This is a genomic window from Actinoplanes hulinensis, assembly GCF_019429605.1.
Classification (GTDB): domain Bacteria; phylum Actinomycetota; class Actinomycetes; order Mycobacteriales; family Micromonosporaceae; genus Actinoplanes; species Actinoplanes campanulatus.
Window position 1 is genome coordinate 56,750 of the sequence record NZ_JAHXZI010000015.1, and the last position, 57,466, is coordinate 114,215.

Sequence of the window (57,466 nt, forward strand, 5' to 3'; positions counted from 1 at the left end):
CGCGAGCGGGACCGGCTCACGTTCCCCTTCGCCGCCACCGCCCTGACCTGGGCGCCGACCGGCGAGCTGATCGTGGCCGTCCGCCGGGACGTCTACTGCGTGGTGGTCTGAGCGGCCACCACCCTCAGGAAGCGGACAGCGCCGGGTGACCGCCCCGAAGCCGGGCTCTGAACCAGCCGGCCGGGACGACACGGGTCAGCCGAGGGGGTCCTCGTGATCGCGTAGCGTGGCCAGGACGGGCGCGTACATCCGTGCCTTGATCGTGCCGAGTGTGGGGCCGGCCTTGCCGATCTGGGAGGCGGCGATCTCCACGGCAGTGCGGCGCACCGATTCCTCGTCCACCGCATGGTCGACGATGCCGGCGGTGACCGCGTCCGGGGCCCCGTAGCGGCGTGCGGTGGTCATCGCCTCGTGCGCCGCCTGCGGGGTGAGGCGGGCCTGGATCAGTGCGGACATGCCGCGGGTGAAGGGGATGTTGATATCGGCCTCCGGCAGGCACCAGTAGCCGCGGTCGGCGCGCATCACCCGGAAGTCCTGCGCCAGCGAGAACATCGCGCCGGCGGCGAACGTGTGCCCCTGCAAGGCGGCCACGGTGATCACCGGCAACGCCAGCAGCCGGGCGAACAGTTCGTGGACGCTGATCACGTACGGCTGGTATTGATCGGCGTTGGCGCCGAGCCAGTCCAGGTCCAGGCCGTTGGAGAAGAATTTTCCGGTCGCGGCGGTCACCAGCGCACACGAGTCGCCGGCCTTCTCCACCTCGTCCAGTGCCGCGTTCACCGACGCGATCCAGTCCGGGTGGAAGCGGTTCTCACCGTCACCGAGATCGAGGATGAACACGTCGTCCTGTCGGTCGAGGGTAGGCATGGCGGCTCCTTGGCAGATGAGTGAAGTGGGGTTTCCGGGCCGGTTACGCAGGTGGCCGCGCCCGAGGTGGCTGACATTCGGCGGCAGTCGTTTCAGCACGTGCGCGCTCAATCATGTCGCCAACCTCTGACCTCGAAACCAAGCCGTTCCACGAAGCTACTCGCAAGTAACTTAGACCTCAAGGCATAGAACACAGACCGCTGGCGGGGCGGCGCATCCACGGGGCGCCTCGGCATATGCCGGTGAGCGGCGGGAAGGGCCTTTAGCCTCGATAAGGACTTTCCATCCTTTTTCGGAGGTTTTGGGTGAGGCGACGGGGCATGCTGGCGGCGGCCGGGGCGGCGGTGCTGGGGTCGGCCGGGGCGCCGGCCGGGGCGGCGCCCGGCGGAAAGCGGGCGGTGCGCGTGCGTACCGGAATGGATCTTCTGGCCGGTGAGGAGTGGGCGAGGCTCCGTGGCGAGACCGTCGGGGTGGTGTCGAACCTGACGGCGGTGGACCGTGAGTATCGGCATCTCGTCGACCGGATGCATGCGGCAGGGGTGCGGATCGGGGGGATCTTCGGACCGGAGCACGGGTTTCGTGGGGCGGCGCCGGCGGGTGGCGGGGCGGCTCGGTCGACCGATGCGCGCACGGGTCTGCCGGTGTTCGACGGCTACCTGGCGACCCCGGAGGACTGGGCGCGGCTGTTCGCCGAGGCGGGGGTCCGGACCGTGGTGTTCGACATGCAGGATGTCGGCGCGCGGTTCTACACCTACATCTGGACGCTGTACGAGTCGATGGCCGGCGCCGCCGCGGGTGGGCTGCGGTATGTGGTGCTCGACCGGCCGAATCCGATCGGTGGGTGGGCTTCCGGCCCGGTGCTGGATCCGGCGTTCGCGTCCGGTGTGGGGCGGAAGGAGATCGTGCTGCGGCACGGGATGACGGTGGGTGAGCTGGCCCGGTTCTTCCAGGGGGAGTGGCTGCCGCGGGTCCGTCTGGAGGTGGTGGCGTGCGAGGGCTGGCACGGTGGCCTCTTCGCCCGGGACACCGATGTGCCGTGGGTGATGCCGAGCCCGAACATGCCGACGCCGGAGACGGCTCTGGTCTACCCCGGGACGTGCCTGTTCGAGGGGGTGACGTCGCTGTCCGAGGGGCGGGGGACGACCCGGCCGTTCGAGTTGGCCGGTGCCCCGGGGCTGGACTTCCGGTGGCGGGACCGGCTGGCGGGGCACGATCTGCCGGGCGCCGAGTTCCGGGAGGCGTATTTCGAGCCGCGGGTCGGGAAGTTCGAGAAGCAGTTGTGCGCGGGCGTCGAGGTGCGGGTCAGCGATCCAGCGGTGTTCGATCCGATTCGTACGGCGGTGGCGATGCTGTACGAGGCCCGGAAGTATCCGGGGTTCGCGTGGCGTGACGACGGTGCCGGCGCGCGCCGTCCGTTCTTCGTGGATCTGCTGGCCGGTGGGTCCCGGTTGCGGACCATGCTCGACGCCGGTGCGACGGTCGCCGATGTGGCCGGGGCCTGGCAGCCGGAGACCGCCGCGTTCGAGAAGCGCCGCCGGCCCTACCTGCTCTACCGGCGCCCCGCCCGGTAAGCGATCTTGGTCAGCTGGCTGCCAGGGCTGTTTCGGCGGGTTCGAGTCAGCTCTGGGGGCCGGCCGGACCACCGATCTACGCCCGGAACGCGCGGCACAGGCCGGTGTCGCAGTCGGCTCGCGTGGACTGGCGGGACGGGTGGATTGCGGTTGGGGGTGCTCAGCCCGTACCGGGGAAGGGGGTTGATTTTGAAGGGAGAGTGGCGACGGCGCTGAGGATGAGGTCGAGGCCGAGTTCGAAGGCGCGGTCGGCTCGTGGGCGGCCCTGGCCGGCGGCTTCGATGGCGGTGACCAGGATCGGGTTGCGCGCCTGGGTGGGGTCCCAGACCTGGTCGGGTGCGGCGATGTCGAGGGCGGAGCCGATGACGAAGCTGTCCAGGACGGTGATCACGTCGAGGAGCTGGGTTGGCGGGATTCCGGCGGTGTGCAGGACGGTGGCGATGTCGTCGTACATGTGGACGACGTCGGGGGAGGAGACGGTGTGCGCCGTGAGCATGGGGATGAGCCGGGGGTGGCGGGCGAAGGCGTCGCGGTAGCGGCGCAGCAGGGCGCGCAGGGTTTCGTGCCAGGTCGGCAGGGTGGGTGCGGGTGGCGTCTCGGCGAAGATGAGGGCGCGCATCGCCTCGATGATCTCGGTCTTGCCGGCGATGTGGTTGTAGAGCGAGGACGGGCGGACGGAGAGGGCCGCGGCCACCTCGCCGAGGGTGAATTCGCCGCGGGCGTCGACGAGGGCGAGGGCGGCCCTGGTGATCTTGTCGACGGACAGTTTCGGCGTGGCGGGGCGTGGCAACGGGAACCCCCCTTGCGTCGTGGTGCGGGAGGCCACCATAGTAAAACGAATGCCGTTCGTTAATGGTCGAGGATGATCCATGGAACTGATCCGGTCCGTCGTGTTCGACTCTCCCGCTCGTGTCGACGAGCCGGCCCGGCCGCCGTTGCGGGTCGGCCTGGTTCAGCACCGGTGGCGGGAGGACGGCGCTGAGCTGCGGCGGGTCCTCGCCGACGGGATCGCGACGGCGGCCGGATCCGGGGCCCGGGTGGTGTTCCTGCCGGAGCTGACGCTGTCGCGGTATCCGGCGTTCGAGGAGCCCACCGGCCGGCCGGCCGACCTGGCCGAGGATCTGGAGACCGGGCCGACCGCGGCGTTCGCGGCCGCCATGGCCACCGGGCACGGCATCTTCGTGCACGCGTCGCTCTACGAGGACGCCGATCTCGGTGACGGGCTCGGCTACAACACGGCGATCCTGGTGGATCCGTCCGGCGCGATCGTGGCGAGGACACGAAAAACGCACATTCCGGTGACCGAGGGATATGTGGAGGACCGGTATTTCCGGCCGGGCCCGGCCGACGACGCCTATCCGGTGCACCGGTTCCTCGATGCCGGGATCGGGATGCCGACCTGCTGGGACGAGTGGTTCCCGGAGGTGGCCCGGCTGTACGCGCTGGGCGGCGCCGACCTGCTGGCCTACCCGACGGCGATCGGCTCCGAGCCCGACCACCCGGATTTCGACACCCAACCGCTGTGGCAGCAGGTGATCGTCGGGAACGCCATCGCGAACGGGCTGTTCATGGTGGTGCCGAACCGCACCGGTGACGAGGGGCGGATCAGCTTCTACGGTTCGTCGTTCATCGCCGACCCGTACGGGCGGATCCTCGCCCAGGCGCCGCGTGGCGAGGAGGCGGTGCTGGTGGCCGACCTGGACCTGGACCAGCGCCGGGACTGGCTGACGCTGTTCCCGTTCCTGCGCACGCGGCGGCCGGACACGTACCGGGGTCTGGCATGACCTGGCGGATGCCGGCCGAGACCGAGCCGCACACCTGTACGTGGATGGCGTGGCCGTCGTCGGGTTACACCCTCGGCGACGACCCGGACGAGGCGCGGCAGGCGTGGGCGTCGGTGGCGCTGGCCGTGGCCGAGTTCGAGCCGGTCCGCATGGTCGTCGACCCTTCGGCCCGGCGGGAAGCACGCAACTGGCTGGGTCGCGCCGTCGAGTATTTCGAAGCCCCGCTGGACGACGCGTGGATGCGGGACTTCGGCCCGACGTTCGTGGTCGGCCCGGACGGGCTGGGCGCCGTGGACTGGGTGTTCAACGGCTGGGGGCAGCAGAGCTGGGCGACGTGGGAGCGGGACGCGCGGATCGCCCGGCAGGTCGCCGAGTGGGCGGGCGCCACGGTCATCGGCTCGGACATGGTCAACGAGGGTGGCGGGATCCACGTCGACGGCCGGGGAACGGTCCTGGTCACCGAGACGGTGCAGTTGGATCCGGGCCGTAACCCGGAGTGGACGCGGCAGCGGGTGGAGGGTGAGCTGCGCCGCACCCTCGGTGCCGAGAACGTGGTGTGGCTGCCGCGCGGCCTGACCCGGGACTACGGCGAGTTCGGCACCCGCGGGCACGTCGACATCGTCGCCACGATGACCGCTCCGGGGACGGTGTTGCTGCACGTCCAACCGGATCCGCGGCACCCCGACCACGCGCTCGGGTCCCTGTTGAGAAACGCGTTCCCGGGCGACTGGACGATCGTCGACCTGCCCGCGCCGGAAGGTCTGGAGGACGACGGCGGGCCAGTTGATCACTCGTATGTGAATCACCTAGTGTGCAACGCCGGTGTCATCGCCTGTACGTTCGACGATCCCCGGGACGCCGCCGCACTGGACATCCTGGCCGCCGCCTACCCCGGCCGCCGGGTGCTCGGGGTCGACGCCCGGGCGATCTTCGCGCGGGGCGGTGGCATCCACTGCATCACCCAGCAGGAACCGGCCATACCTGGAGGACTCTCGTGACCAGCGACCCCGACTACGACGTGGTGGTGGTCGGCGCCGGCGTCACCGGGCTGACCGTGGCCAACCGGCTGCGCGCGGCCGGCCGCAGTGTGATCGTTCTGGAGGCCCGCGACCGCGTCGGCGGCCGGTTGCTGACCGATACGCTCGACGGCGTCCGTCTCGAGGTCGGTGGCCAGTGGGTGTCGCCGGACCAGACCAGTCTGCTGGCGCTGCTGGCCGAACTGGGCCTCGAGACCTACTCCCGGTACCGGGAGGGCGAGTCGGTCTACATCGGGCTCGACGGGGTGCGGTGCACCTTCGCAGGCGAGAAGTTCCCGGTGTCGGAGCGGACCGCCAACGAGATGGACCGGCTCACCGTCATCCTCGACAAGCTGGCCGCCGAGATGGATCCCCTCGAACCGTGGAACCATCCGGACGCCGACCGCCTCGACCGGGTCTCGTTCGCCGCCTGGCTGGCCGAGGAGACCGACGACGCCGAGGCGCGCGACAACATCGGCCTCTACATCGGGCCGGCCATGCTGACCAAGCCGGCGCACTCGTTCTCGGCGCTGTCGGCGGTGCTGATGGCCGCGTCTGCGGGCGGTTTCAGCCACCTGGTCGACGCCGACTTCATCCTGGACCGGCGGGTGGTCGGCGGATTGCAGCGGGTGCCCCTGGCTCTCGCCTCCCGGCTGCCGGCCGGGACGGTGCGTCTCGGTGAGGCGGTCACGAAGGTGGAGTGGGACGCCGACGGTGCGACCGTGTTCACCGGGCAGGGCGGCTACCGTGGCCGCAACGTGGTGATGGCGGTGCCACCGACCCTGGTCAGCCGGGTGCAGTACGTTCCGGCGCTGCCGCCGGTGCAGGCCCAGATGCGCCAGCACATCTCGTTCGGCCTGGTGATCAAGCTGCACATCACCTACGCGACGCCGTTCTGGCGGGAACTCGGGCTGTCGGGGACGGCGTTCAGCCCGTACGCGCTGGTCCACGAGGCGTACGACAACACGAACGAGGACGTCGAGGGTGAGACCCGGGGGACGCTCGTCGGTTTCGTCTCGGACGTGAAGGCGGACGGTCTGCTGGCCCTGGACGCCGCGTCGCGCCGGGAGCGGGTGCTGGAGTCGCTGGCCGCCTACTACGGGCCGGAGGCGCTTTCGCCGGTGCACTACTACGAGAGCCCGTGGATGGCCGACGAGTGGACGGTCGGCGCGTTCGGCACCAGCTTCGACATCGGGTCGCTGACCCGTTACGGCCGGCATCTGCGGTCGGATGTCGGGCCGCTGGCCTTCGCCAGCAGCGATATCGCCGGCCTCGGCTTCCAGCACGTCGACGGGGCCATCCGCATGGGCGAGGCGGTCGCGGCCCGTCTGCTTTCTTGAAGACCATTTCTTGTACGCGTGACGACCGCCCCACCAATTCGGGGCCGTTCCGCCTGTTCAGCGCGATCTAGCTGCCCGCTCCGGCCCGGTGCCGCGCCCGCCCGGCTGAGCCGGGGTGGTCACCCGGGCCGGGCGCCGGCGTGAGGTCAACCGTGGTGATGGTGGCCGGTGGGGATGGTACGGGGGATGAGGTGCTCGGTGCCGGGGTCGACGATCACGAACTGGCCCATCATGCCCTTGTCCTCGTGGCGCAGCAGGTGGCAGTGGTACATGTACGGGGTGACCGGGTCGGTGTGGCGGCCGAACCGGACGGCCAGGCGCACGTCGGCGTGCTTCTTCAGGAAGACGGTGTCCTTGGGGCCGGCCAGGTAGGCCGGTGGCGGTTCGCCGTTGATGTCGAGGATGGTGAACGCCACCTCGTGGATGTGGAAGTTGTGCGCGTAGGTCGTGTTGTCGATCTCCCAGATCTCCACGGCGCCGGCCGGGACCACCTCGTCGATCCGGTTCATGTCCATGTCCCGGCCGTTGATCTCCGAGCCGGACAGCGCGAACCGGCGGACCCGGGCGCCCGGTGGCGGGATCACGGGGGCCGGGCCGCCGAGCGCCCGCGGCAGCGGCTTCGAGGGCTTCAGTGAGGCGGCGGCGACCACCTTGAGCAGCTCGAAGTCGTCCTCCTCCGGGTCGTTGGCGTCCCTGCGGTTCTCGCCGATGCTGTTGAGCACCACGGTTTCGCCGGGGGAGAAGGCGGCCACGATCTCGATCCGTTCCCCGGGGCTGATCTTCACCCGGTCGGCGGGGGCCGGTTCGCGCAGCAGTCCGGCGTCGCCGCCGACGACGTGGAACGTGCGGTTGTCGGCGAACCCGATCCGGTAGACGCGGGTGTTGGAGGCGTTGAGCAGCCGGAACCGTACCTGTGTGGTGGTCACCTCGACGTACGGATCGATCGTGCCGTTGATCATGATGGTGTCGCCGAGCAGGCCGAAGGTGCCGTTGTCGACCGGGCCGGTGACCAGCCGCCCGTTGTCGAGGATCTTGTCCTGGACGATCAGTGGGATGTCGTCGACGCCGTAGTCCGACGGCAGGGCCGGCCCGCCCGGTTCGTCGACGAGGAACAGCCCGGCCAGGCCGCGGTAGACGTGTGTCGCCGTCTTCCCGTGCGGGTGCGGGTGGAACCAGGTGGTGGCGGCCGGCTGGTCGACGGTCCACTGCGGGGTCCAGGTGGCGCCCGATTCGATGCTCTGGTGCGGGCCGCCGTCCATCCGGGCCGGCAGGCGCATGCCGTGCCAGTGCAGGGTGGTCGCCTCGGGCAGCCGGTTGGTGACCGCCATCCGCACGCGTTCACCCCGTTTCACGCGGACCGTCGGCCCGAGGTGATCACCGTTGATTCCCCATGTTCCGTTCTTTCCGGGTTGCAGATTCAACGCGAAGGAACGGAACCCGTCCGGATCGATTTCCGACGGCGCCAGCGGTGGGATGTGCAGCCGGTTGGCGAAGGTCAGCGGCTGCACATCCGCCCCGGAGCAGCCGCTGAGCAGCGGTCCGAGAACGGCCAGGGAAAGAAGACTTCTGCGTTTCACGAAATCTATCGTGGCGTTTCATTCACGCCGGTGAAATCGGTAGTGTCCCGGAAATGCGCGTACATCCCGGGATGTATTCAGGGCAGCCAGCCGGGCCGGATCCGGCCGGACTCGTAGGCCAGAACGACCAGTTGGGCGCGGTCGCGCAGGCCGAGTTTGGTGAGGATCCGGCTGACGTGGGTCTTGGTGGTGGCGTAGCTGATCGCCAGCCGGGCGGCGATCTCCTCGTTCGACAGCCCGGCCGCGACCAGGTCGAGGATCTCGGTCTCGCGTCCGGTCAGGGCATCCAGCAGCGGGGCGGGCGGCGGGGTGAGCCGGCCGGCGGTCTCGGCGATCAGCCGGCGGGTCACCGACGGGGCGAGCAGGGCGTCGCCGCGGGCCACCACCCGTACGGCGTGGATCAGCTCGTCCGGTTCCAGGTCCTTGAGCAGGAAACCGCTGGCGCCGGCGCGGATGGCCCCGTACACGTACTCGTCGGACTCGTAGGTGGTGAGGATGACGACCCGGACGCCGGCCAGATCCGGGTCGGCACAGATTTGGCGGGTGGCGGCGAGCCCGTCGGCGCCGGGCATGCGGATGTCCATCAGCATCACGTCCGGCCGGGCGGAGCGGGCCAGATCCACGGCCTGCGTGCCGTCGGCGGCCTCACCGGCGACGGTCATGTCCGGTTCACCGTTGAGGATGGCGCGGAATCCCGCCCGTACCAGTGCCTGATCGTCGGCCAGGGCGACGGAGATCATCGCGTGCCGTCCTCGGCAAGGGTGAGGGGGATCCGGGCGCGGACCTGGAAGCCGCCACCGGGCCGTGGCCCGGCCCGCAGGTCGCCGCCGAGGGCGGTGGCGCGTTCGGTCATGCCGCGCAGGCCGTTGCCCTCGGCGACGGCGGCGGTCGAGGGCCCGTCGTCGGTGACCGTGACCAGCAGGTCCGGGCCGTCCACGAGCAGGGTGACCTCGGCGCTGCCGGCTCCGGCGTGCCGGATCGTGTTGGTCAGCGCCTCCTGGACTATCCGGTAGGCGGCCGCCTGCACCGCGGCCGGCACCGTCGTCTCCGCCGGTGTTCCGGTGACGTGCACCGGCAGGCCGGCGGCCTCGGTGCGGCCGATCAGGGCGGGCAGACCGGCGAGCGACGGCTCGTCGTCGCGGAGCACGCCGAGCACCGTGCGCACCTCCCGCAGCGCCTCCTTACCGGCGGCGCGAATGGTGCGCAGCGCCTCGAACGCGCCGTCCGGTTCCCGGGTGTGCAGGGCGGCGCCGGCCTGCACGGTGATCATCGACAGTTGGTGGGCGAGGATGTCGTGCAGTTCCCGGGCGATCCGCAGCCGTTCCTCGGCGGCACGGCGCAGCGCCTCGTTCTCCCCGCTCGCCTCGGCCAGCGCGGCCCGTTCCTCGGCCTCCTCGACCTGCCGGGCCCGGCCGCGGGCCACCTCGCCGAGCACGACCGGCAGCAGCAGGATCGGCGCGATCCCGATGAGCGCCCGGACCGGGTCGCCGCCGGCCGCCGCGAACACGGCCGCCATCAGCATCGCGGCGGCGCCGGCCGGGACCGGCCCGCGTTCACGGGCGGTGGTGTAGAGGGCGACGACCGGCGCCAGGATCAGCGGCGCGTCCGGGAAACCGAGCGGGTAGTAGAGCAGCGTCGCGACCGCGGTGACGGCCAGGACGGTGACCGGGAAACGCCGCCGCCACAGCAGCGCGGCACAGGCGGCCACGATCAGCGCCGCGCCGGCGGGCAGCAGCGGCCGGTCACCGTCGGTGCCGGTCAGCGCGGTGACCACGGTGAGCGCGGCGACGGAAACGGCGATCACGGCGTCCCAGGGTGGCCGCACCCGCTCAGAATTCCATGTGCAGGCGGATGCTGGTGCCATCGGCGCCGGTGTGGACGCGGACCAGGTCGCACAGCCGGTTCGCCAGGATCAGGCCGCGGCCGCCCTCGGCGTCCGGTGGCGGCGGGATCCGCCCGGCCAGCGGGTCGGACAGGTGGCCGCGGTCGTCGATCTGGCAGACCAGCCGGCCGGTCTCCGCCCAGATGCTGACCGTCCCGTCGCCGCCGGTGTGGGCGATGGTGTTCTCGGCCAGTTCGTTGACGGCGATCAGCAGGTCGCCGCCACGATCCGGGTCCAGGCAGGCGGTTTCGGCGGTGACGAACCGGCGGACCGCGGCCAGGTCGGCGGCGTGCCGGTAGGTCAGGGTCGCGGCGGTGACCGGCACCTTCGGCAGCGGCTGGTTGAAGGCGGCGGCCGTGACGTACGGGTCGTCGTACCACGGGCTGGGCCGCCGCGCACCGTCGACGATCATCACCGGGTGGGTGCGCCACGCGTCGCGGACCCGGGCCGGATCCAGGCCGCCGACGTCGTACGGGCAGAGGATCGCCACGTCCCGGCCCGCGAACACCGCGTTGATCAGCGCCTCGTGCGCGGCGCAGGCCGGGTACTCCAGGTCGGTGCGGCCCGGCCAGACCGGCTCGCCGACGATCGACACCCGGCGGCCCGGATGCGCGGCCGCGAAGGCGAGCAGCACCCCGGGGATGATCCGGCCCGGGTTGCGCCCGGCCACCGTCATGTCGGCGAACGTCACCCGGCCGGCGACGTCGGTGAGCGACTCGCGCAGCGTCTCCAGGTTCGGTGGCGGCACCGCGACCAGGACGGCGTCGCCGGCGTCCACCGCCTCCCGGACGAAACCGGTGACTCCGGACAGGTACCGGGCGCGGCTGTCGTAGAGGAGGCCGGGATGGTCGAAGACCGCGCCGTCGCCGGTGGCGGTCAGGGTCATGCGGTTGGTCCCACGTTCGTTTCCGAGGCGATCGATGTCGGCGGCCGGCGCACCCTCGCCGGTCGTCCCTTCAACGGTGGACTCTACTGCCCGAAACCGGCCGTCACCCGAAGGAGGGGTGCCGGGAACCGGCCGGCCCAAGATCGCGACTGTCGGTGCGGTGCGCCGTTGCATCTACGAGGAGACGAGACGATGAGCCTGCCGGATCTGAGTACCTACACCCCACAGCGGTCCTTGCCGGACGCGGAGTTCGAGGGCACCACCGTGCCCGGGCTGCGCGCCGACTACTTCCGGAAGGCGGACGGCGATCGGGTGGCGTCCGTCGGCCGCTACCGCTACGGGGGCCGTGATGTGCTGATGGCCTGGGGCTATGCGGACGAGAAGCACTGTCGGCGGCACGCCGTGCACGACCCGGAACACGGGTGGCAGGACGTCGTCGAGGGCTGCCCCGACGTCCGGTTCCTCCGCGACGGCGACGGGCCGGTCACCGGGGTCGAGGTCCGTGCCCCGGGCGGCGGCTGGCTGCGCGCCTGACCCGATCTTCGCGGCTGGCTGTCGGGTCTGCGCCGCGCCCCGCTGAGCCGCTCGGTCAGTGAGCCGGGCCCGTGCCGGGGAACCCGCCGGCGGCCTCGGCGAAGACGGCCGCGGCGCGTGCGGCGACCTGGTCGTCCGGGCCCGCCCACAGGTCGTCCAGCCAGGGGCCGGCGAAGAGGCCGACCAGCGTCGGTGTGCCGTCCGCGGCGGTGGCGTCCAGCCATTCGCTCACACAGTTCTCGCCGGGACCGTGCACCCGGTAGTAGCCGGCCGGATGCACCGGCCAGAACCGCCTGTCGCATCGCAGGATCACCTTCTCCACCCGGCCCATCCCGAGCCGTTGCAGGGCGGTGCGGTGGGTGGCGGGAAGCGGCGGGTCGAACGTGATCGCGTCACCGGTGAGCACCCCGACCGGCGCGGTCACGATGACCGCGTCCACCCGCAGGTCCTCGTCGAGGGTCACGCGCTGCGGGCCGGTGCGGATGTGGTGGACCGGCCGGTTCAGGTGGATGTCGAGGCCGTCGGCGAGGTGGTCGACCAGGCGCCGGTAGCCGCCCACGATCCAGCGGTCGCCCTCGCCGACGCCCGGTTCGAAGCCGTGCCGGGCGCTGAGCCAGGACAGCGGGGCGCCGGAGTCCATCACGATCTCCGCGTCGACGAACCGGCGGATGTCGTCCGGTGTCCACCTGCCGGGATCGGCGAGCCAGCCGTCGAGCACGTCGGCGATGCCGGCCTGTTCGGAGGCGGCGGCCAGCCGGGCACGCAGGTCGTCCTCCAGGCCGTCCGGGATTTCGTACGGGGTGCCCAGCACGAGCGGGTCGGTGAAGTCGGTCGGGACCATCGGCAGGTCCAGCCGCTCGGCGAGCCGGGCCAGGATGTTGTCGTGGAACTGTTGCAACCAGTTGGCGCCCAGGTCGAAGCCGAAGCCGCCGACCTGGGCGGGCGCGGTCCGGCCGCCGACGCGGTCCCGGGCCTCGAGCACCCGTGTCCACACGCCACGGTCGGTCAGCGTGCGGGCCGCGGCCAGGCCGGCGATGCCGGCGCCGATCACCGCCACCCGGGCATGTCCCTGCCCGGCGGCCCAGGCTCCGGCGGACACCCCTTCCTCGTACGCCCCGTGCGTCATCGCCGCACGGGTGGCATGGGTGGCCTCCCCGGCGATCCGCAGGCGTGAGCCGATCGGGGTGCCGAGGTCGGTGCGGTGCCGCGGTGTGCCGCCCCGGCCGATCAGGCTCCACGACCCGCGCGCCCAGGGGTCGTCGCCCCAGCGGGAGACCGCCGACGCAACCACCCATTGCCAGATCGACATGCTCGGGAGCGTACGTCAGGCGGCATGATGGAGGCTGTGGGGCTGCCGGGGCCGCAGTGGCGTGGTCGATGACCTGTGCCCGAAGTCTGGGACCTGTGCCCGAAGTCTGGCCAACAACGTACTGGTGAGTAACAATCACTCCGCGTTTTGAACTGCTTGCGTGCGTCGAACGTTTTCATGGTCAACATCTACCGAGGAGTCGACGTGGACATCGGTGTAATCAGGGACCCGGATCCGGGCGAGCGGCGCGTTGCCGCCACCCCCGCCACCGTGGCGCAACTGGTCAAACTGGGCTACCAGGTGGTGGTGGAGCCGGGAGCGGGCGCCGCGGCGTCGTTCTCCGACGAGGCGTTCGCCGAGGCCGGCGCCACGATCGGTGACCCGCTGACCGCCGACATCGTGTTCACCATCAACCCACCGGACACGTCCCGGCTGGACCGGCTCGCGCAGGGCACCACCCTGATCGGGATGCTCAGCCCGCGGCTGAGCCCCGAACTGGTCGAGGACCTGGCCCGCCGCCCGATCACCGCCCTGTCGATGGACGCGGTGCCGCGCATCTCCCGCGCCCAGTCCCTGGACGTGCTGTCCTCGATGGCCAACATCGCCGGGTACCGGGCGGTCGTCGAGGCGGCGCACGCCTTCGGCCGCTTCTTCACCGGCCAGGTCACCGCGGCCGGCAAGGTCCCGCCGGCGAAGGTGCTGGTGGCCGGCGCCGGCGTGGCCGGGCTCGCGGCGATCGGCGCGGCCGGCAGCCTGGGCGCCGTCGTCCGGGCCACCGACCCCCGCCCCGAGGTCGCCGACCAGGTCCGCTCGCTGGGCGGCGAGTACCTGTCGGTCGAGGCCGCCGACGTCGAGGTCTCCGCCACCGGGTACGCCAAGGAGATGTCCGACGACTACAACGAGCGGGCCGCCCGCCTCTACGCCGAGCAGGCGAGCGAGGTCGACATCATCATCACCACCGCGCTGATCCCGGGACGGCCGGCGCCGCGCCTGATCACCGCGCGGATGGTCGCCTCGATGAAGGCCGGCAGCGTGATCGTCGACATGGCCGCGGCCAACGGCGGCAACGTCGAGGGCACGGTTCCCGGCGAGGTGGTCGTGACCGCCAACGGCGTCACCATCATCGGCTACACCGACCTGGCCGGCCGGCTGCCCGCCCAGGCCTCCCAGCTGTACGGCACCAACCTGGTCAACCTCATGAAGCTGATGACCCCGGAGAAGGACGGCCAGCTCGTCCTCGACTTCGACGACGTGGTCCAGCGGTCCATCGCCGTGGTCCGCGACGGCGAGCTGACCTGGCCGCCGCCCCCGGTCTCGGTGTCCGCGGCCCCGGTGGCCGCCACCCCGGCCGCCGCACCCGCGCCGGTCAAGGAGCGCAAGCCGCTGCCGAGGCTGCCGCTGATCGGCGCCGGAGCGGCCGCCCTGTTCCTGCTCACCGCACTGGCCCCGGCCGCCCTGCGCGGGCACCTCACGGTCTTCGCGCTGGCCATCGTGATCGGCTACTACGTGATCGGGCACGTGCACCACGCGCTGCACACCCCGCTCATGTCGGTGACCAACGCGATCTCCGGGATCATCGTCGTCGGCGCCCTGCTGCAACTGGGCCACGGCGGCAGCCTCGTGACCGCGCTGTCGTTCGTCGCGATCCTGCTGGCAAGCATCAACGTCTTCGGCGGATTCGCGGTCACCCGCCGCATGCTCGCCATGTTCACCAGGAGCTGACCCGATGACCATCGAAGCCGCGGCGCAGGCCGCGTACATCGTCGCCGCCCTTCTCTTCATCCTGGCGCTGGCCGGCCTGTCCAAGCACGAGACCGCGAAGGCCGGCAACACGTTCGGCATCGCCGGCATGACCCTGGCCCTGGCGGCCACCATCGGTCTGGCCGTCGCCGGCAGCCTGCGCCCGGTCGACCTGGCCCTGCTCGTGGCGGCCGTCGTGATCGGCGCCGCGATCGGCCTCTACCGGGCCGCCAAGGTCGAGATGACCGGCATGCCGGAGCTGATCGCCCTGCTGCACAGCTTCGTCGGCCTCGCCGCCGTGCTGGTCGGCTGGAACGGCTACCTGCACGTCGAGGCGCACCTGACCGGCGAGGAGGCGCTGGCCCTGGACGGGCTGGGCGTGCTCGGCATCCACAGTGCCGAGGTGTTCATCGGCGTCTTCATCGGCGCGGTCACCTTCACCGGCTCGATCGTGGCGTACCTCAAGCTCTCCGCCAAGATCAAGTCGAGCCCGCTGATGCTGCCCGGGAAGAACTTCCTCAACCTCGGCGCGCTGGCCGTCTTCGCGGTCCTCACCACCTGGTTCGTCATCGACCCGCAGCTGTGGCTGCTCGTCGCGGTCACCGTGATCGCGCTGGCGCTCGGCTGGCACCTGGTCGCCTCGATCGGCGGCGGCGACATGCCGGTGGTCGTGTCGATGCTCAACAGCTACTCCGGCTGGGCCGCCGCGGCCGCCGGGTTCCTGCTGGAGAACGACCTGCTCATCGTCACCGGCGCGCTGGTCGGATCATCCGGCGCCTACCTGTCGTACATCATGTGCAAGGCGATGAACCGGTCGTTCATCTCGGTCATCGCGGGCGGCTTCGGCATCGAGGCCGGGCCCGCCGACGACAAGGAGTACGGCGAGCACCGCGAGATCACCGCCGAGGGCGTGGCCGACCTGCTCGCCGCGGCCGGCACGGTGGTCATCACCCCGGGGTACGGCATGGCCGTGGCCCAGGCCCAGTACGGCGTCGCCGAGCTGACCCGGGTGCTGCGCGACCGTGGCGTGGACGTCCGGTTCGGCATCCATCCGGTCGCCGGCCGCCTGCCCGGCCACATGAACGTGCTGCTCGCCGAGGCGCGCGTGCCGTACGACATCGTGCTCGAGATGGACGAGGTCAACGACGACTTCTCGGGTACGTCGGTCGTCCTGGTCATCGGCGCCAACGACACGGTCAACCCGGCCGCGACCGAGGACCCCACCAGCCCGATCGCCGGGATGCCGGTGCTCAAGGTGTGGGAGGCCGAGGACGTGATCGTGTTCAAGCGCTCGATGGCCTCCGGGTACGCCGGTGTCCAGAACCCGCTGTTCTTCAGGGAGAACACCGCGATGCTCTTCGGCGACGCCAAGGACCGGGTCGAGGACATCCTGCGGGCGGTGACGGAGCGGGTCGGCGCCCGCTGACACGCACACACGACAGCGCCCCGGCCGCGGACAGCGGCCGGGGCGTTTCTCGCGCGACCCCGCGCGCTCAGCCCGGTGGGCGCGGCAAAGGCGTGACCATCGGCGCGGACCGCGCGGAGCGGGCGGGACGGTTCCGGTGCGGTCGAGGGCGGGCTCAGCCGTACCGGATCAAAGGGGGTGACGCCGTTCCAGGACGCCCAGAGCGAGCTCCGACCAGGCGATGTTCTCGCGTTCGAAGCTGATGCCGCGCTGGAGGGTGAGGTACGGGCCGAGCCGGTTGCCGGTGGCCAGGAACTCGTCGTCGGTGCGGTCGCCGAGGATGTCGCAAAGCCGTTGCTCGTAGCCTTTCAGCCGGCTGCGGCTGGCCTCGCGGTGTTCCACGATCGAGGCGCGCACGCTCGCCACATCGCCGTGTGCCAGCGCCTCGACCTGGACGAGCAGCTCGTCACGGACCGTCGTCGGCTTGGGGGAGCGGCGGGAGAAGGCGAGCAGCGCCGCCCGGCCCTCGCCGGTGACCGAGAACAGCCGCTTGTCCGGGCGTTTGTCCTGCTTGACGAGACGGGCCGAGAGCAGCCCCTCGGCCTCCATCTTCTCCAGTTCGCGGTAGAGCTGCTGCGGCGTGGCCGTCCAGAAGTTGGCGACCGAGCTGCTGAACTTCTTGGCCAGGTCATAGCCGGACGATTCACGATCGGCCAGCGCCGCCAGCAACGCATTCCTCAAAGCCACGCCGGAATCCTACGGACGGCTGCGCGGCTGGAAATCCGGCGTGCTCTTGGCCATCACGGCCTTGCGCAGGATCTTGGTGTTCGGCAGGGCCAGCAGTTTGATCTGCGCGCGGCGTTCGCGGGCGAAGGTCCGCCGTGCGCTGCTCGTCAAAGCGCCGTCGATCAGGCGTTTCGCGGCGGCCAGCGCGTCCGGCGACCGGGTCAGCAGGCTCTCGGCGAACGCGGTCGCGGCCTTGACCGGGTCGTCGGCCAGCTCGGTGACCAGGCCCAGCCGCTGCGCCTCGGCCCCGGAGATCGTCTCGGCGGTCATGGTGAGGCGCTTGGCGACATCCGGGCCGGTCACCTCGGTGAGGCTGCGGATGCCGGACATGTCAGGGATGATGCCCCACTTGCCTTCGAGGACCGACCATTTCGAGTCGGGCGTGGCGTACCGGAAGTCGGCGGCCAGCGCGATCTGGACACCGCCGCCGTAGCAGTGGCCGTGCACCGCGGCGATCACCGGCACCGGGATGCGCCGCCACGCCCAGCAGGCCTCCTGGAAGCGGTTGGTGCCGCGCCACGGGGCCGGGATGAACGCCCTGACGATGCGGCCCGGGGTGCGCATGGCGGCGGCGATGTCCAGACCGGAGCAGAACGAGGCGCCCTCGCCGGCGATGACGACGGCCCGCAGCGTGCGGTCCTTGCGCAGCCTTCTCGCCACGGTGATCAACTCGTCCAGGGTGTCCAGGGCGAGGGCGTTGAGCTTGTCCGGGCGGTCGAGGCGTACCTGAGCGATGCCGTTCTCGACGCTTACGCTTACGTATTTCATTGACATGTCCGTTTCTCAGAGGCGCGCGGCCAGCTCGGTGGCCTGCTTGATCGCCCGTTTGGCGTCCAACTCGGCGGCCACGTCAGCGCCCCCGATGACGTGCACGCTCACCCCGCGTTCGGTCAGCGGCGTGGCCAGATCCCGGACCGACGTCTGCCCGGCGCACAGCAGGACCGTGTCCACGTCCAGGACGCGTGCCGCCCCGCCGACCGAGATGTGCAGGCCCTCGTCGTCGATGCGCTGGTACTCGACACCGCGCAGCATCTCCACCCCGGCGTCCTGCAGCGTCGCCCGGTGCACCCAGCCGGTCGTCTTGCCGAGCCCCTTGCCGAGCGCGGTCTCCTTGCGCTGGAGCAGGTGCACCGTACGCCGCGGGGTGATCTTGACTTTGGTGGTGAGCCCGCCGCGGGCGGTCTGCGGATCGGTGACGCCCCACCGCCGCATCCACTCGTCGAGTGGCTCGTTCACGTCGTGCAGCAGGAATTCCGCCGCGTCGAAGCCGATCCCGCCGGCGCCGATGATCGCCACCCGCTCGCCGGCCTCGGCCTGCCCGCTGATCACCTGCTGGTAGGTGACGACCTTCGGGTGCTCGATGCCGGGGATGGCGGGAACCCGTGGCGCGACGCCGGTCGCGATCACCACCTCGTCGAACCCGGCCAGGTCCTCGACGGTCGCCCGGGTGCCGAGACGCAGCGTCACCCCGCGGACCTCGATCATGTGCCGGTAGTAGTCCAGCGTGTGCGCGAACTCCTCCTTGCCGGGGATCCGCGCGGCCAGCCGGAACTGCCCGCCGATCTCGGCGTCCGCCTCGAACAGCTCGACCCGGTGCCCGCGCCCGGCCAGTTCGATCGCTGCCGCCAGCCCGGCCGGTCCGGCGCCGGCCACGGCAACCCTTTTGACGGTACGGGTGGGAAGCAGCCGAAGCTCGGTCTCGTAACCGGATCGCGGGTTCAGCATGCAGGTGGCCCGCTGGTTCTTGAACGTGTGGTCCAGGCACGCCTGGTTGCAGGCGATGCAGGTGATGATCTCGCGTTCCCGCCGCTGCTCGGTCTTGACCACCCACTCCGCGTCGGCGAGCAGCGGCCGGGCCATCGACACGAGATCGGCGTCGCCTGCGGCCAGCACCTGCTCGGCGGCCTCCGGCCGGTTGATCCGGTTGGACGCGACCACCGGCACCGACACCTCGGCGCGCAGTTTCCCGGTGACCCACGAGAACGCGCCCCGCGGCACCGAGGTGACGATGGTCGGCACCCGGGCCTCGTGCCAGCCGATCCCGGTGTTGAAGATCGACACCCCGGCCTCTTGCAACTGCTTGGCGAGGTCGACGGTCTCCTCCCAGGACTGGGCGTTGTCGACCAGGTCGAGCAGGCTGATCCGGTACTGCACGATGAAGTCGTCGCCGACCATCTCCCGGGTGCGGCGCACGATCTCCAGCGGGAAGCGCATCCGGTTGGCCGCGGAGCCACCCCACGCGTCGGTCCGGTCGTTGGTCCGCGCCGCCAGGAACTGGTTGATCAGGTAGCCCTCGGAGCCCATGATCTCGACGCCGTCGTAGCCGCCCCGGCGGGCCAGCAGCGCGGCCCGGGCGAACGCCGTGGCGGTGCGGTCCACCTGCCGGGTCGACATGGCCCGCGGCTGGAACGGGGTGATCGGTGACTTCTTCGCCGACGCGCCCAGGGTGAACGGGTGGTAGCCGTACCGCCCCGCGTGCAGCACCTGCAACAGGATCTTGCCGCCGTGCTCGTGCACCGCGTCGGTGACCACCCGATGCGCCACCGCGTGACTCTCCCGGGTCATCCGGCTGCCGAACGGCGCCAGCCACCCCCGCCAGGTCGGCGCGTACCCGCCGGTCACCATGAGCCCGACCCCGCCGCGGGCCCGCTCGGCGAAGAACGCGGCCAGTTTCGGCAGGTCCTGATGGCGGTCCTCGAGTTTGGTGTGCATCGACCCCATCACCACCCGGTTGCGCAACGTGGTGTGGCCGAGGTCCAGAGGGCTCAGCAGGTGCGGGTACCGGCTCGCGGCGTCAATGCTGCTCACGGACGCCAATATACAAAGAATTGCATAGTAAAGAAAGTGACTATGGGCCGGTTCCTCAAGTCCGCTCGCGCACCGCCGATCCGACTCCCTGTACCGCAACGGCGATCGAAGGGCGGGCAGTGGGGAACTCATCGTGCAGGGCTACCTCGTCGTCACTCTCCGTCGCCGAACCGGAAACCCGAATGCCTTTTCAGGCTGTTGGCGACCGGAGTCCTGAGTCACACACGGTGACATCCGGTGGATTTGTCCCGCAGCCCGACGGATACGCTCTGGCGGCTATGCCGGAAATCAACCAAGATCGAACAACCGTTCCGAGCCGCCGCAGGCTGGCACTCGTCCTCGGTGCGGTGCTCGTGCTCCTGGTCACCGTCAACATCGCGGCCAAGTACGGGCCGCCGCGCACCGGCCTGGTCGCCGGGCCGCTCGTGGCAGCGGGGCTCATCCTGCTGGGCCGCCGCGCCGGGCTCACCTGGCACGACATGGGACTGTCCCGGCGTACCCTGGTCCCCGGCCTGAAATACGCGGTCGGGGCGGTTCTCGCCGTGGCCGTGGTCTACGCCATCGGCGCCGCCCTGCCGTTCACCCGCGGCGCCTTCGACGACGTCCGCTACCACCTGCACCTGCACGCCGCGCTGCTCACCGCCTTCGTGGTGGTGCCGCTCGGCACCGTGCTGCTGGAGGAGGTCGCCTTCCGCGGCGTCCTGCACGGCCTGATCAGCCGCCACCGCGGCGCGATGTGGGCGAGCATCGCCTCATCGGTGCTGTTCGGCCTCTGGCACATCCTGCCGTCGCTGCGCCTCGCCAAGGCCAACCACGGCGTCGGCGCCGTCCTCGGCACCGACCTCACCGGCCAGGTCCTCGCGATCCTCGGCGCCGTCGCCTTCACCGCCGTGGCCGGCCTGCTCCTGTGCGAACTGCGCCGCCGCAGCGGCAGCCTCCTCGCGGCGGCCGCCCTGCACTGGGCCACCAACGGCCTGGGCCTGCTGATCACCGCAGGCCTCGCCGCCTTCCGCCTGGCCTGAGCTCATCCGACGGCGACGCCGTAGGGCATGCCGGTGACCGGACCGCCGTACGCCGCGAAGGCCGACGCGATCGCGGCCGCGGCCGGGGGATAGGCGAGCTCGCCCAGCCCACCGATCGGGGCATCGGAACCGACCAGAACCACCTCGATCTCCGGGCAGTCGGTGATCCGCGCCCAGGCGTAGTCCCGGAACGACGACTGCGTCACCGCCCCGTCGCGAACCGTGATCTGGGCTCCGAGGACCGTCGACACCGCGTCCAGAACGGCCCCCTCCACCTGCGCCCGGACCCCGGACGGGTGAACCGGGACGCCGACATCCACCGCGGCGGTCACCTTCCGCACCCGCCGGGCGCCCGCATCGACGGTGGCCAGCACGGCGACCGCCGACCCGTAGTCGAGGTGGCAGGCGACGCCGTCCGCATCCGGGTGCGACCGGGCCGCGGCATCCAGCACCGCGCGCAGCCGCGAGCCGGCCGGCAGCAGACGGCGTCGGAACTCCACCTGGTCATGACCGCCGGCCTGGGCGATCTCGCTGAGGAAGCACTCCTCGGCATATCCGAACTGGCCCGCGTAGACGCCCCGCCAGAAACCGGTACGGAGCGGCGCGGGACGCAGCGTCACCGTCACGTCGCCGGGCACCGCGTACGGGAAATGGTCGCCGCTGGCCTTCACGACCACCGGGCTGGCGAACGGCGGGCTGACCGACAACGGCCACGTCACCACCTGATGGGCCCGCCCGGCCGGCAGCCCGTCGGCGCCGAGGGTGGCCGACAGCCGGTGCACCGACATCGGCCGGTACGAGTCGTGCCGGGTGTCGTCGTCGCGCGTCCACCGCACGCTGACCGGCTGTCCGGCCGCCCGCGAGCAGGCGACCGCCTCGAACACGGCGTCGGTCTCGATCCGCCGGCCGAACCCGCCGCCGGCCAGTGTCGGCCGGACCTCGATCTGCGCCTCCGGCAGTGCCAGCGCCCGGGCCAGCTGGGTCCGCACGCCGCCCGGGTCCTGAATCGGCGCCCACACCTTCACACCGGTGGCGGTGACGTGGGCGGTCGCGTTCATCGGCTCCATCGGCGCGTGCGCGAGCAGCGGCAGCCGGTAGATCCGCTGGACGGCGGGATCGCCCGGCGCCGCGGGCAGCGCTGCCTCCAGCGCATCGAGCCAGACCCGGCTGTCGGCGGCCGGCGTGCCCCCGGTCCAGGTGACTTTCAGCAGCTCACGACCGCGTAGCGCGGTGGCCGTCCGGTCCGCGACCACCGCGACGCCGCCCTGGCCGGCGCCGGGCGCGGCGAGCCGGACGACGGCGACCACCCCCGGTACGGCCAGCGTGGCGGACTCGTCGACGGTGTCCGGGACCGCGCCGATCCACGGCGGCCGGGCCACCACCGCGACCAGGCTGCCGGCCGGTGCGGACTCGGCGCCGTAGCGGGCCCGGCCGGTCACGATGTCACGGGCGTCCGAGCGCCCGGCCCGGGTCCGGCCGATGAGCCGCCACCTCTCCGGCGGGGTGAGCGTCACCGTGACGGTCGCCGGGTCCAGTGCGGCGGCGGCCGGCACCAGGCTGCGGTAGGGGAGTGCGGCGTGCGCGGGATGCCGCACCCGGCCCTGGCGGGCCGTGCACTCCTCGACCGGAACCTGCCAGCGGGCGGCCGCCGCGGCGATCAGCAGACAACGGGCCGTCGCCGCGGCGGTGCGCAGGGGTTCGGCCATCTGCCGGCTGGACGTCGAGTTCGCGACCGCCTGCGGGCCGTAGGTGGCCGGGTCGCCGGGCGCCTGCTCCAGGGTGACGTCGGCGACCTCGACCGCGAGTTCCTCGGCCACCAGGACGGCGGCCATCGTGCGTACCCCCTGGCCGGTGTCGGGTTTGGGAACGGTCGCCGTGATCCGGCCACGCGCGTCCACGCGTACGAAGACGGTCCTGATCTGCTGATCCTGGATCGGGGCAGGGACCGCCACCACCAGCGCTGCGCCGAGGAAGCCCCGCCGAGTGATCGTCATCGGTCACCCCGGACGATCTCGGCGGCCCGCCGGACCGCCGCCCGGATCCGCGGATAGGTCCCGCAGCGGCACACGTTGTCCCGCAGCGCCCGGTCGATCTGCTCGTCGTCCGGATTCGGGATCTCCGCCAGCAGCGCCACCGTGCTCATGATCTGCCCCGGCTGGCAGTAGCCGCACTGCGCCACGTCCAGCTCCAGCCACGCCCGCTGCACCGGATGGTCGTGCAGACCCTCGATCGTCGTGATCCGGGCGCCCGCCGCGTCCTCGACACTGCGCACACACGGCCGCGCCGCCGCCCCGTCGATCAGCGACACACACGCACCGCACGCGCCGACGCCGCAGCCGTACCGGGGACCGGTCAGCCCGAGTTCCTCCCGCAGCGCCCAGAGCAGCGGCGTCTCCCCGGGCACGTCCACCGCGCGACGCCTTCCGTTGACGTGCAACCGGTACCGGCTCAACTCCGCCTCCATCGACATTCGCAGATTGTTTGGTCAGCCGAATATCGGCCATACTCGTGGCCGTGGTCAATGAAACGCCGTTTCCCAGTGAACGGGCGCTGATCCTCGGAGTGCCCGCCGTCGCGGTGCTCACCGGCCTGGTGTGGCTGCTCGGGCAGAGCCTGACCGACGTCACGCTGCTGCCTGACCAGGGCGCGAGCTGGTACTACTGGAAGCTGCCCGAGCCGACCGCGTGGACCCGGCTGTCCGCCTGGTTCGGTTACGCCGCGCACCAGATCGTCTCCTGGGGCCTGATCTGGTGGGCGCAGACCCACGCCCGCCGCTACACCCGCGGCCTGAAACGGGTGAACGTGGTGGCGCTCGCCGCGAACCTCGGCTTCATCGGCCTGCACGAGCTGCAGACCCACCTGTTCTACGACGGCCTGGCTCAGGACGTGTCGATCTTCAGCTCGCAGGGCTCGGTGGTGCTCCTGCTGGTCGTCGTCCTGCTCATGGAGAACCGGCGGCGCGGCCTGATCGCCGGGAAACCCGTCCCGATCCCGGCTGCGGTGATGGATTTCGCCCGCCGCTACCACGGCTACCTGTTCAGCTGGGCGATCATCTACACCTTCTGGTACCACCCGATGGTCACCACCAGCGGCCATCTGATCGGCTTCTTCTACATGTTCCTGCTGCTCGTCCAGAGCAGTCTGATGTTCACCACGGCACACACCAACCGCTGGTGGACGGTCAGTCTGGAACTCATGGTGGCCGTCCACGGCGCCCTCGTCGCCGTGATGAACTCCGGACCCGGCGGCGCCTGGCCCAAATTCCTGTTCGGCTTCCTGGCCGTCTTCGTGATCACCCAGATGCACGGCCTCGGTCTCGGCGCGACCACCCGGTGGCTGATCCTCGGCGGCTATCTCGCGCTTCTGATCTATGTGTACGCCGGACGCGGCCTCACCCACATCCACGAGGTCCTGCGCGTACCGATGGCCGAATATCTGCTGCTCGCGGTGCTCGTCCTGCTGCTCTGGCCGGTCGCCGCGCTGTGGCGGCGGCGATCGCTAAGATCGCGTGATGCTGTCTCCCGAACTTCTTAAGGCCGCCGCCGACGCCCCCGGGTTCATGCCCGACGACGAGGGCACCGCCCTGGCCACCGCGGCGCTGACCGTCGACGTCGACGGCCCCCTGCTGGAGGTCGGCAGCTACCTGGGCAAGTCCGCCCTCTACCTGGCCGCGGCCGCCCGCCCGCGCGGCACGACGGTCGTCACCGTCGACCACCACCGCGGCTCCGAGGAGCACCAGGTGGGCTGGGAGTACCACGACCCCACCCTGGTCGACCCGGCCGTCGGGCTGATCGACACCCTGCCCGGCTTCCGGCGGACCATCGCGGCCGCCGGCGCCGAGGACGTGGTGACCGCCGTGGTGGCCCGCGCCGAGGACTTCGCCCGGATCTGGTCGACCCCGCTCGCCCTGCTCTTCCTCGACGGCAGCCACACCGACGAGTCCGCCCAGCGCGACCTGGCGAGCTGGGCGCCGCACCTCGCCGTCGGCGGGGTCCTGGCCATCCACGACGTCTTCCCCGACCCCGCCGACGGCGGCCAGGCCCCCTACCGCATCTACCGGCAGGCGCTGGCTACCGGTTCCTACTCGGAGCTTCCCGGCCACGGCTCGCTGCGGCTGCTTCGACGGGACCACTGAAGATCTCCGACCGCGGGTGGGCGCCGTGCAGGGCGTCCACCGCCAGCACCACGGCCGCGGCCGTCCAGGTGGTCCGCTCCACCGGCCACCGCACCCCGTCGGTGAGCACCAGCCCGGTCCAGTACGACCCGTCCGCCTCCCGCAGGTGCTGCATGGCCGAAACCATCTCCTCGGCGGCGTCCCGGTCACCGACCGCGTGCAGGGACAGGGCCAGCTCGCACGTCTCCGCCCCGGTCACCCACGGCCGGTCGGACACGCAGCGGGCACCCCGCCCCGGCACCACGAACTCGTCCCACCGGCCGCGCAGCCGCTCACGCGCCGGTTCGCCACGCAGCGCCCCGCCCAGCACCGGGTAGTACCAGTCCATCGAGAACCGGTCCTTGTCCGCGAACGCCACCGGATGCCGCCGGATCGTGTGCCCGAGCAGGTCGGCGGCCAGCTCCCAGTCCGGCTGCGGCTCACCCAGCCGCCCGGCGATCGCCGCCGCGCAGCGCAGCGCCTGATACACGCTGGAGTTGCCGGTCAGCAGCGCCACCCGGTCCGGGAGGCCGTCCGGGCCCACCGCCCACCAGATCTCGCCACCCGGCCCCTGACAGCCGACCGTGAAGTCCACCGCCCGGCGCACCGTCGGCCACATCCGCTCCAGGAAGGCGTCGTCGCCGGTGCACAGCCAGTGATGCCAGGCGCCGACCGCCACGTACGCCGCATGGTTGGTCTCCGCGGTCGCGTCAGCGACCACGTCACCCGCCTCGTAACGTGCCGCCCACGAACCGTCCGGCCGCTGCGTGCGGCGCAGCCAGTCGTAGGCGGCCTCCGCCTTCGCGTTCTCCCCGCCCACGTCCAGCGCCATCGCGGCCTCGACGTGATCCCACGGATCGAGCTGCCCGCCGGAGAACCACGGGATGGCCCCGGACGGCTCCTGCTCGGCGGCGATGCTGGCGACCGTGGCGAGAACGTCGTCGGTGCTGAGCACTCCCGCCAGGTCAGGCAGCGACACTCGCGGCCACCTCCTCCTTACGGAGGTAGATCACCACGCTCTTTCCGATCAGCGGGTTGAGCGCCTGCTCCAGCACCCGGGTCAGCGCCGGCCGGTCCACGATGTCCCAGACCAGCAGCTTGTGGTACGCCCGGGTCGGCGCGGCGTCACCGATCGCGCACTTCAACCACCAGTACGGGCTGTGCAGCGCGTGCGCGAACCCGTTGCCGGTCACGGTCAGCCCCGCGTCCCGCAGCCGGCCGGACAGCTCGTCCTCCTTGTAGATGCGGACGTGACCACCCTCGTTCGCGTGGTACTCGTCGGACAGCGCCCAGCACACCCGCTCCGGCAGCCAGCGCGGCACCGTCACCGCGGCCAGCCCGCCCGGCTTGAGCACCCGGGTCAACTCGGCGATCGCCGTCACGTCGTCCGGAATGTGCTCCATCACCTCCGAGGCGATCACCCGGTCGAAACTGGCGTCCGGAAACGGCAACGCCAGAAGATCTCCGCGTACGGTGGTGGCGCTCGCCGCGGCCGGCGCCTCCCCGGCCATGTCCATGGCCGCGCACCACTGCCGGGTGGTGCCCAGATCCTTCTCACTGAGGTCCAGCGCGACGACGTGTGCGCCGCGCCGGTACGCCTCGAAGGTGTGCCGGCCCTCGCCGCAACCCAGATCGAGCACCCGCATCCCCGGACGCACGTCCAGCCGGTCGTAGTCGACGGTCAACATGTTGTTCCCCTTACCTGCCCTTCGCGGCGATCGCGTCGGCATACCACTGCGCGGTCCGTACCGCCGTGTGCCGCCACGTGAAGTTCTCGACCGCACGGCGGCGGCCTTCAGCGCCCAGCCTGCGGCGCAGGTCCTCGTCGTCGAGCAGCCGCCCGATCGCGGCGGCCAGCGCCCCCGCGTCTCCCGGCGGCACATGCAGCGACGCCAGCCCGTCCGGCCCGGCGACCTCCGGCAGCGCGCCCGCGGTGGTCACCACCAGCGGCACCCCGCACGCCATCGCCTCCACGGCGGGCAGCGAGAAACCCTCGTACCGGGAGGGCACCGCCGCGACCGTTGCTGACCGGAAAAGATCAGCCAGATCGTCATCACTGATCCCGGAGACGAACCGCACCACCCGATCGAGCCCGAGCCGCGCGATCGCCCGGGCGGCGGCCCCCTCCGGCCGCGCCGACCCCACGACGACCAGCTTGACGTCGCGCTCGGCGCGCAGCTTGGCCACCGCCTCGATCAGCTCACTGAGCCCTTTGAGTGGTACGTCCGCGCTGGCCACGGCCACGATCCGCCCCGCCTTCGAGCCGATGCCCGGCCTCTCTCCGGCTGGCGCGCCGAACGTGCCCGTCTCTTCTTCGGATGCCGTGCTGAACGTGCCCGGTTTCTCTCCAGTTGCCGTGCTGAGCGCGCCGGTTCCCGGCCGATCCCCGGACGCCGTGCTGAACGCCTCTTCTCTGGGAACCGGGCTGAACGTGTCGGTGTCGACACCGACGCCGATCACCCGCAGCCGCTCGGCCCGCACCCCGAAGGCATCGACGATCTCGTCCCGCGCCGCCCCGGAAACCGTGGTCAGCCAGGGCAGACGCCGGGCCACCCGCCCCTGCATCCGGGTGAACGCATACCACCGCCGCAACGACATCCGCCGCTTCCAGTCCGGCGCGGCGGCCAGTTCGAGATCACGGTCGACGGTGATCGGATGGTGGATCGTCGCCACCACCGGCGTCCCCGACCGGCTCAGCGGCAGAAGCCCGTACCCGAGGCACTGGTTGTCGTGCACGACATCGAACTCACCGGCCCGCCCCCGCAGATGCCGCCACGCTCGAAGCGAAAACGTCAACGGCTCCGGGAACGCCCCCGTACACATCGCCGCCCACTCGAGAGCATCGATGCTGTCCTTGAACTCGGACCACGCCGGCGTCCGAAACGGATCAGGCTCACGGTAGAGATCGAGGCTGGGCAGCTCGGTGAGCCGCACCCCTTCATCGAGCACCGGCAGCGGCGGCCCCGAGATCACCTCAACGTGGTGACCCAACGCGACGAGTTCCCGGGACAGGTGCCGGACATAGATCCCCTGACCCCCACTGTGCGGTTTGCTCCGATAAGACAGCAGGGCGATGCGAAGCGGCTCGGAGATCACCCGATGACCCTAACGAGCGATCACCAGCCTCCCGACATGGGGATTCGATCTTCAAAACCAAACCCCGGCCCTCCCCGGTACGCCCACCCGAACCGTCCCCCGAAATTGGCATACCTCCACCGCCCTCACACCACCCCCAGCCACCGGCATCACCGCCGTCGCTCGTCGCCAGTCGCGCTCGTCGCCAGTCGCGCTCGTCGCCAGTCGCGCCTGTCGCTCCCGTCGCCCGCCTGTCGCTGCGCCGGTCAGTTGCACCTGTGGTCGGTCGCTCACCGTCCGTTGCCGGTCGTGTCAGTCGCGCTCGCTGCCCGCCTGTCGCGCCGCCCCTCGCTCGTCGCGCTCGCTGCGCCCGCCAGCCGGCTATCCGAGCGGGGCGTCGCCGGTTGGGCCGAGGTCACCGGCCGTCGTCGCCGGTGGCCGCTCGTCAACCAATGGGCGCCGTTCCACCAGCCCGCCACCCGCGTGCGGCGATGCCGGTGCTCCTGTTCGTTCAGACGCCGGGCCGGTGGTCACGGCCGTTCAGCGCCCATCATTCGGGTACGACCGTCGCCGGTGCCGTGCTCGACGGGAGCCCTTGCGAGGCGGTCGATGGCTCGCGACGGCCGCCTACAGTGCCGCCCCACGACGAGTCAGCGGAACGTCCACCTCTGGTTGTTGCCGCCCACACACGTGGTGACCACGACGGCGCGGGCCGGCTGGGCTCCCGAGTGGGGATCGGTGAGGCACTGCCCGTTCGAGACGTTGCGCAACACCCCGTTCTCGAACAGCTGCCACTGCGCAGTGGTTCGGGTGTCGCAGCGGGTGAGATGCACGGTGCCGTCACCCACCAGGTAGGCGCACATGTCCAGGACCTCGAGGGTGCGATCCGCATTGAGTTGCCACCGCTGCGGGCTGGTGCCGTTGCAGTCGTCGACGTGGACCTCCTGGTTGTCCTCTGCGGAACCGCCCCGCAGGTCCAGGCAGAGTCCGTTGCCGGTGACGAGGAGGCCGTTCCCGGTCGCGACCGAACTGGGCAGAAGCGAGATCGGCGGAGCCGGAGCCTCGGCCGATTTCGAGACGCTGGGCGCTGCCGAGGCGGTGGCATTCACCGCCGACCCCGTAGCCGATCGACTCGGGCTCCTCGGGGCGGTCGGAACGGCCCCTCCGCCATCGTCGCCACCGTCGCCGGCGTTCGAGTTCTCCTCCGGGCTCTCCTCGGTAGCGACACTCGCCGAGTTAACAGGCCCCACCGCGGCCGGCAGTGACTGATCGGGCATGGACATCCAGCGTTCCTGCCCCTCACCCGGCCGGAACAGTGCATAACCAGCGACGGCCGCGACCGCCGCGACCCCGGCGCCGATCAGTAGAAGCGGCCGGACCCGCCGCTGCTCCCCGGCGTCGGAGTCATCGGTCTCCCCAGCCGACACGATCGGCAACAACTGCGTAGGTGGATCCTCTGGCGCCCGCTGAGCCGGCCAGGTCGCGACTGACGGCGCTGATTCGTCGTGGTCCCCATCCGGCAGAACGAACGGACGCACCAACAACGGATCACGATCGTTGCCCCGATCATCGCCCACTTGGCGTTGCCACCCTCCGGTCGAGCACCGGTGACCCAACTTACCGCCATTCAGCCACCGCCGTGGGGCCCGATTCGGCCGATGCGAGTCGCCCTGCATCACGCTGGCCGCCCACTCAGGCCGCTTCGCCTTCCCCACGGCGAAAAGCTCACGTCGGCCCGGCCCCGCCAACCTGCGTGAACCCGGACCGTGTCGTGCTGCCCCGCGTGAGGCACGCCGCGTCATGTCCGGCCCCGCCGCCCCGGTAGCCCCCGCTCCCGCACCTGGCCCCTGTCCTGCTGCTCCCGGTCCCTCTCCCCGGCCCCTGTCCTGCTGCTCCCGGTCCCTCTCCCCGGCCCAGGTCCTGCTGCTCCGGGTCCCGCTTCCGCTCCCTGGTCCCTGTCCTGCTGCTCCCGGCCCCTCCGGTCCCTCTCCCCGGCCCAGGTCCCGCTGCTCCCGGGTCCGCTTCCGCTCCCTGGTCCCGGGGCGGCTGCTCGCTGTCCAGGTCCCTGGCCCCAGGCGTGTGTCCGCTGCCCGGCGGCCATCCGCTTTGGCCGATCTTGTTCGGCTGGCTGTGGGTGCTGTCTCGAAGCGCTTGAGAAAGCAACCACAGCCGGCCGGTAGCACCCAGTTGGCGTTCACCGCTGTCTCGTCGGCGTTGAGACGGCACTGACGACCAACCGGCCCAGACCAGCCGCTATCCGCACAGTCCCGGCCCCTGGGTCGTGCTGCGCCCGGGCCTTGGAACCCCCCGGTGTGGTGCCCTGTGGTGTCCAGGGCGTGGGTGCCCCGGGCCGTGGAGCCCGGGGCAGCGCCGAAATCAGGCTTTCCAGAACGGGCGCTTCTTCTCCGGCTTGCCGGCGGCGAACGCCTCCAGGACCCGGAGCGCGGCCGCCCACCTGTCCTCGAGGGACGAATCCCCGCGGAGGACACCGATCAGGTCGCGCACGGCGGTGAGCTCGGCATCGGTCAGCGGGTCGATCAGCACGGCGAGACGGCTGGCCAGGTCGTCGAGCAGATCGCGGCGGTCAAGAGCAGGCTGTTGGGCCGCCTCGCGGAGCCGCGCGACCTCGATCGCGGCCAGTTCCCGGAGTTCGTCGACCGACATGCCGGCGCTCTGTGTGGACCGTAGCGAACGGGCACGCCCGCCATGTCCGATCGCGGCCGGTGGGCCGGAGGGACGCCGCGGCCGGGCGAAGGCACGCGCTGGCTGCGCCAGTTCGGTGCTGTCGGCTGCCTCCTCGGCGGCACCTCCGGCGACTTTCGGTGCGGCGAACGGTGATGCTCCGGCCGGTGCGGCGCCCCCGACCGGCGCCCCGGACGTCGGTACCGCGCTGCCCGGCGCCCCGCCATACGGACCCTGCGCACGCTGTGGCGCGAACGCGGGCCGGGCGGGGGCGGGCGCGACGGGCGGCGGCAGCGGCGGCATGGCACCCGGAGCTGCGGGCGCCGCCTGGTCGGGGAACGGCGACGAGGCGGCTGCGATGTATTGGGGCATCGGCGCCGCGGGTGCCGGGTTCTCCCAGCCGGACGGCATCTCGACCGGCTGGGTGACCCTGCGGTTGTGACCGCCCTCGTTCACCACACGCTCGTCCACCGCGATGTAGGAGGTGAACCGGCAGAGAACCCCGAACCGCAGTGAGGTGCCGAGGATCTCGGGCTCCAAAGAGTGGTTGCCGGCCGCATACGCATCCTCGAGATCGCGAAGCCGGGCCCGTGCCCAGACCGAGGTGACCGCCGGCTCGGCACTGGACTGGACCGGAACCGCCGTCCGGAACTCCTGGTCGTCGCGAGTCCGCCCAGTGACCGTGAGCGCGCCCTCGACGGCTCCGGTGAACCGGCCGGTGATGATCAGCGGGACTCCGGGGTAGAGACCTGGCAGGCGAGCGGGGGTGCGGGTCCCGTCGACCGGAGTGAAGCCGTCGCCGGTGACCGCGAGACCCGTGACGACCGGGGCGCCGATGCGGCGGTGGATCTGCTCCATCGCCTCGTCGAGCCGGTCCTCGCTCTCCACCAGCTCGGCCCGGCCCGCGCCGAGCGCGGCGAGCCGGCCGAGGAATCCGGCGTTCACGGCACGGTCGATGCCGATGGTGTGCACCCGGATCGTGCCGATGAGAGGCGCCACCTGCTTGACGATCTGGTCCTCGTTGCCGACCTGGCCGTCGGTGACCAGCACCAGAACACGGTCACGGCCGGGGCTGTCGGAGAGCATCGCGAGGGCGGCGGTGAGGGGCTTGAGCAGCTCGGTGCCACCACGGGCCTGGGCGCGGGCCAGGTGTTCGACGGCCCGGTACCGATGGCGGTCGGTGGCTTCGGCGAGGCCGGGTCCGAGGTCGGCCGGCTGGTCGACCTCGTGGTCGAAAGTGAGGACGGCGAAACGGTCGCCGGCGGTCAGGGTGTCGACGACCCGGGCCGCGGCCCGCCGGGCGGCCACCATCTTCCAGCCGCCCATGCTGCCGGAGCGGTCGAGCAGGAGCACCACGTCCTTCGGCCGGGGTGCTGTGCCGGCCTCCGGCGGGAGAACCACGAGCTGGTAGGTGCCCTGATCGCCGTCCTCGTCGGGGACGGCGACCGCGGACTCACCGCCGGCGGAGTAGGCGAGCCGGAGCACGAAGTCGCGGTCGGCCCGCTCGCCGGCGTCGATCCGCAGCGTTCCGCCGTGGTCGGTGACGGTGTGCAGGCTGGACCGGACCTCGCCGAGCTCGAGCCCGGCCGCATCGATGTCGACCGTGAGGGACAGGCGTAACGGGTTGGGGAAGCCCGGCAGGAGAACCGGTGGGGAGATCCGGGACGCGTCGGGCACATCACCGGTGTCGGCCTGCTGGCCCTCACCGGTGTAGGGCCCCGGCAGAGGGTGGCCGGGGATGTATCGCGGTGCCACGACCAGCGGGAAGCGGAAGGTCGCGGCGCCGTCCTCATACGGCAGCGGGCCGACCAGTCGCAGCCGCACCGTGACCCGCTCGCCGGGCAGGATGTTGCCGACCCGCATGGTGAAGACGTCCGGGCGCTCCTCCTCGGCGATCGACGCCCGCTGGCCGGCCGCGATCGCCTGGTCGTACTGCTCTCGGGCGGCACCGCGCTCACGCAGCTCGGCGGTGACGGTGCGGTCGGCGGCGGTCATCGTCATGCCGGTCACCGCGGCCCGGTCGGGCAGGGGGAAGACATAGGTCGCCTCGAGCGCGGTGTCGTGGGAATTGACGAACTCTGTGGTCAACTCGGTGCGCACGAGCAGCCCGCTGATCGAGGCCCGAACGTCGAGGCGGTCCAGCGGAAGGTTTCCGCGGTCGGTCCGCAATGTGCCGAGGCCGGCGTCCGGCATGGTCCGGTGGCGCTCCAGCTCGGCGGGTCCCATCGGGTTCACTGAAATGATCATTCGCTTCTCCCATCGGTGAGCCCGCGTGCCGCGAGCAGGTCGAGCAGGGGACTGGCAGCCGCGGCGATCTCGTCGCGGTCGACCTCGGTGACATGGCGGGGCAGCAGCAGGATCACGCCCCCGCCGAGAGGCACCCCGGTCACCAAGGTCTGTGGGTGGTGAGCCGGTGGCGGTGCCGACTCCACCTCCAGAGCGGCGACGGCCTCGGCCAGCGCCCTGCGGGCGGATCCGGGAGCCGGCTCGGGATCGGCGGGAACGGCCTTCCAGAAGTCGGGACGGGCCGGAGAGGGCGCCGCGGCGGCCGGGACCTCCAGCAGGCTCCCGGGGATGCGCGCCACCTCGGCCAGTGTCTCCTCCGAGGCTCCGGACAGCTCCTCCTGGATCTCGGCGAGAGTGCGCCCGGAGGCTTGCCGTCGCTTGATCGCCACCAGTTGCAGGAGGTGGCGGGGCCCGTAGAGAACGGTGCGCCCCCGTGTGCCGAGAGGCCGGTCGACCAGGCCGATCGTCGTATACCACCGGATCGACCTGCGGTCGGGCAGCTCCCGGACGCGGCCGTTGGGGGCGCCCGGGTACTCCGCGGCGAGCGCCGCGCTGACCCGCTCGACCAACTGCTCCATCGTCCACATGTCCTGAGAATGACACTGTCATCGTGACAGTGTCAATGGCATGATGGCGGGCGGAGCGAGACGGCCGGCGGCCGAAGGAGGGAGCACCATGAACGGGGACGCGCTGCTGGGCGGGTTGCGGCTGGTGAATCTGTCACACGTCAACGACCCGGCGAGGGTGAGCGTGTATCCGGGCGATCCGCCACCCCGTCTGGAGACCGTGTCCCGGCTGGAGCCGGACGGGTTCTATCTCCAGACGGTGTTCGCGGGCGAGCACACCGGCACGCATTGGGGAGCGCCCGGCCACTTCACGCCGGGTGGGCTGCTCGCCGACGAGCTGACCCCGGAGGATCTGTTCCGGCCGGCAGTCAAGATCGACGTACGGCGCCGGTGTGCCGCCGATCCCGGCTATGCGGTGACCGTCGCCGACCTGGAGGAGTGGGAGCAGGGGCACGGCCGCATCCCCGGCGACTCGTTCGTGGTGCTCTGGACCGGCTGGGAGGAACGTTTCGGCACCGAAGCGTTCCTGCCGCATCCGGGGTTCGCGCCGGAGGCCGTGCAGTGGCTGACCGGCACCGGCCGGCTGGGCGAGCGGGGTGGAACGGGGACGGACGCGTTCAGCCCCGACGTCAGTGCCGACACGACCTTCACCGTCTCCCGGATGGTCTACCGGCGCAGACGGATCAGTCTCGAGGTGCTCGCCAATCTTGCGAGTCTGCCCACCACAGGAGCCTGGGCGCTCTGTGGCGGGCAGATCAACAAGGCCGGTTCCGGGTCGACCGCCCTGATCTACGGGGTGCTTCCGCCGTCCTGATTCCCAGCGGCGGGCTGATAGGGCTCGCCATCGACCCTCAAGGTGTAGGGGGCGTAATGAGTGACCGTGCCGGTGGGCTCGTCGTAGGAGATCACCGCGACGACCTTCGGGTAGTGGCGGACCCTGTCCTGACGTGCCAGCGGGACCACTTTGGCCTTGGCGGTGTCGAGGCCGACCAGGGACACGTGCCAGTCGAAGACCGGCGTGGGGTGCACCTGGGTCGGGGACTTCCAGCCCTCGAGCGTGCCGGTGGCCACCTCAGTGGCGCCGACCTTGACCTCGGAAAGGTGCCAGCCACCGATGTTCACAGCGCTGTCGCTGACATAGCGGAAGCCCAGGAGCACCTGCTTCCCGGCGTAATCCTTGAGGTCGTAACTCAGGGTGGCGTCCGTGGCCTTGCCGGTGATCGCCGGGCCGAGGGGCCCTTTGACCGTGCGGTCGCCTTCGAGCATCTGGTAGGTCTTGCCGCCATCGGCCGAGACCATGACGTATCCGTAGTCGAACCGATCCTCCAGGCCGTAGGTGGTCTTGAAACGCAGGACGGCATCGGTCTGCGGGACGTCGACGGAGCGCACCGCGGCCTCGTCGGTGTCCGGGGCGTTGCCGGAGAAGAGCTTCCCCGCGTCCAGCGTCCAGGCCAGCGGGGTCGGCGGAAGGGTCTTCGCGCCGTCGAAGCTGATCTTCCGCCATCCGCGTGGCAGTCGGACGTAATCGGCGCCGTTGGGCGGCGCACCCGCCGATCCGTAGGCGGAGGGGCTGTCGAGGTTCACCGTCGAGTGCACGCTCGCCGAGGTCACCCGGTCCCGGGGCGCGCCCCTGAGGATGCTGCCCGCTTCGTCGGTCACCTTGTCGACCAGCGTCATGACCTGGAAATCGTGCAGGACATCGTAGAGTTTCGTCCCGCTGGGCAGTGCCGCAGCGATCGCGTCCAGGCCGTGGTTCTCCTTGTCCTGGTGCAGTTTGGAGTGGAAATCCGCCCCGAAACGGTCGCTCAGGTAGAGCATCAGCTGGTAGCTCTGGCCGTAGTCGGCGAGCAACTCGTCCGGCGTACCCTCGGTCCAGAGGTTCAGCGAGTTCGCTGGGCCGCCGCAGTCGCGCGGGTTCGGATTGAAGTCGGTCTTGACGTTGCCGAAACCCTGGTAGCAGACGATGTGGTTGTCGAAACCGCGGTGGTAGACGCCGATTTTCGCGTCCACATAACCGGTCAGCGTCTGGGCGTAGTCGGCGAGACCTTCACTGATCCAGACTTCCTCGTCCGGGTCGGTGTAGTAGCTGAGCAGGTGCTGCCACTCGTGGGCGAAGGTCGACTCGTACATCCGGGGCCGGGCCGGGCGGCTGACGCACACGTCGTCGTTGGGCTCATGCTTGGGATCCGCGCCGGTGCGATGCTCCCAGTCGTAGGCGTCGATCGTGATCACGTTGCGGTCGAAGAGCTCATTGAGCTGCTCGGAGAAGAAGCCCGAAACGTAGGTCTGATGCGCCGGGAAGTCGTAGTAGTTGTCGTCGCGGATGTTGTCGACCAGTGTGACGGTCCGGTTGCCCGTGCCGGTGAAATCGCCCGGCAGGCCGGGGTTCGCGCCGCTCCGGTCCGGCGGAGTGCTGAACGCCTTGGTCTCGCGAGGGTAGATGACCTCGTCGAACTCGTGAATCAGCCCGGTGACCTGGGCGTCGGTGATCTCGGTGGAGTCCTTGCGGCAGTCGTTCTCCGGGAAGGCGATGTCCTTCGCGACCCAGACCTCGATGTGCTCCCCGACGCCGCGCAGTGTGTAGTCCTTGCGGTAGACGTCGCCGTCGATCTCGTTGAGGCCGGCCCAGCTGCGGACCGTGCCGACCGGTGGGGTCTGCACGGCGATCCGCGCGCTGGGCCGTGGCTCGTAACTGGCGGCCGGGAGCGGCTCACCGTCGAAGGTGAGCCGGTCCAGATCCGGTTCCCGCGTCTCCATCTGGAACGGATCACGAAATCCGGACGGGGTGGGCTGCGGGACGGTCAGTGGCGTGGCCGGTGCCGGGACCGTGAATAACGGGATAGAAGCCGTTATTGCTGCGAAGGTGGCAAATAGGGTACGCGTCACGTCTCGGCACGCTACCGCTGATCGCCGGATCGTGATGCCAACACCGGCCGTTGTGGATCAGGAAACCTCCCGGCGGAGCACACGAATGGTGCCCAGGGCCAGCGGGAGCCCCACCCAGACCCCGACCGAGACAGCCAGCCGGGCCCACTCTCCGGAAGTCATGTCCGGCTCCGTCAGGGCCTGCGAGGTGACATTGAGATCCAGCCACTCGGCCGCATCACCAAGGCCCTTGATGGTTTCCCCCAGAATCGTCCAGACCGTCGGAAGGGCGAAGTAGATGACGATCGCCAGCGGCGAGTTCAGCAGGAGCGCGCCGAACGCGACACCCATCAGTACGAAGATCACCTGGAGGAGCAGGCTCTGCCAGATCAGCGAGGAATCCAGGGACCACGACCCGTCGCCGCCGAGGGCCGAGGCCAGCACGTTGGCCCCGGCTGCCAGAACGGCGGTCGCAGCCGTGGCGGCGATCGCGATCAGGATGGCCGCGGCGATCTTCGCGAGCAGGACCCGGCCACGAGCCGGCACCAGGGTGAAAGTGGCCAGCGCGCTGCGCTGCGACCATTCGCTGGTCACCGAGAGGATGCCGAGCACCGGCAACAGCACCGACGACGGGAGCAGGCCGAAGGAGTACAGCGCACTGAACGTCTGCTCCTCGTCGGGAGCCCACCCCAGCAGGACCGCCGAGGTGGCGGCGGTGGCCAGGCCGATCACGATCAACAGCCAGGACCCGGCCCGGGTGTCGGCGAGTTTACGCAGCTCCACGACGGTGAGCCGGGTCAGCGGGATGCGTCCGGTCGCGGCCGCCGCGGGGGCGGCCGGCGCGGTGGAGACGGGCACGGTCGCGGTCATCGGGAAACCTCCTGAGCCTGGGCGATCACCGGCGCGACACCTGCGGCCGGGACGACGTGAACAAGCGGGCCGGCGGCCGGCATGGCGTGCGAGAGCGGGGAATCGGTTCGGGCAGCGGAGACGAGCGGGCGCGAGGGCCCGGGCCGGCGTGCGACCGGGGCTGTGGAGGCGAGGGGAGGTGAAGCCGGAAATGCGGGTGTGGGACCGCTCACCGGGCTGCCGCTCCGGTCTCGGTGCCCGCGGTGAGCCGCAGGAACATCTCCTCCAGCCCGCCCGCGCCGGCCGGGCGCAGTTCCAGCAGCACCACGCCGGCGGCCGCGGCGGCCGGACCGATGGTCTGCGGTTCGGACGGGACCAGGACGCTGCCGTCCGCCGTTCGGGTGCCGGTCAGCCCCATTTGCTGGAGCAGCGCCTCGAGTGCCGCCGGATCCGACGCCCGGACCAGTGTTCCGGCAGCGCCGAGCAGGTCCTCCTTGTCGCCCTCGACAAGGATGCGACCGTTACCGATCACCACCAGACGGTCGGCGATCACCTCCACCTCCCGCAGCAGGTGGGAGGAGAGCAGGACCGTGCCGCCCCGATCGGCGAAGTCGCGCAGCAACCCCCGCATCCAGTGGATGCCCTCGGGGTCCAGGCCGTTGGCCGGCTCGTCGAGGATCAGCACCGCCGGATCGCCGAGCATGGCGTAGGCGAGACCGAGGCGCTGGCGCATGCCCAGGGAGTAGGCCCGGATCCGTCGTTTCGCGGATGCTCCGCCGAGCCCGACCCGCTCCAACCGGGCGGACACCCGGTGGGTGTCCAGGCCCATGGTGAGCGCCGCGAGCGCCAGGACCTCGCGGCCGGTCCGTCCGGCGTGCTGGGCGGACGCGTCGAGCAGGACGCCGACGTGACGTCCCGGGTTGCCGAGCCGCCGGTAGGGGACCCCCGCCACAGTGGCCCGCCCGGAGGTCGGCGGCGTGAGACCGCAGATCATGCGCATCGTCGTGGACTTGCCGGCGCCGTTGGGCCCCAGAAAGCCGGTCACCGTCCCCGGCTCGCAGATGAACGACACATCGTCGACCGCGCGCTGCGCCCCGTACGCCTTCGTGAGGTTCTCGACCGAAATCATGTGACCCAGCGTGCGGGCCGGGTGGTGCCGGTCGCTTCGGCCGACGGTCGATGTCCGCGAACCTTCGTCGATATCGGCACTACGACTTTGGTCGGTATCGGCCGATGGCGGCCCGCCCGTAGAGTCGGCCACGTGGGGAGATCGCCGACGGAGTATCGCTGGTTGTGGCCGTCGGCGCTGGCCGCGGACCCGTCCGGACCGCTGCCCGCCCGTCGTTCCGCGCGCGACTGGATGGTCGACGTGCACTGCTTCGTCCTCGCGTTCGGCTTCACCATCCTGATCACCAACGACCTGGTCGGACCCGATCCTTCGACGGCGGTCGAGTGGCTGGGCATGTCGACGTGGTCATCGATGACGGACGGTGTGGTCAGCGCCGTCGCCGCGTTCGGCCTGTGGTGGCGGCGCAGATTCCTGATGCCGTTGGCGATCTTCGTCGGTCTGCTGTCGTTCGTCTCGATCGCCAGCTGGATGACCCAGCTGATCATGGTGTTCACCGTCGCGGTGCATCGCCGGTTCGGGATCATGGCCGCCTACATGAGCCTCACCGTGGTGGGGAACGCAGTTTTCGCCCTGATGCGGCCCGAAATCGGCGTCACCCACTGGGAGACGTTCGGCTGGGGTGTGGCGATGGCGACGATCGCGGCGCTGTGGGGGATGCTCGTTCGGTCTCGGCGGCTGCTGATGCTCACCTGGCGGGAGCGGGCCGAACGCGCCGAGGCCGAACAGCAGCTGCGCGTCAGCCAGGCACGAGCGCTGGAACGCACCCGGATCGCCCGCGAGATGCACGATGTCCTGGCACACCGGATCTCCCTGCTCAGCCTGCACGCGGGGGCGCTCGAGTTCCGGCCCGGCGCGCCACCGGAGGAGATCGCCGGGGCCGCCGCCGTGGTTCGCGCCAACGCGCATCAGGCGTTGCAGGATCTGCGGACGGTGATCGGCGTGCTGCGGGCCGGCCAATCCGACGAGCAGCAGGCCCCGGAACGGCCACAACCCACCCTCAGCGCGCTGCCCGCCCTGGCCGACGAGTCCCGGGCCGCGGGCAACCGAGTACGGCTGGAGCTGACGATCGACCCCGAGACCGTGCCGGTCGCGGCCGGGCGGGACGCGTACCGGATCATCCAGGAAGGTCTCACCAACGTGCGCAAGCATGCCCCCGGAGCCAGCGTGCATGTCGTGGTCGGCGGCGAAGCCGGCGACGGCATGACCATCGGGATCCGCAACCCGATGCCGGTCACCGTCCCAGCCGCGCCCATCCCCGGGACCGGAGTGGGCCTGATCGGTCTCGGCGAGCGTGCCCGCCTCGCCGGTGGGCGGCTCACCCATGGCCGGGACGGCGACCACTTCATGCTCACCGCGTGGCTGCCGTGGCCGGCATGAGCGAGCTTGCGAGCGAATCATCAGGCTCAGTCTTGAACTCATGGCGGCGCCGGAGCGAAGCGGAGGCGACGGCATGAACGCGGTACGGGTGCTCATCGTCGACGACGACCCGCTGGTCCGGGCCGGACTGACGATGATCCTCTCCGGGGACGAGGAGGTCGCCGTGGTGGGCCAGGCCGCGGACGGCGCGGAGGTTCCGGCCGCCGTCGCCCGGCACCGGCCCGACGTCGTCCTGATGGACATCCGCATGCCCGGCGTCGACGGGCTGGCCGCCACCGAGGCGCTGCGCCGCCGGCCCGGCGCTCCGGAGGTGCTGGTGCTGACCACGTTCGACGCCGACGAGTTCGTGCTGCGGGCGTTGCGGGCCGGAGCGAGCGGCTTCCTGCTCAAGGACACCCCGCCCGGGCAGATCCGGGAGGCGGTGTTGCGGGTCGCCCAAGGGGAGGCGACCCTGTCTCCAAGCGTCACCCGGCAACTGATCGCGCACGTCGCGGCCGGTGTTCCACCCGAGCGCAGCCGGGCCGTGGACCTGCTGGACCGGTTGAGCCCACGCGAACGGGAAGTGGCGATGGCGGTCGCTCAGGGGTGCTCCAACGCCGAGATCTCCGCCGCGCTGTACTTGTCGGTGGCCACGGTGAAGGCGCACGTCTCACGAGTGCTCACCAAACTCGACCTCAACAACCGTGTGCAGGTGGCTCTTCTGGTCCACGACGCCGGTCTCGCCTGAGGGAAGCCCGGCCGGTGACTCGACCGGATGACCCGACTCGATCGGGTTCAGGCGGAAGTCACTCGAAAAGCGAGTGCTTGCGGCCACCCTCAGCGCGCGCACGTGCCCGACGGCGCAACTGGATCACCATGATGTCGCCCGCCGCGAACACCGCCCAGGCGGCCAGCAGCCAGCCCGGAAGCGTCCAGCCCGCGCGGAAGAGCAGCACCGACAGAACGGTGCACACCACCAGACCGAACAGAGCCAGAACCAGCCTCAGATTGAGAGGACTGTACGGCTCCTCGACCGTTCCGCGACGGCCCCGGGGTTGCGCTCCGATGGGCATCACGGCAATCTACCCAACCTTGCGAAAGCGGAAACACGAACCCGCAACTCGGCATCAAGATCGAATTTTCTCTATATCGCTCGTCCGTTGTGGAGGACATGATGGAGGGCGGTCATCGATTCACCATCGATTCGACACGGGAGGCGCCATGTCCCAGCCGGAGCGCAAGCTCGGCACGTGGCCGATCTTCGTCATCGCGGTCTCCGCCATGACACCGCTCACCGTCGTGGCCGGCGCCCTGCCGCTGGGTTACGGCTCAGTCGGTGAGAAGGGCATCCCGGTGGCGTACATGCTGGTCGCCGCGGTGCTGGGGATCTTCACGGTCGGGCTGGCCGCGATGGCCAGACACGTGCCCAACAGCGGCGCCTTCTACGCGTACGCGTCGATCGGCCTTTCCCGGCCGGCCGGTGTGGGCACCGCCTTCGTGGCGCTGCTCGCCTACAACGCGATGCAGATCGGTCTCTACGGCGCTTTCGGCGTGGCGGCGCACAATGCGTTCGCGATCTTCGGGCTGGAGATCTCGTGGATCGTCTGGGCGCTACTCGGCTGGGCCGTGATCGCCGCCCTCGGCCGCCTCGACATCGACCTCAACGCCCGGATCCTCACCGTTCTGGTCTGCGCCGAGGTGCTGGTCGTCCTGATCTTCGACGCGGTGATGATCGGCAACCCGGCCGGTGGCACGGTCACCTTCGACACCCTCAACCCCGGCCTGATCGCCAGCGCCGGCGGGGTGTCGCTGCTGGTCGCGGCAATCGCCGGCATGGTCGGGTTCGAGGCCCCTCTGGTGTACGCGGCGGAGGCACGCGACCCACGCCGCACCGTGGCCCGCGCCATCGCTCTGACCCTGCTGGTCGCGGCGGTGCTCTACGGCGGCACGGCCTGGGCCATGTCGGTCGCAGCCGGCCCGGACCAGATCGTCGTGGTCGCCGGCGCGCACCTCAACGACCTGTTCTTCTTCCTGCCCGAACCCTACCTGCCGACGGTGCTCGTCGATCTCGGCCGGATCTTCTTCGCCACCAGCCTGTTCGCCGCGATGCTCGCCTTCCACCACACGGTCGCCCGCTACGGCCTGACCGTCGCCCGCGAGGGCGTCCTGCCGCGCGGCCTCGCACGTACCCGTGACGGGGTGCCGGTCGCCGCCTCGCTCGCGCAGTCCGTCCTGGCACTCGCCGCCTTGCTGATCTTCGCGGTGGGGGTCTGGAACCCGACGATCGACCTGTTCCTCTTCGGTACCGTCTCCGGCGGTCTCGGCGTGCTCATCCTGATGACCATCGCCTCGATCGCGGTGGTCCGCTACTTCCGCCGCAACCCGAACGGCGAGACCACCTGGCGCCGTGCGGTGGCGCCGTGGATCGCCGCGGTCTTCCTGTCGATCGTGCTGCTGCTCAGCATCGCCTTCTTCAGTGAGCTCCTGGACAGCGACAACATCCTCAAGATCTGGTCACCGACGCTGCTGTTCCTGGCCGCCTTGATCGGCGGCGTCGTCTGGGGTCGCAAACTGCGCCAAAACCACCCCGAGGTGTACGCGGTGATCGGCACCGGCCAGCCACCCCTGCCTCCCGGTGAGACCGTGCCGCCCGCCCCCACCGCCCACGAGTTGCGCACCGGCGAGACCTCCCACGCCCCGCGCGATGCTGAGCAGACCGACGACGACACCCCAACCGATGGGGTACGAGCAGCCGAGTCGACCATCGACGAAACGGACGGCGGACAGCCGCTGAGCGACGAGCCGGCCCGCCAGGGTGAGCCGGTGGGCGTGCGTGAGGTGGGGGATGGTCCTGCCGACGATCCCTCCAGGGGAACGACCTCGACGGAGCGGCCCGGCGTGGAGGAGCCGCCAGTGGAGCCGACCGCTGGGTCCGGGGCGGGGGTGGAGTCCGCGGGCGTGGGGGAGCCGCCAGTGGAGCCGGCCGCTGGGTCGGGGCCGGGGGTGGAGTCCGCCGACGTGGACGAGTCGCGGGTGGAGCCGGCCGCTGAGTCGGGGCCGGTAGCGGAGAACGGTGCTACCCCGGCGGCGACGCCACGGCCTGCCCCGCGGAAGAGGGCTCCGCAGAGACGATCGGTGGCCGGGTCCAAAGGGTCCGCGGCTGACGAGACGACAGTGGCGAAGCCGCCGCCCCGCCGATCGTCGCCACGCCCGACGACATCCGCGAGCGGGGGCGGCACTGGAGCCGCTGAACCGGGACCCGCGGCCGAGCCGCCCTCGGGCAACGGGGCGGCCGATTCGGAGCCTGCGGCCCGGGCGCCGCGGGCGGCCCGGACACCCCCGGCTGCGGGCGGTTCGGCATCGCGGTCCCGCGGCACACAGCGCCAGGCTCCTCGGCCGCGCGGGTCACAGGCGCCGGACGAATCTCCGGCGGTAGAGGGCGCTGACGACGACCGCTGATCGGTTCCGGGAGACCTCCGCACGTCGAAGGCCGGGCAGGTCGCTACAGGTCAGGCCAACGCTGGTCGATTGTCATGGGCCGAAGACCGGTGGACGAGTGTCGGCGTGAGGGGACGTGTGGCCGGGCCCGCGGGAGCGTGGCGAGGGCGGGCGGCTGGGAGCGGCGGCAGGAGCGCGGATGGGCAGGCGGCTGGGCGCGGCGGCAGGAGCGCGGATGGGCGGGTGGCTGGGCGCGGCGGCAGGAGCGCGGATGGGCGGGTGGCTGGGCGCGGCGGCAGGTGGGTGAGGGGACGTGTGGCCGGGCCCGCGGGAGCACCGATCTCAGCCCGGCGGGGGCGGCACAGGCTTGACCTGGCAGGTGGTCGCGTGGACTCACGGGAACTGCCGTCTGTGCGGTTGAGGGCGAGGACACGCGTACCGGAAAGGGGGGTCGCTGGTAAGGACGACCCCCCACCTGGCCGGACTGGGAGACGGCTAGGGCTCGGCGTGATGCTGGTTGGGGGCCGGGCGGGCGCGCAGGCTTCCGGCGTGGGCCTTGAGGGACGGGTCGCGACTGGATTTGATCAGGCTGGCGATCGTGGTGACGGTCAGGATGCCGATGATCACGGCTAGCGAGGCGGCGGTGCTCACCTCGGGGACCGACTCGCTGATGGACTTGTGGGCCCAGTGCAGGATCAGTTTGACGCCGATGAAGGCGAGGATCAGCGACAGGCCCGTCGACAGGTAGACCAGGCGGTCCAGTAGGCCCTTGACCAGGAAGAACAGGGCGCGCAGGCCGAGCAGGGCGAAGGCGTTGGCGACGAAGACGATGTATGCCTCCTCGGTCACGCCGAAGACCGCGGGAATGGAGTCGAGGGCGAACAGCAGGTCGGTGCCGCCGATGGCCAGCAGGACCAGGAAGAGCGGGGTGAACATCCGCTTCCCGTCGACGCGGGTGATCATCTTGCCGTCGACGTAGTCGTCGGTGACCGGGAGGAAGCGGCGCCCGGCGCGGACGAGGACGTTGTCGTCGATGCTGGGATCCTCGTCGCGGTGGCGGAAGAGCTGGACCGCGGTGTAGAGCAGGATCAGGCCGAAGATCAGGAACATGAACGAGAACATGCTGAGCAGGGCGGCGCCCAGCGCGATGAAGATGACCCGGAGGATCAGCGCGATGATGATCCCGAAGGTGAGCACTTTCTGCTGGTAGGGCTCGGGTACGGCGAACGTCGACATGATGATCACGAAGACGAAGAGGTTGTCGACGGACAGGCTCTTCTCGACGATGTACCCGGCGAAGTACTGGGTGCCGAAATCCCAGCCGGCGATGCTTCCGAAGACGACACCGAACGCGATCGCGACGGCGATGTAGAAGATTGACCAGGCGGCGGCCTCACGGAAGCCGACGACATGTGGACGAAGCACCCCGAGCGTCAAATCGAGGGCGAGCAGGGCGACGATGACACCGATGGTGACGGTCCACCCGAGCGCGGAGACCTCAAGCATGCTTCAGAGGATCTCGAAAGATTCTGCAAGCACGCTGAGAAATCGTCAGGATCAGTCCACCTGGAAGGATCTTTTCGCCAGTCCCATCCAGAATCCGTCGATCGGCTGCTCCGGCGCCCGCGACGGATCCCCGGACGCGCCCAGGGTGAGGAACATCGGGGCGAAGTGCTCGATGGTGGGGTGGGCGTAGGGCATGCCGGGGGCGCGGTCGCGGAAGTCGGCGAGCTCGTCGACGGCGCCGCGGGCCAGGGTCTCGGCGGCCCAGGCGTCGAATTCCCGGGACCAGCCGGGGGCGGTCGCGTCGGGGCGCCAGTCGCGCAGGAACGGCAGCCCGTGGGTGGTGAAGCCGGAACCGACGATGAGCACGCCCTCGTCGCGCAGCGGGGCCAGGCGGCGGCCGATCTCGAGCAGGCGGTCCGGTTCGAGGGTCGGCAGCGACATCTGGAGCACCGGGATGTCGGCGTCCGGATACATGACGGTAAGCGGCACATACGCACCGTGATCGAGTCCGCGGTCGGTGCGGGCGACGGTCTCGGTGTCCGGCATCAGCGCGGCGACCTTGTCGGCGAGGTCCGGCGCGCCGGGGGCACGATACTGAACCTGGTAGTAGTGCGGCGCGAATCCGCCGAAGTCATACACCAGCGGGACGGTCTCGGTGGCGCCCAGCATGAGGGGCGCGGACTCCCAGTGTGCCGAGGCCATCAGGATCGCTTTCGGCCTCGGGAGGCCGGCGGCGACGTCGCGCAGCTGCGCCACCCAGGTGGGGTCGTCGACCAGTGGCGGGGCGCCGTGGCTGAGGAAGAGAGCGGGCATCCGCACGATGACCTCCGTTGAAGCTTCAACCTTTTCAGCAACGCTACGCCGACTTAGTTGATTCTGCAACTAGTTACTTAAAGTAGCTATTGACATTTGAAGATTCATCTATATCGAAGGTGTTCATAAATGGTCGGAGGTTTCGTAGTCGTTAACTGAATTGCCTGGGAGACAGTGTGATCGAAACCGCCCTAAGTGGACCCTCGATTTGTCCCTTCTGGAAGTTGCGTTGATCGACGAGAGCTGGCAGGCTTCCAGCGTCGCGCAGCGGGGAGCGCTATGTAATTGCTTTCGTGAAGGTCACCCTCATCTCTCATGAGCGGGCACCCTCCCCAAACCGCGTCGGAAGGAGAACCGGGAGTGGCGTCGCCGCCGCAGCTACCACCCGCGGATGATCTCTATCTCACCGCTCACGACACGATTCGCGGCAAGTCCCTGCTGTCACCGGCCACCCTCGGTCTCGGTCTCGGCGCGGCCCTGCTCGGCGAGCTGATGTTGTGGCGGCGGATCGACCTCGTGGAGACCGAGCTCATCGTCATAGACGACCGGCCGACCGGGGACGCCGCCAGCACCGCGGTGCTCGAGCAGATCCTGCGGGAGGCCGGCCAGCACGGCGTACGCAACTGGCTCGCGTACCTCTCCACCGGCATCGCCACCGATCTGGTCGAGCGCCGCCTGTCCCGGGCCGCCCTGATCAAACGGGTGGAGAAACGCGGACTGCTCGGCGGCACCAAGGTCTCCTACGTGCCGGCCGACTCGATGACCGCGGGCTGGCCGGCCACCCGCATCCGTACCAAGGTCACCCGGGACGAGCACCTGGACGTGGCCGACCTGCTGTTGGCCGGTCTGATCCTGGCCACCGGCCTGGACCAGCACGTGCTGGCCACCCTCGACGCACGGGACAGGGCGGCGCTGTTCGAACAGTTCCGCAGGCTCTTCCCGGCGATGTTGCAACAACTCGTGTCGCAGGCCGAGGCGGCGGTGGGAGACGCCGTCATGGCCCGCCGTGCCTAACTCCAAACCCCCCTTACCTGTGGAGCCCCTCGTGTCATATTCCGACACAAAACCCGCGGAAAGTCGCGTCTCCGATACCCTGGCCCGCGACCGCCTCGGCGTCGCCGCGGTCGTCTTCTTCGTCATGTCGGCGGCCGCCCCGCTCACCGTCGTGGCCGGCGTCGTTCCCACCGGCCTAGCGGTCACCGGCCTGACCGGCATCGCCGGCGCCTTCCTGGCGGTCGCCGTGGTCCTGGCGATCTTCTCGGTCGGCTACGTGGCGATGGCCCGGCACATCTCCAACGCGGGCGCCTTCTACGCCTACGTCTCGCAGGGCCTCGGCCGCCCGCTCGGCGTCGGCGCCTCCTGGGTCGCGCTGCTCGCCTACAACATGTTCCAGGTCGCCTCGTACGGCGGTTTCGGCGCGATCGCCGAGCCCCTGTTCGCCGACTGGTTCGGCGTCAACGCCCCGTGGTGGGTGCTCGGCCTGGCCGCCTGGGCGCTGGTCGCCGTCCTCGGCGTACGCGACGTGGCCGTCAACGGCCGGGTGCTGGCCACCCTGCTGGTCGCCGAGATCCTGCTGACCGTGGTGTACGCGGTCGCCGAGATCACCACCGATGGCTTCACCTCCTCGACCGCCTCGCTCGACCCGTCCACGCTGACCGGCGCGGGCGCGGGCGCGCTGCTGGTCATGGCGATCACCGGCTTCGTCGGCTTCGAGCAGTCGGTGGTGTTCAGTGAGGAGTCGCGCGACCCGCGGCGTACCGTCTCCCGGGCCACCTACATCGCGATCGCGCTGATCGCCGTGCTCTACGCCTTCGCCTCCTGGGCGATGATCTCCGCGGCCGGCGCCGACAAGGTCGTCGAGCGGGCCACCGCCGAGGGCCCGGAGCTGTTCTTCAACCTGGCCGCCGTGCCGCTCGGCGACGCCGCCATCCACCTGGGCCACGCGCTGTTCCTGACCTCGCTGATCGCGGCGATGATCTCGTTCCACAACATCATCTCGCGGTACATCTTCTCGCTCGGCCGTGAGGGTGTGCTGCCGCGCGTCTTCGGCAAGACCGTGCCTGGCACCGGTGCGCCGAAGAACGGCTCGCTGGCCCAGTCGGCGGTCGGCCTCGCGGTCATCGTGGTCTACGCCGTGATGGGCTGGGACCCGCTCGTGCAGCTCTTCTTCTGGGGCGGCACCGGCGGCGGCCTCGGCGTGCTGCTGCTGGTCACCCTCACCGCCTTCGCGGTGATCGGCTTCTTCGCCCGCCACCCGGAGGGCGAGGACGTCCTGCACCGGGTGATCGCCCCGGTGATCGGCGCGGTGCTGCTGCTGGTCATGTCGTACCTGGCGATCGACAACATCGCCAACTTGCTCGGCGTCGAGCCCGGCAGCACCCCGGCGCTGGTGGTGCCGCTGTCGTTCGCGGTGCTCTTCGTGGCCGGCATCCTGTGGGCCCTCTACCTGCGCACCGCCCGGCCGCTGGTCTACAACGGCATCGGCCTGGGCGCCCGCAGCGCCGCCAACTCCGGCGGATTCTCCGCCGCCCTGAACGAGGAGACCCGATGACCGTCATCCGATCCGCCCGCGAGGACGAGATCCCCGCGGTGGGCGCGCTCGTCTCGCACTCGTTCAACGATCTGGCCGCCAACGCCTACCTGGTGCCGCCGCTGTCCGACCGGGAGCGGGTGATGGCCGACTTCTTCACCCTCTACACCGAGCACGCGTACTCCTACGGCCGGGTCGACGTGATCGACCACGAGGACGGCGGGCTGGCGGCCACCGCCGTCTGGTTCGACCGCGCCAACGAGCTGCCGGAGCCCCCGCGGTACGCCGAGCGTCTCCGGGAGCTGGCCGGTGAGCACCTGGAGCGGTTCGACGCCCTCGACGAGGTGTTCGACAAGAACCACCCGCACGAGGAGCACTGGCACCTGGCGTTCCTGGCGGTCCGCCCGTCGGAGCAGGGCCGGGGTCTCGGCGGGGCGCTGATGCGGCACACTCACGAGAAGCTGGTCGCCGAGGGCCTGGCCGCCTACCTGGAGGCGACCAACGAGAACAACGTGCGGCTCTACCAGCGGCACGGCTACACGCCGATGACGCCGTTCGAGATCTACCTGCCGGACGGTACGCCGTTCTACCGCATGTGGCGAGCTGTCTGAAAACGATTACTCCTTGAGGGGCACGGGCCGGACGGCCCGTGCCCCTCTGAGTATTGACGCGGCCGCACGAGCGTAATTACATCGGAACCAGGTCCAACGCAGCGTTGCCGACCGGTCACCCGCGCTGGAGCATCGCCGGCGGGAGGGGTGCGCATGGCTGACAATGCTCGGGTGAACCCGCTGGTCCCACGGGGCAGTTCCGCGGAGGGCCCGTTCGACGTTTACATCACCCCGGAGAACGCCGGCTGGGAGTACTCCGGCCTGCGCGTGGTGCACCTGCCGGTCGGCGGGCGGGCCCGGTTCGTCACCGGCGACGACGAGATGCTGGTCGTGCCGCTGGTCGGCGGCTGCGACGTGGCCTGCGACGACGAGCGGCTCACCCTGACCGGGCGACGGTCGGTGTTCTCCCGCGTCACCGACTTCGCCTACCTGCCGAGGGACACGGTGGTGACGCTGCGGGCGCCCAACGGCGGGCGGTTCGCGCTGCCGGCCGCGCGGGCCGGGCGCACCCTGCCGTTCCGGTACGGCGCCGCCGAGGACGTGCCGGTCGAACTGCGCGGGGCGGGGCAGGCGAGCCGGCAGGTCAACAACCTGTGCACCCCGGAGTCGTTCGAGACGGACCGGCTGATCGCCTGTGAGGTGCTCACCCCGGGCGGCAACTGGTCGTCGTACCCGCCGCACAAGCACGACGAGCAGAGCGAGTGCGAGTCGTCGCTCGAGGAGATCTACTACTTCGAGGTGGCGGCGTCCCCGGCCGGCGGGCACGGCTGCGGCTACCAGCGGGTGTACGGTCACCCGGACCGCCCGATCGACGTGTGCGCCGAGGTGCGCAGCGGGGACGTGGTGCTGATCCCGTACGGCTGGCACGGCCCGTCGATGGCCGCCCCCGGCTACGACCTCTACTACCTCAACGTGATGGCCGGCCCCGGCGAGCGCCGCTGGCTGGTCCGGGACGATCCGGCGCACGGCTGGGTGCGCGGGCGCTGGGTGGCCGAGCCGGTGGACACCCGGCTGCCCCTGACCTCGATCAGAGAGAAGAGGCGCTCGTGAAGCAGCGGCTCACCGTCGGGCAGGCCGTCGTGCGCTTCCTGGCGAACCAGTGGACCGAGCGGGACGGCGTCGAACAGCGGACGGTCGCCGGCTTCCTCGGCATCTTCGGGCACGGCAACGTCGCCGGGATCGGGCAGGCGCTGTTGCAGGCGCAGCGCACCGGTGCTCCGGACATGCCGTACCGGCTGGCCCGCAACGAGCAGGCGATGGTGCACACCGCCGTCGGGTACGCCCGGATGCGCAACCGCCTGTCGACGATGGCGTGCACCGCCTCGATCGGTCCCGGCTCCACCAACATGCTGACCGGCGCGGCCCTGGCCACCGTCAACCGGCTGCCGGTGCTCCTGCTGCCGTCGGACGTCTTCGCCTCCCGGGCCGCCGCGCCGGTGCTGCAGGAACTGGAGGTGCCGGCTGCCGGGGACGTGTCGGTCAACGACGCCTTCCGGCCGCTGTCGCGGTTCTTCGACCGGATCTGGCGGCCCGAGCAGCTGCCGCAGGCGTTGCTCTCCGCGATGCGGGTGCTGACGGACCCGGCCGAGACCGGCGCGGTCACCCTCTGCCTTCCCCAGGACGTGCAGACCGAGGCGTACGACTTCCCGGACGAGCTGTTCACGAAGCGGGTGTGGCACGTGCCCCGGCAGGCCCCCGATCCGCTGGCCGTGGAGCGGGCGGCGGCCACCATCCGGGGCGCACACCGGCCGCTGATCGTCGCCGGCGGCGGGGTGATCTACGCGGAGGCGTCGTCCGCGCTGGACCGGTTCGCCCGGGAGACCGGCATCCCGGTGGCCGACACCCAGGCCGGCAAGGGCGCGCTGCCCTGGGATCATCCGAACGCGGTCGGCGGGATCGGGGCGACCGGCAACCCGGTGGCGAACAAGCTGGCCCGCAACGCCGACGTGGTGATCGGCGTCGGCACCCGCTACAGCGACTTCACCACCGCGTCCCGTAGCGCCTTCCAGCATCCCGACGTGCGGTTCGTGAACCTCAACGTGACCGGTTTCGACGCCGGGAAGCTGTCCGCGCTGCCGCTGGTCGGCGACGCCCGGGCGGGGCTCAGCGCGCTGCTGCCGGCGCTGCACGGACGGCGCTTCACCGGGGACTTCCGCGACGACGTGGCGGCCTGGCAGGCAGCCGTCGATCACGCGTACCGGGGAAGGGGAACGCAGGGCGACCTGCCCACCCAGGCCGAGGTGATCGGGGTGGTGAACGAGGCGTGCGGAACACGCGACGTCGTGGTGCAGGCGGCCGGCAGCCTGCCCGGCGACCTGCAACGGCTGTGGCGGGCCCGCGACCCGAAGCAGTACCACGTCGAGTACGGCTACTCCTGCATGGGCTTCGAGATCGCCGGGGCTCTCGGGATCAAGATGGCCGAACCGGGCCGTGAGGTGTATACGCTGGTCGGCGACGGCTCCTACCTGATGATGGCGCAGGAGATCGCCACCGCCGTCGCCGAGCACCTCAAACTGATCATCATCCTGGTGCAGAACCACGGGTTCGCGTCCATCGGCGGCCTCTCCGAGCAGGTCGGCTCGCAGCGGTTCGGCACCGCCTACCGCTACCGCAACCCGCGCAGCGGCGACTACGACGGCGCCCGCCTGCCGGTCGACCTGGCCGCCAACGCGGAGAGCCTGGGCGCCTCGGTGATCCGCTGCCGCACCATCGCCGACCTCGTCGAGGGCCTCAAACAGGCCCGCGAGGCGGACCGGCTGACGGTGCTGCACATCGAGACCGACCCGGAACCGTCGGCGCCGTCGGCCGAGTCGTGGTGGGAGGTGCCGGTCGCCGAGGTGGCCACCCTGCACAGCACCCGGCACGCCCGTACCGAATATCTCGCCGGCAAACGCGACCAGCGTCACCACCTGCGACCGGGAGGTCTGTAGAGATGGCCACCATCGAGCACTGGATCAACGGCGCCGGCACCGGCGGCGTCTCGACCCGCAGCGCACCGGTCTTCCAGCCGGCCACCGGCAGCCGGCAGCACACCGTCCTGCTCGGCGAGCCGGCCGACGTGGACGCCGCCGTGCGGGCGGCGACCGCGGCGTTCGCCGAGTGGGGCCAGGCCTCGCTCAGCCAGCGCACCAAAGTCCTGTTCGCCTTCCGTGAGCTGGTCAACGCGCACAGCCGGGAGATCGCCGAGATCGTCTCGGACGAGCACGGCAAGGTGCTCTCCGACGCGGCCGGCGAGGTGCAGCGTGGCCTCGAGGTGATCGAGTTCGCCTGCGGCATCCCGCAGCTGCTCAAGGGCGGCTACTCCGACCAGGCGTCGGCCGGCGTCGACGTGTTCAGCTTCCGCGAGCCGCTCGGCGTGGTCGCCGGGATCACCCCGTTCAACTTCCCGGCCATGGTGCCGATGTGGATGCACCCGATCGCCATCGCCTGCGGCAACACGTTCGTCCTCAAGCCGAGCGAGCGCGACCCGTCGTCGGCCGGGTTCGTGGCGCGGCTGTGGCAGCGTGCCGGCCTTCCCGACGGTGTCTTCAACGTGGTGCACGGCGACAAGGTCGCGGTCGACGCGATCCTCGACCATCCCGGCATCGCGGCCGTCTCGTTCGTCGGATCCACCCCGATCGCCCGCTACATCCACCAGCGCGCCACGGCCGCCGGCAAGCGGGTGCAGGCGCTGGGCGGCGCCAAGAACCACGCCGTCATCCTGCCCGACGCCGACCTCGACTTCGCCGCGGAACACCTGGTGGCGTCGGCATTCGGGTCGGCCGGCGAGCGGTGCATGGCGATCTCCGCGGCGGTGCTGGTCGGCGACGCCGACCACCTGGTCGACCTCGTCGCCGCCCGGGCCGCCGAGGTCAAGGTCGGCCCGGGCCGGGATCCGGCCAGCGAGATGGGGCCGGTCATCACGGCCGCCGCCAAGGAACGGATCGAAAACCTGATCACGGTGGGGGAGCGCCAGGGCGCGACGGTCGCGGCCGACGGGCGCGGCCTCAAGATTCCGGGGTACGAGGACGGCTTCTTCGTCGGCCCCACGGTGATCGACCGGGTGACCCCGGCGATGGACGTGTACACCGAGGAGATCTTCGGCCCGGTGCTCTCGGTGGTCCGGTCAGCCGACGTCGACCAGGCAATTTCCATGATCAATAGCAATCGGTACGGCAACGGCACCGCCGTCTTCACCAACAGTGGCGAGGCCGCCCGCCGGTTCCAGCGGGGCGTCCACGTCGGCATGATCGGCGTCAACGTGCCGATCCCGGTGCCGATGGCCTACTACTCGTTCGGCGGCTGGAAGGACTCCCTGTTCGGCCAGAGCCACATCTACGGCCCGGACGGCGTCGACTTCTGCACCCGCGCCAAGGTCGTCACCCAGCGATGGCCCGCGACCAGCGCGTTCTCCGAGGCGTCACTGCACTTCCCGACCGCCCGGTGACCGGCGTGCCCTTGATCACCTGACAACATCCGGAGGATCTGTATGACCAGACGTGTCCTCGCCGCCGGTGTCGCGGCGATACTCCTGCTCGGCGCGTGCAGCGGCGGCGGCCGGGAGGAGCCCGAGCCGGATGCCGCGACCGGCTACACGATCGCGTTCATCACCCACGAGACGCCGGGCGACACGTTCTGGGACAAGGTGCGCTCCGGCGCCCAGCAGGCGGCCGCCGACCAGAAGATCGACCTCAAGTACTCCAACGACCCGGACGCCGGTAGGCAGGCGGTGCTGATCCAGCAGGCGGTCGACTCGAAGGTGCAGGGCATCGCCACCACCCTGGTCACCCCGGACGCGCTGGCCGGATCGGTGAAGGCGGCGACCGCGGCCGGGATCCCGGTCGTCGGCCTGAACGCGGGCATCGACCAGTACAAGAAGCTCGGCGCGCTGATGTACTTCGGTTCGGACGAGACGGTCGCCGGCACCAGCCTGGGCGAGCGGATCGCCGCGGCCGGCGCCAAGCACCCGCTCTGCGTCATCCACCAGACCGGCTCGGTGGCTCTCGAAGCACGCTGCGCGGGCGTCAAGTCCGCCGTCCCCGGGACCGAGAACCTCCAGGTCAACGGGGCCGACGACGCGGCCGTCACGTCGACGTTGCAGGCCAAGCTGGCCCAGGACAAGACCATCGACTACGTGGTCACCCTGGGCGCGCCGATCGCGCTCGACGCCATCAAAGCGGGGGGTACGGCGAAGCTGGTCACCTTCGACCTGAACCAGGAGACCGCCCAGCTGATCAAGGACGGGAAGATCGAGTTCGCCATCGACCAGCAGCCCTACGTGCAGGGCTACCTGGCGGTCACGTCGCTCTACCTCTACCTGAAGAACGGCAACGACATCGGTGGCGGGCGGCCCGTGCTGACCGGCCCGTCGTTCGTGGACCAGTCCAACATCGACACGATCCTGCCGTACACCCAGAAGAACACCCGGTGAGGCGGGCGGTGCGCCCCGAGGTGGGCGCGCTGGTGGCGGCCGCGGTCATCTTCGTCTTCTTCCTGGCCGTGGCCCCGGCCTTCCGGTCGGCGGACGCGTTCGTCACGGTGCTCTACCAGTCGTCGACGATCGGGATCGTCGCGGTGGGTGTGGGGTTGCTGATGATCGGCGGCGAGTTCGACCTGTCCGCCGGGGTCATCGTGACCTCGGCCGGGCTGGTCAACTCGATGTTCTGCTGGTATTTCGGGATCAACCTGTGGGTCGGCGCGATCCTGTCGCTGCTGTTCTGCCTCGCCGTCGGGTTCCTCAACGGCTACCTGGTGATGCGCACCGGGATCCCCAGCTTCCTGATCACGCTGGGCACCTTCTTCGTGTTGCAGGGCGCGAACCTGGGCGTCACCAAGCTCGTCACCGGCTCGGTGTCCAGCACCGACGTGAGCCGCATCGACGGGTACGACTCGCTCGGCGCGATCTTCGCGTCCAGTTTCGAGATCGGGTCCGTCGTGGTCTGGGGCACGGTGGTGTGGTGGATCCTGTTCGTGGCGGTGGCGACCTGGGTCCTGCGGCGCACCCCCGGCGGGAACTGGATCTACGCGGTCGGTGGGGCGGCCGACAGTGCCCGTGCGGTCGGGGTGCCCGTCGTCCGTACCAAAATCGGTCTCTTTCTCGCCGTGTCGTTTCTCGGCTGGTTCGTCGGGATGCACAACCTGTACCGGTTCAACACGTTGCAGGCCGGCGGCGGGGTCGGCAACGAGTTCCTCTACATCATCGCGGCGGTGGTCGGCGGCACCCTGCTGACCGGCGGGTTCGGCAACGCGCTCGGGGTGGCGATCGGCGCGTTCATCTTCGGTATGACCAGCCTCGGCATCGTCTACGCGGGCTGGGACCCGAACTGGTTCCGGGCCTTCCTCGGCGTGATGCTGCTGCTCGCCGTCCTGGTCAACCTCTACGTCCGTAGGCTGGCCACGAGGGAGGCGCGCGCATGATCGAGATGACCGGGGTCGGGAAGTCCTACGGCCCGATCCGTGCCCTGCGCGACATCGACCTGCGGGTCGACGCCGGCGAGGTGACCTGCGTGCTCGGCGACAACGGCGCCGGCAAGTCCACCCTCATCAAGATCATTTCGGGGTTGCATCCGCACAGCTCCGGTGTTCTGGAAGTCGACGGGCGGGAGACCGTGTTCGCCTCCCCGCGGCAGGCTCTCGACCTCGGCATCGCCACCGTCTACCAGGACCTGGCCGTGGTCCCGCTGATGGAGGTGTGGCGCAACTTCTTCCTCGGCTCCGAGCTGACCGGCGGCCGGTACCCGCTCGCCGGGCTGCGGATCCGGGACATGCGCCGGATCGCCGACGAGGAACTGCGCAAGATGGGCATCACCGTGGCCGACATCGATCAGCCGATCGGCACCCTCTCCGGCGGGCAGCGGCAGTGCGTGGCGATCGCGCGTGCCGTCTACTTCGGTGCGCGGGTGCTGATCCTGGACGAGCCGACCGCGGCGCTCGGGGTGCGGCAGTCCGGAGTGGTGCTGCGATATGTGGCGGCGGCCCGGGACCAGGGCATCGGCGTCGTCTTCATCACCCACAACCCGCATCACGCGTACCTGGTCGGGGATCACTTCGTGGTGCTGAAGCTGGGCGCCATGGTGCTGGACGCGCGGCGCGGGACGGTCACCCTCGAGCGCCTGACCGCCGAGATGGCCGGGGGAGCGGAGCTGGCCGAGCTGGCCGAGCAGCTGCGACGGCCGGCGTGACGGCGTACCGGAAACGGCCTCTTCGAAAGGGTGAGTGGCCCGTTGCCGGCGGCGTGCCCCGCGGTCGTCGGCAAATCCGGCGCGGAGCAGGCCGTCGGCGGCCGGACCGGGCAGCACGTGCCTGATGCTGCCCGGCGTCGGTGGCCGCCTTCCTAACTGTTGGGCAGGACCAGCACCTGGCCCGGGAAGATCCGGTCCGGGTCCGGCACGATGTCGCGGTTGAGGTTCCAGATGTCGCGCCACCGGCTCTCGTTGCCGAGCCTCTCGCGGGCGATCTTCGACAGCGAGTCGCCGGGCTTGACCGTGTAGAGCTTCGGGATCGGGCCGGTCGGCTGAGCCGGCGGCAGGAACAGCACCTGACCGGGGAAGATCCGGTCCGGGTTCTGGATCGTCGCCCGGTTCAGCACGAAGATCTCCGGCCAGCGGGCCTCGTCGCCCAACTGCTCCCGCGCGATCCTGCCGAGGCTGTCGCCCGGCCGGACCTTGTACGTGCGCGGCTGCTCGCCACCCGGCAGCACCCCGGCCAGGCGCAGCAGGTCGGCCAGCTCGAAGTGGCCGGGCTTCTGCGACGGCAGGGTGGGCCGCCAGCCGGCCGTCCGCAGGTACGAGTCGTCGCTGCGCAACGCGAGGCCGATCAGCACCTCGGCGACGATGGTGCTGCCGACCGGGCCCAGGTGGGCGCCCTCGTGCAGGGCCTTCGCCTCGGCCAGGACGTAGTACCAGAGCGGGGTACGGGTCAGGAACTCGCTGTCGTCCAGCACCGCCCGCTGGGCGTCGCTGCCCGCGGCCGCCCGGATCTGGTCCTTGGTCAGCTCCTCCGCACCGATCAGGTGGGCGACCGCCTGACCGGTGGGCAGCCGCAGCCGGTAGCCGCGCAGCAGGTTCCGGACCGCGAGCCGGCTGGCGTCGGCCGGCACGAGGGGTGTGCCGCCGGTGTCCTTCAGATTGAACAGGGCGCCGCCGCCACGCGGATTGTTCAGGCCGAACGCCGCCAGCTTGGTGTCGATCTTGCGGGTCGTCATCACGTCGTCGCCGGAGCCGATGATGTTCTCCCACTCGATGATCCAGTTCTCCGGCAGCGTCTCGGCCGGGCCGAGCCGGATCTCCTCACCGAGCTGCCCGCTCAGCGCCGTGAAGACGAACAGCAGGTCCAGACTGCCCGGCGGCTGGGTGTCGACGCGGAAGTTGGAGTTGAAGTTGTAGACGCCCCGGATCATCGAGTGCCCGAACCGGTAGGCGGCCACCGCGAACTCCAGCGGCATGTAGAACGGCGCGGCGTACGGGTTGTACCACCGGTTGCCGTTGGCCAGGATGCCCCGCACGATCTCCTTGTCGGCGACCCGCGTGAGGAAGTCCTCGATCACGATGTACTGGTAGTGCTGGCGCAGCGTGCGCCGGGCCTCACCATAGGACAGACCCTGGTCGACAAGCACGTTGTGCGCCTTGAGGAACGCCACGTGCAGCTGCGAGATGATGGTGTTCTCGTCGTTGCGCGGGTCGCCGATCAGGGCCGCCCGGTCGTGCTTCTTGTCCGTGAGGTCGCGCCCCTCGCGGTGCACGTCGTTGTCGTCACCCTTGCCCTCGGGCCGGGCGGTCGGCGGCGGGTTCGGGTTCGGCGGGTTCTGCAACGGGATGTTGTGCACCTTGCCGACCCGCAGCTTGTCGGAGTCGTCCGGGTCGAACTGCTGCGGCGGGCTGTACAGACTGTCCAGATCCAGGGTGGCCGAACGCTGGTTGCGCAGCACCCGGTGCATCTCCTCGAGGGTGAGCGGCAGCATGCCGTCATCGAGGAGAACCTCCATCTTGGCCGAACCCAGACCGCGCTTCTCGTCCTCGATCTCCAGGGTGATGTCGTGGTCGATGAACTGGCCGAGGTAGGTGTAGGCGGCCGGGATCGGGCTGTCGTCGTCCGCGTTCTCC

49 protein-coding genes (2 of these 49 cut by a window edge) are annotated in these 57,466 nt (G+C 70.7%); 24 read left to right on the forward strand and 25 right to left on the reverse strand.

The features are described 5' to 3' along the window. A protein-coding gene (locus KZ829_RS26800) for a WD40 repeat domain-containing protein (RefSeq protein WP_220146690.1) crosses the window boundary here: on the forward strand, positions 1–111 show its 3' end. The gene continues 1,545 nt to the left of window position 1, outside the view; the window shows 111 of its 1,656 coding nt (coding positions 1,546–1,656); its start codon lies off the left edge, out of view; it ends in the stop codon at positions 109–111. An 84-nt stretch (positions 112–195) separates the two neighbouring features. Here the strand turns inward: KZ829_RS26800 and KZ829_RS26805 are convergent, their stop codons facing one another. Further along, complete coding sequence (locus tag KZ829_RS26805) at positions 196–867, reverse strand: enoyl-CoA hydratase-related protein (RefSeq protein ID WP_220146691.1); 672 nt, start codon at positions 865–867, stop codon at positions 196–198. A 305-nt stretch (positions 868–1,172) separates the two neighbouring features. Between KZ829_RS26805 and KZ829_RS26810 the strand changes: the two genes are divergently transcribed. Then, a complete protein-coding gene (locus tag KZ829_RS26810; RefSeq protein WP_308285670.1) occupies positions 1,173–2,438 on the forward strand; it encodes an exo-beta-N-acetylmuramidase NamZ family protein in 1,266 nt (421 codons plus the stop codon). A 160-nt stretch (positions 2,439–2,598) separates the two neighbouring features. Here the strand turns inward: KZ829_RS26810 and KZ829_RS26815 are convergent, their stop codons facing one another. After that, positions 2,599–3,228, reverse strand: a complete 630-nt coding sequence (locus tag KZ829_RS26815; RefSeq protein WP_220146692.1) for a TetR/AcrR family transcriptional regulator — start codon at positions 3,226–3,228, stop codon at positions 2,599–2,601. 79 nt (positions 3,229–3,307) lie between these two features. Between KZ829_RS26815 and KZ829_RS26820 the strand changes: the two genes are divergently transcribed. From KZ829_RS26820 to KZ829_RS26830, 3 genes are read left to right on the forward strand one after another with little or no spacing between them, the layout of a single operon-like run. Next, a complete protein-coding gene (locus tag KZ829_RS26820; protein WP_220146693.1) occupies positions 3,308–4,222 on the forward strand; it encodes a nitrilase-related carbon-nitrogen hydrolase in 915 nt (304 codons plus the stop codon). Beyond that, on the forward strand, positions 4,219–5,220 hold the full coding sequence (locus KZ829_RS26825) for an agmatine deiminase family protein (RefSeq protein WP_220146694.1): 1,002 nt from the start codon (positions 4,219–4,221) through the stop codon (positions 5,218–5,220). Before KZ829_RS26820 ends, KZ829_RS26825 begins: the two co-directional genes overlap by 4 nt. Continuing rightward, complete coding sequence (locus KZ829_RS26830; RefSeq protein ID WP_220146695.1) at positions 5,217–6,578, forward strand: flavin monoamine oxidase family protein; 1,362 nt, start codon at positions 5,217–5,219, stop codon at positions 6,576–6,578. Before KZ829_RS26825 ends, KZ829_RS26830 begins: the two co-directional genes overlap by 4 nt. Before the next feature lie 146 nt (positions 6,579–6,724). Here the strand turns inward: KZ829_RS26830 and KZ829_RS26835 are convergent, their stop codons facing one another. The 4 genes from KZ829_RS26835 to KZ829_RS26850 form a co-directional block, all read right to left on the reverse strand. Continuing rightward, positions 6,725–8,155, reverse strand: coding sequence for a multicopper oxidase family protein (locus KZ829_RS26835; RefSeq protein WP_308285671.1), 1,431 nt, complete (start codon positions 8,153–8,155; stop codon positions 6,725–6,727). A 77-nt stretch (positions 8,156–8,232) separates the two neighbouring features. Then, a complete protein-coding gene (locus KZ829_RS26840; RefSeq protein WP_220146696.1) occupies positions 8,233–8,895 on the reverse strand; it encodes a response regulator in 663 nt (220 codons plus the stop codon). Next, positions 8,892–9,959 carry a sensor histidine kinase gene (locus tag KZ829_RS43315; RefSeq protein ID WP_220146697.1) on the reverse strand — a complete coding sequence of 356 codons (1,068 nt, stop codon included), beginning with the start codon at positions 9,957–9,959 and terminating at the stop codon, positions 8,892–8,894. The genes KZ829_RS26840 and KZ829_RS43315 overlap by 4 nt, the downstream gene beginning before the upstream one ends. A 25-nt stretch (positions 9,960–9,984) precedes the next feature. After that, on the reverse strand, positions 9,985–10,923 hold the full coding sequence (locus KZ829_RS26850; protein WP_220146698.1) for an anti-sigma factor RsbA family regulatory protein: 939 nt from the start codon (positions 10,921–10,923) through the stop codon (positions 9,985–9,987). Between the two features lie 192 nt (positions 10,924–11,115). Here KZ829_RS26850 and KZ829_RS26855 point away from each other — a divergent pair, with 192 nt between their 5' ends. Then, positions 11,116–11,457 carry a hypothetical protein gene (locus KZ829_RS26855; RefSeq protein ID WP_220146699.1) on the forward strand — a complete coding sequence of 114 codons (342 nt, stop codon included), beginning with the start codon at positions 11,116–11,118 and terminating at the stop codon, positions 11,455–11,457. Positions 11,458–11,512: 55 nt separating this feature from the next. On the opposite strand, the gene KZ829_RS26860 is transcribed toward KZ829_RS26855, so the two are convergent. Then, the gene (locus KZ829_RS26860) at positions 11,513–12,766 is read right to left on the reverse strand and encodes a flavin monoamine oxidase family protein (RefSeq protein ID WP_220146700.1); all 1,254 of its coding nucleotides are present in this window, start codon (positions 12,764–12,766) and stop codon (positions 11,513–11,515) included. 204 nt (positions 12,767–12,970) lie between these two features. Here KZ829_RS26860 and KZ829_RS26865 point away from each other — a divergent pair, with 204 nt between their 5' ends. After that, positions 12,971–14,488: a Re/Si-specific NAD(P)(+) transhydrogenase subunit alpha gene (locus KZ829_RS26865; protein ID WP_220146701.1), complete on the forward strand. Its 1,518-nt coding sequence runs from the start codon at positions 12,971–12,973 to the stop codon at positions 14,486–14,488. Between the two features lie 4 nt (positions 14,489–14,492). Next, positions 14,493–15,932, forward strand: a complete 1,440-nt coding sequence (gene pntB / locus KZ829_RS26870) for a Re/Si-specific NAD(P)(+) transhydrogenase subunit beta (protein ID WP_220146702.1) — start codon at positions 14,493–14,495, stop codon at positions 15,930–15,932. A gap of 168 nt (positions 15,933–16,100) precedes the next feature. On the opposite strand, the gene KZ829_RS26875 is transcribed toward pntB, so the two are convergent. The 3 genes from KZ829_RS26875 to KZ829_RS26885 are packed head-to-tail and all read right to left on the reverse strand — an operon-like array spanning position 16,101 to position 19,505. Continuing rightward, positions 16,101–16,658: a PadR family transcriptional regulator gene (locus KZ829_RS26875; protein ID WP_220146703.1), complete on the reverse strand. Its 558-nt coding sequence runs from the start codon at positions 16,656–16,658 to the stop codon at positions 16,101–16,103. A gap of 9 nt (positions 16,659–16,667) precedes the next feature. Then, positions 16,668–17,465 (reverse strand): crotonase/enoyl-CoA hydratase family protein, encoded by a 798-nt coding sequence (locus KZ829_RS26880; RefSeq protein WP_220146704.1) that lies wholly within the window; start codon positions 17,463–17,465, stop codon positions 16,668–16,670. Positions 17,466–17,480: 15 nt separating this feature from the next. Further along, entirely contained in the window at positions 17,481–19,505 is a 2,025-nt protein-coding gene (locus tag KZ829_RS26885) for an oxidoreductase (RefSeq protein WP_308285672.1), read from the reverse strand. Between the two features lie 347 nt (positions 19,506–19,852). On the opposite strand from KZ829_RS26885, the gene KZ829_RS26890 reads away from it, so the two are divergent. Continuing rightward, entirely contained in the window at positions 19,853–20,527 is a 675-nt protein-coding gene (locus tag KZ829_RS26890) for a CPBP family intramembrane glutamic endopeptidase (protein ID WP_308285673.1), read from the forward strand. A 2-nt stretch (positions 20,528–20,529) separates the two neighbouring features. Here KZ829_RS26890 and KZ829_RS26895 read toward each other — a convergent pair whose 3' ends face one another. Continuing rightward, the gene (locus KZ829_RS26895; protein ID WP_220146707.1) at positions 20,530–22,521 is read right to left on the reverse strand and encodes a xanthine dehydrogenase family protein molybdopterin-binding subunit; all 1,992 of its coding nucleotides are present in this window, start codon (positions 22,519–22,521) and stop codon (positions 20,530–20,532) included. Continuing rightward, the gene (locus KZ829_RS26900; protein WP_246636326.1) at positions 22,518–22,997 is read right to left on the reverse strand and encodes a (2Fe-2S)-binding protein; all 480 of its coding nucleotides are present in this window, start codon (positions 22,995–22,997) and stop codon (positions 22,518–22,520) included. The genes KZ829_RS26895 and KZ829_RS26900 overlap by 4 nt, the downstream gene beginning before the upstream one ends. A gap of 44 nt (positions 22,998–23,041) precedes the next feature. Between KZ829_RS26900 and KZ829_RS26905 the strand changes: the two genes are divergently transcribed. Both KZ829_RS26905 and KZ829_RS26910 read left to right on the forward strand, forming a co-directional pair. Beyond that, positions 23,042–24,061 carry a hypothetical protein gene (locus KZ829_RS26905; protein WP_220146708.1) on the forward strand — a complete coding sequence of 340 codons (1,020 nt, stop codon included), beginning with the start codon at positions 23,042–23,044 and terminating at the stop codon, positions 24,059–24,061. Further along, entirely contained in the window at positions 24,039–24,662 is a 624-nt protein-coding gene (locus tag KZ829_RS26910) for a class I SAM-dependent methyltransferase (protein ID WP_220146709.1), read from the forward strand. The genes KZ829_RS26905 and KZ829_RS26910 overlap by 23 nt, the downstream gene beginning before the upstream one ends. Here KZ829_RS26910 and KZ829_RS26915 read toward each other — a convergent pair. The 6 genes from KZ829_RS26915 to KZ829_RS26945 all read right to left on the reverse strand — a co-directional run bounded on the left by KZ829_RS26915 (position 24,598) and on the right by KZ829_RS26945 (position 33,310). Further along, on the reverse strand, positions 24,598–25,659 hold the full coding sequence (locus KZ829_RS26915) for a glycoside hydrolase family 15 protein (protein WP_220146710.1): 1,062 nt from the start codon (positions 25,657–25,659) through the stop codon (positions 24,598–24,600). The genes KZ829_RS26910 and KZ829_RS26915 overlap by 65 nt on opposite strands. Further along, the gene (locus KZ829_RS26920; protein WP_183218532.1) at positions 25,646–26,368 is read right to left on the reverse strand and encodes a class I SAM-dependent methyltransferase; all 723 of its coding nucleotides are present in this window, start codon (positions 26,366–26,368) and stop codon (positions 25,646–25,648) included. Before KZ829_RS26920 ends, KZ829_RS26915 begins: the two co-directional genes overlap by 14 nt. Before the next feature lie 10 nt (positions 26,369–26,378). Beyond that, the gene (locus tag KZ829_RS43320) at positions 26,379–27,776 is read right to left on the reverse strand and encodes a glycosyltransferase family 4 protein (protein WP_308285674.1); all 1,398 of its coding nucleotides are present in this window, start codon (positions 27,774–27,776) and stop codon (positions 26,379–26,381) included. A gap of 629 nt (positions 27,777–28,405) precedes the next feature. After that, complete coding sequence (locus tag KZ829_RS26935; protein WP_220146711.1) at positions 28,406–28,864, reverse strand: ricin-type beta-trefoil lectin domain protein; 459 nt, start codon at positions 28,862–28,864, stop codon at positions 28,406–28,408. A 1,267-nt stretch (positions 28,865–30,131) separates the two neighbouring features. After that, the gene (locus KZ829_RS26940) at positions 30,132–32,684 is read right to left on the reverse strand and encodes a VIT domain-containing protein (RefSeq protein WP_220146712.1); all 2,553 of its coding nucleotides are present in this window, start codon (positions 32,682–32,684) and stop codon (positions 30,132–30,134) included. Beyond that, positions 32,681–33,310: a MerR family transcriptional regulator gene (locus KZ829_RS26945; protein ID WP_220146713.1), complete on the reverse strand. Its 630-nt coding sequence runs from the start codon at positions 33,308–33,310 to the stop codon at positions 32,681–32,683. The genes KZ829_RS26940 and KZ829_RS26945 overlap by 4 nt, the downstream gene beginning before the upstream one ends. Before the next feature lie 88 nt (positions 33,311–33,398). On the opposite strand from KZ829_RS26945, the gene KZ829_RS26950 reads away from it, so the two are divergent. Beyond that, entirely contained in the window at positions 33,399–34,103 is a 705-nt protein-coding gene (locus KZ829_RS26950; protein ID WP_220146714.1) for a cyclase family protein, read from the forward strand. Here the strand turns inward: KZ829_RS26950 and KZ829_RS26955 are convergent. The 3 genes from KZ829_RS26955 to KZ829_RS26965 form a co-directional block, all read right to left on the reverse strand. Beyond that, a complete protein-coding gene (locus tag KZ829_RS26955; protein WP_220146715.1) occupies positions 34,079–36,046 on the reverse strand; it encodes a M6 family metallopeptidase in 1,968 nt (655 codons plus the stop codon). The genes KZ829_RS26950 and KZ829_RS26955 overlap by 25 nt on opposite strands. A gap of 186 nt (positions 36,047–36,232) precedes the next feature. Beyond that, on the reverse strand, positions 36,233–37,024 hold the full coding sequence (locus KZ829_RS26960) for an ABC transporter permease (RefSeq protein WP_220146716.1): 792 nt from the start codon (positions 37,022–37,024) through the stop codon (positions 36,233–36,235). A 208-nt stretch (positions 37,025–37,232) separates the two neighbouring features. Further along, positions 37,233–38,132: an ABC transporter ATP-binding protein gene (locus KZ829_RS26965; RefSeq protein ID WP_220146717.1), complete on the reverse strand. Its 900-nt coding sequence runs from the start codon at positions 38,130–38,132 to the stop codon at positions 37,233–37,235. Between the two features lie 132 nt (positions 38,133–38,264). Here KZ829_RS26965 and KZ829_RS26970 point away from each other — a divergent pair, with 132 nt between their 5' ends. Together KZ829_RS26970 and KZ829_RS26975 are read left to right on the forward strand one after the other, a co-directional pair. Then, the gene (locus tag KZ829_RS26970) at positions 38,265–39,509 is read left to right on the forward strand and encodes a sensor histidine kinase (protein ID WP_308285675.1); all 1,245 of its coding nucleotides are present in this window, start codon (positions 38,265–38,267) and stop codon (positions 39,507–39,509) included. Positions 39,510–39,549: 40 nt separating this feature from the next. After that, entirely contained in the window at positions 39,550–40,236 is a 687-nt protein-coding gene (locus tag KZ829_RS26975) for a response regulator (RefSeq protein ID WP_372453900.1), read from the forward strand. A 58-nt stretch (positions 40,237–40,294) separates the two neighbouring features. On the opposite strand, the gene KZ829_RS26980 is transcribed toward KZ829_RS26975, so the two are convergent. Then, the gene (locus KZ829_RS26980; RefSeq protein ID WP_220146718.1) at positions 40,295–40,561 is read right to left on the reverse strand and encodes a hypothetical protein; all 267 of its coding nucleotides are present in this window, start codon (positions 40,559–40,561) and stop codon (positions 40,295–40,297) included. 148 nt (positions 40,562–40,709) lie between these two features. Here KZ829_RS26980 and KZ829_RS26985 point away from each other — a divergent pair, with 148 nt between their 5' ends. Next, positions 40,710–42,947: an APC family permease gene (locus KZ829_RS26985; RefSeq protein WP_246636327.1), complete on the forward strand. Its 2,238-nt coding sequence runs from the start codon at positions 40,710–40,712 to the stop codon at positions 42,945–42,947. A gap of 474 nt (positions 42,948–43,421) precedes the next feature. On the opposite strand, the gene KZ829_RS26990 is transcribed toward KZ829_RS26985, so the two are convergent. Together KZ829_RS26990 and KZ829_RS26995 are read right to left on the reverse strand one after the other, a co-directional pair. Further along, the gene (locus KZ829_RS26990; protein WP_220146719.1) at positions 43,422–44,432 is read right to left on the reverse strand and encodes a TerC family protein; all 1,011 of its coding nucleotides are present in this window, start codon (positions 44,430–44,432) and stop codon (positions 43,422–43,424) included. A 51-nt stretch (positions 44,433–44,483) separates the two neighbouring features. Next, positions 44,484–45,245: a dioxygenase family protein gene (locus KZ829_RS26995; RefSeq protein ID WP_220146887.1), complete on the reverse strand. Its 762-nt coding sequence runs from the start codon at positions 45,243–45,245 to the stop codon at positions 44,484–44,486. A gap of 360 nt (positions 45,246–45,605) precedes the next feature. Here KZ829_RS26995 and KZ829_RS27000 point away from each other — a divergent pair, with 360 nt between their 5' ends. From KZ829_RS27000 to KZ829_RS27040, 9 genes are all read left to right on the forward strand, one after another. Further along, positions 45,606–46,259, forward strand: coding sequence for a GOLPH3/VPS74 family protein (locus KZ829_RS27000; RefSeq protein ID WP_183218518.1), 654 nt, complete (start codon positions 45,606–45,608; stop codon positions 46,257–46,259). 31 nt (positions 46,260–46,290) lie between these two features. Then, the gene (locus KZ829_RS27005; protein WP_220146720.1) at positions 46,291–47,796 is read left to right on the forward strand and encodes an APC family permease; all 1,506 of its coding nucleotides are present in this window, start codon (positions 46,291–46,293) and stop codon (positions 47,794–47,796) included. Beyond that, a complete protein-coding gene (locus KZ829_RS27010; protein WP_220146721.1) occupies positions 47,793–48,386 on the forward strand; it encodes a GNAT family N-acetyltransferase in 594 nt (197 codons plus the stop codon). Before KZ829_RS27005 ends, KZ829_RS27010 begins: the two co-directional genes overlap by 4 nt. Positions 48,387–48,539: 153 nt before the next feature. Next, positions 48,540–49,436, forward strand: coding sequence for a 5-deoxy-glucuronate isomerase (iolB, locus tag KZ829_RS27015; RefSeq protein WP_220146722.1), 897 nt, complete (start codon positions 48,540–48,542; stop codon positions 49,434–49,436). Beyond that, on the forward strand, positions 49,433–51,316 hold the full coding sequence (gene iolD / locus KZ829_RS27020; protein WP_220146723.1) for a 3D-(3,5/4)-trihydroxycyclohexane-1,2-dione acylhydrolase (decyclizing): 1,884 nt from the start codon (positions 49,433–49,435) through the stop codon (positions 51,314–51,316). Before iolB ends, iolD begins: the two co-directional genes overlap by 4 nt. A gap of 2 nt (positions 51,317–51,318) precedes the next feature. Then, entirely contained in the window at positions 51,319–52,812 is a 1,494-nt protein-coding gene (locus KZ829_RS27025) for a CoA-acylating methylmalonate-semialdehyde dehydrogenase (RefSeq protein ID WP_220146724.1), read from the forward strand. Between the two features lie 42 nt (positions 52,813–52,854). Continuing rightward, complete coding sequence (locus tag KZ829_RS27030) at positions 52,855–53,796, forward strand: sugar ABC transporter substrate-binding protein (RefSeq protein WP_220146725.1); 942 nt, start codon at positions 52,855–52,857, stop codon at positions 53,794–53,796. Beyond that, positions 53,793–54,782 (forward strand): ABC transporter permease, encoded by a 990-nt coding sequence (locus KZ829_RS27035; protein ID WP_220146726.1) that lies wholly within the window; start codon positions 53,793–53,795, stop codon positions 54,780–54,782. Before KZ829_RS27030 ends, KZ829_RS27035 begins: the two co-directional genes overlap by 4 nt. Next, positions 54,779–55,546, forward strand: a complete 768-nt coding sequence (locus KZ829_RS27040; RefSeq protein WP_220146727.1) for an ATP-binding cassette domain-containing protein — start codon at positions 54,779–54,781, stop codon at positions 55,544–55,546. Before KZ829_RS27035 ends, KZ829_RS27040 begins: the two co-directional genes overlap by 4 nt. A 152-nt stretch (positions 55,547–55,698) precedes the next feature. Here the strand turns inward: KZ829_RS27040 and KZ829_RS27045 are convergent, their stop codons facing one another. Further along, a protein-coding gene (locus tag KZ829_RS27045) for a LysM peptidoglycan-binding domain-containing protein (RefSeq protein ID WP_220146728.1) crosses the window boundary here: on the reverse strand, positions 55,699–57,466 show its 3' portion. The gene runs 245 nt beyond the window's last position; only the last 1,768 of its 2,013 coding nucleotides appear in the window; its start codon lies beyond the right edge, outside the window — the gene reads right to left on this strand; it ends in the stop codon at positions 55,699–55,701.

Excerpts from the sequence above, each read along its gene's own strand:
- KZ829_RS26805 (WP_220146691.1), bottom strand. The coding sequence starts at position 867 with ATGCCTACCCTCGACCGACAGGACGACGTGTTCATCCTCGATCTCGGT.
- KZ829_RS26820 (WP_220146693.1), top strand. The coding sequence starts at position 3,308 with ATGGAACTGATCCGGTCCGTCGTGTTCGACTCTCCCGCTCGTGTCGAC.
- KZ829_RS26825 (WP_220146694.1), top strand. The coding sequence starts at position 4,219 with ATGACCTGGCGGATGCCGGCCGAGACCGAGCCGCACACCTGTACGTGG.
- KZ829_RS26840 (WP_220146696.1), bottom strand. The coding sequence starts at position 8,895 with ATGATCTCCGTCGCCCTGGCCGACGATCAGGCACTGGTACGGGCGGGA.
- KZ829_RS26850 (WP_220146698.1), bottom strand. The coding sequence starts at position 10,923 with ATGACCCTGACCGCCACCGGCGACGGCGCGGTCTTCGACCATCCCGGC.
- KZ829_RS26855 (WP_220146699.1), top strand. The coding sequence starts at position 11,116 with ATGAGCCTGCCGGATCTGAGTACCTACACCCCACAGCGGTCCTTGCCG.
- KZ829_RS26860 (WP_220146700.1), bottom strand. The coding sequence starts at position 12,766 with ATGTCGATCTGGCAATGGGTGGTTGCGTCGGCGGTCTCCCGCTGGGGC.
- pntB (WP_220146702.1), top strand. The coding sequence starts at position 14,493 with ATGACCATCGAAGCCGCGGCGCAGGCCGCGTACATCGTCGCCGCCCTT.
- KZ829_RS26880 (WP_220146704.1), bottom strand. The coding sequence starts at position 17,465 with ATGAAATACGTAAGCGTAAGCGTCGAGAACGGCATCGCTCAGGTACGC.
- KZ829_RS26895 (WP_220146707.1), bottom strand. The coding sequence starts at position 22,521 with ATGACGATCACTCGGCGGGGCTTCCTCGGCGCAGCGCTGGTGGTGGCG.
- KZ829_RS26900 (WP_246636326.1), bottom strand. The coding sequence starts at position 22,997 with ATGTCGATGGAGGCGGAGTTGAGCCGGTACCGGTTGCACGTCAACGGA.
- KZ829_RS26910 (WP_220146709.1), top strand. The coding sequence starts at position 24,039 with ATGCTGTCTCCCGAACTTCTTAAGGCCGCCGCCGACGCCCCCGGGTTC.
- KZ829_RS26920 (WP_183218532.1), bottom strand. The coding sequence starts at position 26,368 with ATGTTGACCGTCGACTACGACCGGCTGGACGTGCGTCCGGGGATGCGG.
- KZ829_RS26940 (WP_220146712.1), bottom strand. The coding sequence starts at position 32,684 with ATGATCATTTCAGTGAACCCGATGGGACCCGCCGAGCTGGAGCGCCAC.
- KZ829_RS26945 (WP_220146713.1), bottom strand. The coding sequence starts at position 33,310 with ATGTGGACGATGGAGCAGTTGGTCGAGCGGGTCAGCGCGGCGCTCGCC.
- KZ829_RS26950 (WP_220146714.1), top strand. The coding sequence starts at position 33,399 with ATGAACGGGGACGCGCTGCTGGGCGGGTTGCGGCTGGTGAATCTGTCA.
- KZ829_RS26955 (WP_220146715.1), bottom strand. The coding sequence starts at position 36,046 with ATGGAGACGCGGGAACCGGATCTGGACCGGCTCACCTTCGACGGTGAG.
- KZ829_RS26960 (WP_220146716.1), bottom strand. The coding sequence starts at position 37,024 with ATGACCGCGACCGTGCCCGTCTCCACCGCGCCGGCCGCCCCCGCGGCG.
- KZ829_RS26965 (WP_220146717.1), bottom strand. The coding sequence starts at position 38,132 with ATGATTTCGGTCGAGAACCTCACGAAGGCGTACGGGGCGCAGCGCGCG.
- KZ829_RS26975 (WP_372453900.1), top strand. The coding sequence starts at position 39,550 with ATGGCGGCGCCGGAGCGAAGCGGAGGCGACGGCATGAACGCGGTACGG.
- KZ829_RS26980 (WP_220146718.1), bottom strand. The coding sequence starts at position 40,561 with ATGCCCATCGGAGCGCAACCCCGGGGCCGTCGCGGAACGGTCGAGGAG.
- KZ829_RS26985 (WP_246636327.1), top strand. The coding sequence starts at position 40,710 with ATGTCCCAGCCGGAGCGCAAGCTCGGCACGTGGCCGATCTTCGTCATC.
- KZ829_RS26990 (WP_220146719.1), bottom strand. The coding sequence starts at position 44,432 with ATGCTTGAGGTCTCCGCGCTCGGGTGGACCGTCACCATCGGTGTCATC.
- KZ829_RS26995 (WP_220146887.1), bottom strand. The coding sequence starts at position 45,245 with ATGCCCGCTCTCTTCCTCAGCCACGGCGCCCCGCCACTGGTCGACGAC.
- KZ829_RS27010 (WP_220146721.1), top strand. The coding sequence starts at position 47,793 with ATGACCGTCATCCGATCCGCCCGCGAGGACGAGATCCCCGCGGTGGGC.
- iolB (WP_220146722.1), top strand. The coding sequence starts at position 48,540 with ATGGCTGACAATGCTCGGGTGAACCCGCTGGTCCCACGGGGCAGTTCC.
- KZ829_RS27025 (WP_220146724.1), top strand. The coding sequence starts at position 51,319 with ATGGCCACCATCGAGCACTGGATCAACGGCGCCGGCACCGGCGGCGTC.
- KZ829_RS27030 (WP_220146725.1), top strand. The coding sequence starts at position 52,855 with ATGACCAGACGTGTCCTCGCCGCCGGTGTCGCGGCGATACTCCTGCTC.
- KZ829_RS27040 (WP_220146727.1), top strand. The coding sequence starts at position 54,779 with ATGATCGAGATGACCGGGGTCGGGAAGTCCTACGGCCCGATCCGTGCC.